Consider the following 56,893-nt stretch of genomic DNA (forward strand, 5'->3'; position numbering starts at 1 on the left):
AGCCCGAAGTGCCGATGATGGAAGCTGCGTAAAACAACACCGGCCCGGGGCCGGTGTCAGGGGAATACTTGATCTGTGCAGACCACCGTATCTCAAACTGGGCTGTCCTCGGGAAGGCATGCTTGGGAAATAACCAGCGTTTCCTTGGTATGAATGATGGCTATGCTGCAATGATCTCAATACTGAAAAAGTCAAGAAGGAGGGGGCGTGGCTTTTTTGGCAATCAAGGTTTTCAAGGTTCTGGTGTTCTTTTTTGTTTTTTTGCTGATTAGCCATTACGCTGTTTTCGATAAAGAACTATCAAGGGCATTCCGCTGCTCCTTGATTGCAGGCGCCGTTCTGCTTCTTGTCGATGTCATCGTGCCCACTTTGTTTGTCTATCTGTATCGTTCGTTCTTCGTGCTTTCTTGATCGATGGAGGCCGGACTTCAAAAGTTGTGCCGCAGCATCAGGCTCGCTTCGGTCTGGCGGAAGCCGAAGGCCCAGTCCAGGTTGCTGCGGTTGATGCTGTGGCGCAGCCGCAGCTCGGGCACCAGCCCGGCGATCTTCCAGCCGTTCGCGCCCAGGCTGGCGATGTAGATCGCCTGCCTGTCGTGCCGCCGCGCACCCAGGAAGCCGTCGAAGGCGTCGTTGCGGATCTCGCGGTAGATGCCCAGCAGGTTCACATACATGCCCGCCTCGCCGGCAAACTGGTGGTAGACGCCGGCGCGCAGCGTCCACTCCTTGCTGCTGGCCTGCGCCACCTCGTATTTCTTGCGCGTTGCGTCGATGCCGCCGTGGATCGAGGTGACGGGCGTAGGCATGTAGCTGGCGAACAGGCTGGCCTGGTACTGGTCGTAGTCGCTGGTGATCCGCTGCGCCCGGTCCTTGTGGTGGTAGCGCCGGGTGTCCAGCGAGCCGCCGATCTGCCATTGGTTGTCGAGCGCGTGGCGCCATTCCAGTTGCAGGCCGGGGGCCAGGTAGTTGGTGTAGCCGTCGCGGTAGTAGTGCTCCACGTAGGGCAGCATGCTGACGCTGGTTCGCGCATCCAGATACTGGTAGCCCAGGTACAGCAGCGCGGTGTTGCTGCTGTAGTCCTTCACGCCCATCAGGGCCTGGGGATCGTCGTGCCGGTAATGGCTGCCGTAGCTGACCGGCCGCAGCAGCAGGTTGTGGTTGGCGCTCAGATTGAAGCGGCGCTCCAGCGCCAACTCGTAGTTCAGCATGGCGGAGCCGATGGGGTCGGGCATCTTGCGTTCGAACAGGCAGATGCCCCAGAACTCGCTCAGGCAGTCGCGCGAACCGTTGGTCTGGTTGATGTTGTCGTTGTAGCCCATGCCGAAGGCCAGGTTGCCGTGCCAGCCGGCGCGCGCATCCAGTGCCGACAGGTATTGCTCGGTCAGCACGCGGCCGTAGTCCGGCAGGGTGCTGCTGCGGGCCAGCTCGAAGGTGGCACGGGCATCGGCGTCGCGGTTGTCCTCGAACTGCAGACGGGCCAGTTCCAGCTGGATGCGCGCATCGCCGGGGTTGGCGGCATGGGCGCGGCTCAGGTGTTCCAGCGCCTGGCCGTAGAGGCCGCGATGGCGTGCCAGCAGGCCGTTGGCCATGTCCACCAGTTCGGGGCGGTAGTCGCGCAGCAGGCGGTAGCGGCCGACGAACTCCACCAGCCGGTCTCATTGCCCGGTGTTCAGGGCGATGTAGATGGCGGGTTCCAGGTCCTGCAGATTGTTGCCTACCTCGTAGATCCTGCCCTCGTGCACCACGGTGCCGGGCGGAGCCACCAGCGACTCCACCGGCTGCATGCGGCGCTCGGCGGTACGGCGTGTCTGATCGAGCAGGAAGCGGGTGTCGTCATCATCGGCACGGGCCGTGGAGAAGGGCAGGCAGGCCAGCAGCAGGCAGAACGTGGCGGTACGACGCAGGGACATGGGAGTTTCTGAGAAAGGGAAGGCTTGACTAGAATGGAGGCCGGCGGACCGGCCTCCATGCTGGCTGACTAGCTAGATCGTTTCAGGGCAAGTGTTCCTAGCGCTTGCCACCGAATCTCATGATTTTCTCCATGGAAGGATGAGAAACGCTGGTTCTTGGATGAAAACCAGCAAAAAACCGATGAAGAGCGAGGGAGGGATACTCAGTAGCGCAAGGCCAGATCCAGCCGCACGGTGCGGCCTGGCCCTGGCATCGGCACCTTCGCCATGGGGTCCAGGTAATAGCGGTCGGTCAGGTTTTCTACTGACAGCCGGGCGCTGAGCTGGCGGCTGAAGTTGTATTCGGCATAGGCGTCAAGCAGCATCACCGGCCGCCAGAAGTACGTGGGCGCTGCACCGCCGAGCAGGCTGACGGGAGGGCGCGGGCCGGTTCCATCCCACGCAGGCGTGTTTCTTTCCGCGGCGGCGATCCGTTCGATCTTTTTGTTGTTGGCGCTGCTGTGGTAGCGCATGCGCATGCCCAGATCCAGCTTGTGTTCCAGCAAACGGGTGCCCAGATCCAGGTTAACCGAGTATTTGGGTTGCAGACTGAAGTAGGACATGGTGCCGATGAAGCCGCCGGGCATGCACTTGGACCAGCGGTTGTGGACCGGGTCCAGTTGCACTGCGTAGTCTGCGTCGCACATGTCCTGGCGCAGCCGCAGCGTGGCGCCTAGGCCGCCGTAGAATCGGCCGGTATCGAAGCGGCTCTGGAATTCCAGTCCGCTCATGATCTTGCGGTCGAACTGGATGGTGTTCATGTTGCTGGTGCGGTCGTAGAAGTCACTGATGGTGTTGTGGTAGTAGCTCAGCTTGACGTCGGCCACCGGCACGCTGTCGAGCAGGCCGCCCAGGTCGTAGGCCATGCCCACTTCCCATGCGTGGTTACGCTCGGGCTTGAGGGCGTAGGGAAACTCTCCTACCGAGCCCGCTCGGTTGGAGAATTCCATGATGCTGGGAAAGCGCGCCATGTTGGACAGCCGCCCGTAGACGCGGGCGCGGTCGGTCAGCAGGTAGGACGCGGCCAGTTGCGCCGACCAGGCGTGACTGCGCTGTCTTTCCGTGTGCTGCCAGGGAGCGGCCGGGCGTACGGAGGTATAACCGCCGGGACTGTCGTCAAGCTGGTACTTCGGCAGCGTGCGGCCCTGGACGTCGATGGTTTCGGCCAGATCGACCGTGCCGTTGTAATAGGGGTTCTGGTTGCGATCGGCTTTGCCGTCGTGCAATTCGATGGGTACTTGCATCTTCCAGTATTCGTGGTTGAGATCGTAGTCCCACTGGCTGTATTGATAATTATTGGCCGCCTTGTATTCCTCCCACTCCCGAAAGAGCCTGGAGCTCAGCTCCTGAGCGGCCTGGTCGCCCGGGTTATTGATAGAGTTCCATGTGGCGTCATATACCGCTTTCTGCATTGCTACCTCTTCATTGCTCCATGCCTGCCTGTATGCGACGTTTTGATGCGTATTGATCCCGTTTCTGGCCCACAAAGGATGCTGTTCGTCGCGCCGGCGGTCGGTTTCATCGTCGTGGCCCCAGAAGCTGCCGTAGCGGACTCCGGCACTGAGTTGCAGTCTGCTGCTGGCTTTCCAATCCAGGTTCATGCCGGCGCCGTATTCCTCGCGCCGGCCCGAGGCCGGCCCGAAGGCCACGTTGCTCTGGCCCATGCCCATCACGCCGTCGTTTTCCATGGCCATGCGATCCCGGTTGCGCGCGTACTGCCAGTCGGCCGCTACCGTCAGTGCCAGGCTGTTGCTAAGGCGGAAGCGGTTGCTGAGATCCAGCCCGGTGCGCACGGCGTGGGTGTCCATCCGGTTGCCGATGAAAACGTTGTACTGGCCGTCGGTATTGGGTAGTTTGTCGGGCGGATTGTCGGGGTCGAACATACCGAACATGGTCAGCAATTGGCATAATTCGTCGTTGGCGGCATTGGGGTGGTACTTGCACTGCGTCCATTGATCCCAGCCCATGTCCCGGCCGCCGACCTGATAGGTGACGTCGCCGTTCTGGTAGCGCGTGCTCTTGTTCTCAGTGCGCCACAGCGACATTTCCAGATCCAGCCAGGGGGAGTCTTCGGGCTTCATCTCGTAGCCGATCCGGTAAGTCTTCTGGTCGACGCGGCTATTGGGAAACGGGTACTGGAATTGGGTGCGAGCCAGTTGCAGGGAGGGGTCGGCTTCCACAACTGTGTTGTAGACCTCGGACGCAAAGGCGGGCATTTCGCCGAACTCGAGCCGGTTGTGGGTGTATGACAAACTGATCTTCTGGTCGTGGGGCAGATACCAGTTGTTCTTGGCCAGAATGCTTTCGGCGGCGGTGCTGGTATAGGGGACTTCGTAGCCCGGCGCGTAGATCTTGGCCATGTAGGGGTACAGGCTGCTGCCGCTTGCGCCACGGCGAACTTCCGCATCGTATCGGTCGGCGCCCTTGGTGCCGGCAAAGTAGTTGCCGCGTCGGGCGTCGCTGTAGGCCAGCATTGCGTCGAATACGTCGTGCTTGTAGGCGCCGCTGATGAACACCTTGCGGTCGTCGCCATTGAAGTGCGACACGTCGCTGCGCTTGTGCATGTTCATCTGCGGTTTCAGGAACGCGACGCCGGAACCGGCCCCCCAGGGGCTGGCGGTGAAGGCGCCGGGGATGTCGCGGTAATCCTTGCCTTCGATTGCAAACGGGTTGTAGCCGTCCTTGACCGAGTTGCTGGCGGTGCTGGCCTTGAATTCCAGGCCCCAGCTTTGCCCCGGCGCAATGATGTCGCCGGCTTCGATGGTGCGGATGTTGACCGAGCCGCCGATGCCGCTCTTGATGCCGCGCGTCATGGACGGGCCCTTTTCCACCTCGACGCTGTGGAAGAGGTTGGGATCCACGTAGTTGCGGTTGTTGACGCCGCGTAGCGCCATCCAGACGTCCAGCGATTGCTGGGTGCCGTCCACCGTGACCGGGACGCGGCCGTTGCCGGATAGGCCGCGGATGTTCGGGAACAGCGCCGAGCCGTGGCGATTGTCGGCGTTGTACACGCCGTTCATGCCGGCGAAGACATCGCCTACCGATACGCCTTGGTAACGCTCCATGTATTGACGGTCGACGTACAGGTTGGAAATGTCCTTCTCATAAACATTGTCATGGCCCACCTCGTCCTTGGTGCGCTCACCGGTAACCAGTACCCCCTTCAGCTCAGTCGCACTCGTCGACGCTCTGTCTTCGCCCGAAAGCTCGGACAGCACCGGGCGCAGCGTGTAGGTATCCGTAGCGATCTTCACCAGTTCAAGGCCGCTGCCTTGCAATGCGGCGCGCAAGGCCTGCTCCGGGGATAGTTGGCCGCGTACTGGCGCCGCCTGCCGGTTGCCCACCAGGCCGGTATCGACGGTCAGCGCGAGGCCGGCTTCGCGGCTGATGCGGTTGAGCGTGGCGGCGAGTGGCGCGGCCGGCAGGTCGTAGCCATGGCTACCGGCGGCGGACTGAGCTAGGACCGTGGCGGAACTCGCTCCGCTCAGGGTCAGCAGCAAGGCCAGGGCAAGCGGGCGCAGCGGAAAGGCGTGGACATGGGATGGGGCAGACATGCGGCAGGCTCCAGAAATGATCGGGAAAAAGCTTCTTTCCCCTGTCTGCCGAACGAATCCGGAAAAGTGATAGAGCCCGGCGAAAAAAACTTACCGGGCGGGCGCAGCCTCGATGCTCACCAGCCAGTTGCCATACCTGACGACGCGCACCGGCAGCGATGCGGCCAGGACGGCGAGCGCGCGCTCGCCGTCGTCGAGCGGCAGGGTGCCGGTTACGCGCAGGCCGGCGGCGTCCGGCGCCACCCGCAACAGTCCGGGACGATAGCGGGCCAGTTCGGCGACGACGGCGGCGAGCGGCTCGCCGTCGACCACCAGCATCCCCTCCTTCCACGCTTCGGCATCGGCCGCGGCGGGCAGTACGGTGCCGAGCGCGTCGGCCGTCAGATACAGGCGCTGGCCGGCATCGACCCGCTGTTCGGCCGCGCAGGCGGCCTCGGGCTCGGCCGGGCAGGCGGCGGCGCGGGCGAGCACGGCGGATTCGGTGACGGTGAGCACGGTGCCGTCATCGTCGCGGCGGACGATGAAACGCGTCCCCAGCGCACGCAGGCTGCCATCGGCGGTGAAGACGATGAAGGGGCGCTTTTCGGCGGGGTCTCGATGCGCGGTTTCGATGTGGACTTCGCCTGCGCGCAAGCGGAGCGCACGGGTGTCGGCGCCGAAATCGACATCCACCGCGGAACGGGCGTTCAGGACGATGACCGTGTTGTCGGGCAGCGTGACGGTCCGCCGTTCGCTGGTCCCGGTGCGATAGTCGGCAAGCAGGCCGCCGATGGGCTGATGGCGATCGACGAGCAGCGTGCCGAGACCGACGGCAAGGGCCAGCGCGAGCGTGCCGGCCGCTTCCTTCCACCCTGCCCGGCGCCTGCTGCGGACGAGGACACTACGGATCGGCGCCTGCCTGGGCAGCGCGCAGAGCTCGTCATCGAGCTGTGCCAGTTGGCGCCAGGCGCGGGCATGATCGGGATGCGCAGCCAGCCAGGCCTTGTGAGCCGCCCGGTCCGGATGCCCGGCGGCCACGCCGTCGAGCTGCAGCTGCCAGGCGATGGCGTCGTCGAGCACCCGCCGCGAGACGGGCCTGTCATCGTCGCGCCTACAGGCGTTCATTGCTTCATTCGGCCGTGCCATAGCGCAGTTCGTAGCACTGGCGGGCGACCTTCGTCAGGTATTGGCGCACGCGCGGCACCGAGACCCCGAGCCGGGCGGCGATCTCCGCATGCGTCAGGCCGTCCAGACGATTGTACAGCCATGCCGCGCGGGCCTTGGCGGACAGGCCGTCGAGCAGGCGATCCACTTCCATCAGCGCCTCGAGCACGAGCTGCCTCTGCTCCGGCGAAGGCGCCATCGCCGCCTCCTCTCCAGCCAGCGATTCGAGCCAGGCGCGTTCGAGTTCGCGGCGGCGGTAATGGTCGATGACCAGCCCATGCGCGATAGTGGTCAGGTAGGCACGCGGCTCTCGCACCCCGGAAAGCGGCTCCCGCCGGCTACCGAGGATGCGCAGGAAAGTGTCCTGCGCCAGATCGGCAGCCTGTTGCTGGCACCCCAGCTTGTGGCGCAGCCAGCCCAGCAGCCAGCGATGGTGCTCGTTGTAGAGTTCGGCGACATTGGGGGCTGCGGACACGAAACGACCCGGGAAGAAGAAAAAGCTGGCCGGCTGGGCGGCGCAAAGAAGGGAACGCTTCTCATTCTCCATTCAGCAGGTGGAAAACGTCAATGCCGGAAACGCGTGGAGCAGTCGGCTGCTCAAAAATTGTGCCGCAGCATGATGCTCGCCTCGGTCTGGCGGAAGCCGAAGGCCCAGTCCAGGTTGCTGCGGTTGATGCTGTGGCGCAGCCGCAGCTCGGGCACCAGCCCGGCGATCTTCCAGCCGTTCGCGCCCAGGCTGGCGATGTAGATCGCCTGCCTGTCGTGCCGCCGCGCGCCCAGGAAGCCGTCGAAGGCGTCGCTGCGCATCTCGCGGTAAATGCCCAGCACGTTCATGAACAGGCCCGCCTCGCCGGCAAACTGGTGGTAGATGCCGGCGCGCAGCGCCCAGTCCTTGCTGCTGGCCTGCGCCACCTCGTATTTCTTTCGTGTCAGGTCCAGCCCGCCATAGAGCGCCGTCGCCGGCTGCGGCGAAAAGCTCGCGCTCACACCCCACTGGTACTGCTTGTAGTCCGCGCCGGCCAGTTGTCCTCGCGACGTGTACTCGTAGCGCTTGGCGTCCAGGCTGGTGCCCACCTGCCATCTCGGGCTCAGCGCATGGCGCCACTCCAATTGCAGGCCGTGCGCCAGATATTCACTGTGGCGATTGCGGTAGTAGTGCTCCAGGTAAGGCGTCACGGTGATGTTGTCGCGCGCATTCAGATACTGGTAGCCCGCCTGCAGGATCGCCAGGTTGGTGCTGTAGTCCTTGATGCTGGCCGTGTCCGAAGGGTTGGTGCGCGAGTAGTAGTTGCCGTAGCTGAGCGGGCGCAGCTGCAGATTATGGTTGCCCCGCAGGTTGAAGCGGCGCTGCATGGACAGCTCGTAATTCACCATCTGAGAACCGATGGCGTCCGGCATGATCCGCTCGAAAGCGCACAGCCCCAGCACGGGGATGTAGGTTTCGCAGCTTCGGTAGCCGTTGGCCTGGTTGATGTTGTCGTTGTAGCCCCAGCCTACTGCTGCGGTGCCATGCCAGCCGGCACGGATGTCCAGCGCCTGGTGGTATTGCTGCACCATCGCCTGGGCATCGGGCGGCAGACCGGCTTCGAGCGCGCGGGCAAAACCTGTCTGTGCCCGCTTGTCCTGGCTGTCCTCGAACCACAGCCGCGCCAGTTCGAGGCGGATGCGGGCGTCGCCGGGTTCCAGCGCGCTGGCGTCCTGCATGCGGCGCACGGCGGTGGGGTAATCGCCCCGGAAGCGCGCCAGCAGGCTGTCGGCCATCGCCACCAGGGCCGGGCGGTGCCCCCGCAGCAGGCGATAGCGTGAGACGAAATCCGGCAGATGCGACCATTGCCCGGTGTTGATGGCCACGTAAATGGCCGGCTCCAGTTCCTCCAGCGTGTTGCCGACTTCGTACACCTTGCCTTCGTACAGCAGTGAGCCCGGCGGCGCGGCCAGCGCCTCCTCGGCCTGCGCCTTCTGCCCGAGCGCGCGCTGAGTCTGGTCCAGCAGAAAACGGGTGTCGTCGTCATCCGCCCAGGCGGCGGGCAGCACGAAAGCAGCCGCCAGGGCGAACCCCAGGGCCTTGAAGCGATGGAACATCGGATTTTCCCGGCGAGGATGGAAGGAATAGAATGGAGGCCGGCGAACCGGCCTCCAAAGGTGCTACCCGTGCCAAACGATGCCCGGATGAGGATTCACCCGGAATCGCCCGTCTGACGCTCTCCACTGGTGGCCGCCAGTGGAGAGTGGTCAGGCATCAAGGCGTGATGGTGCCGCTGACCTTGCTGCCGCCGAAGGCGGCGTTAGGCAGCGTGCCATTGGTATACATACCTGCCAAGGCTTCAGCGCCATTGTAGAAGCGGCCTTCAATGGTGCTGCCGTTGCTGAAGGTACCGTTGCTGTTGATGGTCGTGCCAGCGAAGCTGATGGTGTGGGTTACACCGCCCACCACTCGACTGATGCTGTTGTTGCTGGAACCTGCACCAATAGTGCCTGAACCACTTGTGTAAGAAACATCCAGTTTCCCTTTGTACAGGTTCAGATTAACCGGAAGGCCGCCTGGCAGCGTATTGCCACTGGCATCAGTGCCTGTCTGACTAATACCAATTACAGCATAAGTGGCGTTGATTGCTGTGGGCATGCTGGCGCTAGTGACCGCATTGTCACCCACATACCAGACGGTACGCTGAGCGCTGGTCATATTCAGATTGGTGCTGTCGTCGGGCGGCGTTCCCGTTGCTCTTGGGGTCCATTCGCCAAAATACACTCCTTGCCCAATCGAAAGTGGAACGACAGGGTTTGCGCCCGCGCCAACGCTGTTTTGGCCGACCTGTCCAATCACCAGGCCGCCAAATTGTGGTGCAAACGACAGGGTGGTGATCTGGCGCACGCTGTTGATGGCAAAGTTGGCGTACTGGTTGTTGGCGGTGCCATTGACCGATTCGGTGTCTTTCCATACCTGAGCGATCTTGGTCGAACCGACCAGACCCATGTCAGAAAGCGTCATGATCCCGCCATTGCCATGATTGGTAATGGCAGTGTTCGAGCCTTTAATGGGGCCCTTGGCCAGATCGATGTAGCCGAACGAGCTGTTTGCCAGTCGCAGGCCAGAATTTCCGCCGCCAAACATGAAGTGGTTCGACGAACCCGTGGCCACCAAGGTCTTGCCAGAAGTGGTGTCGGAGCTGTTGCCTTGGACATTAGGTGACGCAGCAAATGATGCACTGCTACTCACTGCGGCGATGATGGCCGAAGCCAGAACATATTTTTTCATTTCTACATCCTCATATCGAGATTGACGAAAACTGGTTTTTAAGAAAAACCAGCAAAAATCAGAAGCTGATCTTCATGCCTGCCGTTACCGTGCGTCCTGGTCCCGGTAGCAGCACCTTGGACATCGGATCCAGATAATATTCATTAGTCAGGTTGGTGATGCCCAGATTCAAGGAAACATGCTTATTCACGTTGAAGTTGGCGTAGAAATCATGCAGCAACACCGAGCGCCAGTGGAATGTATCTACTCCACCTCGGAACCACACATCTCTTGGCAGCAAATAATCCGGACCTGCTTCCGAGGCCAGGAGGCGATCCAATTGCTTGTTCTCTGCCCCGGCGTGGTAAACGCTGCGCCAGCCCAATTCAAGCCGCCCATTCAATAAGCGGGTGCCCAGCAGCAGATCGATGCTGTATTTTGGCTGCAGGCTGCTGCCGCTATAGGTTCCAGGAAAGCCCCCGGTCATGCAGTGCGGAATCCGGTTGTAGAACGGATCGAGTTCGGAGGCGTAGTCTTTGTCGCAAAGCTTCTGCTTGAGCCTGTAGGTCGCACCCAGGCTGCCAAAATAGCGTCCGCTATCGAAGCGAGACTGCAGTTCCACGCCACTGGTTTTCTTCTTGTCGTACTGAATGAGATCGTACAATCTGGCCCGCTCGATAAAATCCCTGATCTCGGTGTCATAGTAGCTCACACGCACATCCGCAAAACCCAGGCTGGGGAAGAACTGCGTCAGGTCATGGGCATAACCCACTTCCCAATTGGTGCTGCGCTCGGGTTTGCTGGCTCCTGCTGCCAAGGAGCCCTGGAGGCCGTTGCCGTCAACAATGGCGCTGCTGGTCAGTTCGTTGATATTGGGGAAACGGGTGGTTTGCGCATAACGGACGAAGGCGGTGCCAAATGGACCGACTTTGGCGGTAGCGGTAAAGACGGGGCTGAAGGCGCTGCCCGATTGTTCCTGCGGCATTTCCCAGGCCTTGCCTGAATCCAGCAGTTCATATCTCGTTCTGATCTCTCCTCCCTTGGCCCTGCTTACAGTGTTGCCTGGGTTGTATGGATCATCCACCATTTCACTGGCATCCAGTTCGCCATTGGCAAAGGGGTTCTGCGATGAATCGAACTTGCCGTCTTTGTTGGGCAGCAGCGCGGTTTTTATCCAGTAGCTACCCCAGTCGTCGGTTGCAAATTGGCTGTCTCTAGCTGGAGAGTGTATATAGCCGCCACTCACAAACAAGTTTGCAATTCCAATTTCCGCCGCCGTCTCTCCTAGGTATTCGATTTGATCGGTATTGCCAAAGGGATTTGCACGGCGCTCAGACAGAAAATTCAACAAGTTCTGGGCCGCCATTCTAAACGCAGGATTTTCTGTAGGGAATCTGCTGGTGGTATAAGGAGTTGGGCCGTCTGTTGCAAAACTCCGAAATGTCCATTCCTTGAAGTTGCTTGGGTCGTTCATGTCGGTCGCAATCGACGCTGCTGTCGCTTCCGCTCTCAGGCGGATAAGCTCGGCCTTGTCCTCAGGAGTCATCAGTTCCAAATATTGCAATTCCAGTCCGGTGGCACGTCGGGTTGCTTTATGAAACTCGGATCGCTGACGGCGCAGCTTGGCCAGGCCGGTATCCTTGCCGCTATAGCGCAGATAGCGTGTTCCAGCCGTCAGGGTCAGCCAGTCGTTTGCCTGCCAGGCCAGATTCATCATGGCCGAATATTCCTTGCGTTCGCCTGAGCGCGGGCCGAGACGGTCAGTCTGAATATTCAGCAGCGAGCCGTCGGGTGCCAGGCCGTTGGTAACGCTCTTGCTCAGTTCTACCCGATCATCCAGCTTTTCTTTCTGATAGCTGCCAGCCAGGGTGAGTTGCAGCGTGCTTGAAAGACGCATCAAGTTACTGAAGTCAAAGCCTGTGCGATCATGGCTGGTCCACTGCCGACCATTGGCGACAATGGTGCCGTCATGGTCCGGCTCCGGGTTGTACCATGGCATGCCTGGGACAAAAGGCATGCCCAGGCTTTCGTACATCTCTTTAATGAGCCTCCAGCTCTGCATGGCAGTCTGCGTCTGCTCGTCCATGTCGATGGCGTACGGGCTGGATCCTGTCTGGTAGCGGATTCCTTCTGCTTTCGTATGCCACAGGCTGGTTTCCAGATTCAGCCAGTTGGAACCTTCGGGCTTGATGTCGTAACTTAGCTTGTAGCTATCCAGTCTTAGTTTGGAATGCGGGTTCTCATAAACCACCGTTTCCTGCGACCGATCACGGTCGGGCTCACGCAGATCGATATCCTCCAGATACCCCCATGTCAGGATGGAGGAGCCTGGAGTTGTTTCACCAAAAGTGGTGTCGGTGCGCATGAACTGCAAACCGATTCTTTGTTGATCGGGCAGGTACCAGTTGTTTTTTATCAGTGTGGTGCCGGTTTCACTGGCAGTGCTGAATACTTCGCTGCCCGCCCCGTATAACTTGGCCAAGTTTGGCGTGTACACCTTGGTGCTTCGGGTATCGTATGGATCGTGGCCCAAGTATCGGTCTACATTGTTCTTGCCGGCGTAATAGTTCCCCGAAGTGCGTTCGCTGCGCGACAGCAGAATGTCCATGAAATCGTTGCGCGCAGCAATGGTGAGCATTTCAGCATGATCATCGAGGTTGAAATTTCCATTATTCTGAGTGCGTGGTTGCTTGAGATATGGGCTGACGACTACACCGTTGAGTTGTGCGCCGGATAAGTCGCGATAGTCCTGGCCATATAGGGAGGTGGCGTCATAGCGTGGGTTTTTGGTATTGCTGGAAGCCCTCAGGTTGGCTTCGATACCCCAGCTCTCACCATCGGCGATGATGTCGCTGGCTTCGATGGTGCGGATATTCACCGCTCCGCCCACACCGCTCTTGATGCCCCTGCTCAGCGACGGACCTTTTTCCACTTCGATGCTGCGAAACAGCGCCGGGTCGGCATAGCTCCGGTTGCCGACGCCGAATGCGTGCAGCCAGACGTTGGTGGATTGCTCGGTACCGTCGATGGTCAGCGGCGTGCGCCCTTCGCCGGTAATGCCGCGGATATTGGGGGTGATGGCTTGGCTGCTGCGGGTGTCCATGCTGTACACACCGTTCATGCCCTTGAATACGTCACCGGGGTTGGTGGCCTGAAAACGCTGCAATTGCTCGCGGTCCTGGTAAATGCTGGTGGTGTTTTCGTGGTAGACCTTGTCATGCCCGACCTCGTCCTTGGTCCGTTCGGCGGTGACGGTCACCGTTTCCAGATGTGCCACTGCATTTGCCGGAGGCGCTGCCCGCGACAGCGTGACGTTGGCACCGGTGCGGCGAAACTGGATGCCCGTACCTGCCAACAGGCGCTGCAGCGCCTCGTCGGGTGAAAGCGAGCCGCTGATTGCCGGTGCGTCGTAGCCCGCCACGGTTTCCTGCGAGAAGAACAGTTGCAGTCCGGCCTGCTTGCCCAGTTGCAGCAGTGCCTGCCCCAGCGGTTGGGGGGAAATGGCGATGGAGATCGGCGTCTCCTGCGCCCATGAACTCGCCGGGAGTGAGCCGGCGACGATGGCGATCGAAAACGCCAGGGGGGTCATGCACAGCCGGAAGGCGGGCGAGCAACTGCGGCGTGTGTCGGCGGGCGTTTTTTTCCTGCTCATGTTCTCGTGGTGTCGTAGATAGGAAGATGGAAAGGCCGGTCCGTGCTGCCTGTACGGGCGATATGTGCGGACTGGTGCTTGTTGAGCGGCGCTGCGAGAGAGCCGCTCTTCCTATAGACGGATGAAGAGCAGGATTTCCGGAATGAGAATGCGAACTATTTTTGTTTTTTCTTGCGGATCAAGGGCTTGCAAGGCTTGAACAGGGGCTGCCGCCCTAGCGTCAGCGCGGCAGGATGCGCATCCGGCCGTCCGCTTGCCGGTGCACGCTGACCGGGGCGAAGTCGGGCAGCATGTCGAGCATCGTTTCCGGCTTGCTGGCGCGGAAGATGCCCGAGATGCGGTGGCTGCGAAGGGCTGCATCGTCCAGGAGGACGGGCTGTGGCAGGTAGCGATTGAGTTCTTCCAGCGCCAGCGCGAGCGGGGTGTCGTCGAACACGATGTCGCCGCGCTGCCAGGCGGCGATGTTGGCGATGGCGACGGTACGGACGGCTTCCAGTGGCGCGTCGGGGTAGGCGCTCACCTTCTGGCCTGCGGTCAGATGGTGGGCCTGCCGGTTCCACCAGTGGCCGCTGGATACTTTGACCGAGCCGGATTCCACTGCGACCTGTACCGCCGAATCGGTGCGCGATACGTTGAAGCGCGTGCCGGTGACGGTGATTTCGGCGAAGCCCGCATCGATGACGAAGGGGCGCCGTGTGTCGTGCGCGACGGAGAAGAAGATTTCGCCGTGCTGGAGCTCGATGGCCCGCCTGCCTTCGTAGAAGCGTGCAACCGCAAGGGTGCCGGTGTTGGCGTGGAGGATGGAGCCGTCCGGCAGGACCAGTTGCCGCTGCTCTCCGCGCATGGTCTGCAGGCGCTGCGTATCGAGCGGTGCGTCGAACACGCCTTGCCGATACAGCACGCCCATGGCCGCCACGCTGCAACAGGCGCCCACGAGCCCGAAGGCGAAAGCGCGCCGCGATGGACGTGAAGGCTGTCGTCGTGTGGCCGGGCGTTCGTCCTGTTCCAGGATCGTGCGCACCGCCTCGGGCGACAGCAGGCGGGCCGCGTCGGAGATGCGACAGACCTTGCGGTACTGCCGGTCGTGTTCCGGGCTGGCCTGCCGCCATTGCTCGAATGCGTGAAAATCGGCATCGCTCGCCCTGCCGGAATGCAGGCGGACGTACCAGTCCGCGGCGTCATCACAGGAAGCGGAGGATTCGGGAGGCGAGTCTGAGGTCATTGCCTGCGTGGAAGGGCGGGTTGCGGTTGGGTGGAAAGATTCGGCGATGTGTGATGCGATGATGGCGCCCTTCACATCCGGTAGACGGATGACTGCAGGAAAGGTCGGAACGGGAGCATCAGGCGTAGTGTTGCAAACGGTTGCCGAGGTGGCGAACCGTCCGGGTCATGTGCTTTTCCACCATGTCGGTGGAGATGCCGAGCTTCTGCGAGATTTCGGTATGCGTGCAGCCTTCGATGCGGTGGTGGATGTAGACCTGGCGGCAGACCAGCGGCAGTTCTTCCAGTGCCGTCTGAAGGTCGGCGAGCAGCTTGCGGGCGTGCGCTTCGGCTTCGGGGCCCGGCATGTCGGATGCGGTCTGGTCGTCGAGTTCATCGAGGGGAATGCTGGGGAAGGCAGTCTGGTGGCGGTGTGCGTCGATCTTGCGGTTGCGCACGCTGCGCTTCAGATAGGCGACCGGATTGGCCACTTTGGACACACCGGCTTCGAGCATGCGCAGCGCGGCATCCTGAAGGGCATCCAGGGCGTCGTCATCGGTGTCCGGCCTGCGCCGCCAACCGCCGATGAGCTCGCAGTAATTTGCAAGCCAGCCTTTCTTGGACAGAGGGCGATGGGTCATGGCAGGCGTTTCGACTGAGCGATGCTCTAATGAAATGAGACCTATTACTATTGATGCGCGGCGCGATTCTATACTTGATGCCGATCAAACCCCAAAGAAAGTACAAAGCCGTTCCTGATCATGTGTTCAGAAACGGCTTGATTGCAGCGTCACCAGCCGCGAGCGCGGCTGGGCCCGGCCTCAGAACGGCAGTGCCAGCCCCGGCCACACGCCTTCGATGGCGCGGCGGAAGTCGGCCTGGATGCGCGCCAGCGCTTCGGCGCTGTCGGCCTCGAAGCGCAGCACGACCACCGGCGTGGTGTTGGACGGCCGCGCCAGGCCGAAGCCGTCGGCGTATTCGACGCGCACGCCGTCGAGGGTGATGACTTCCTGGGCGTCGTCGAAGCGGGCGGCTTCCTTCAGCCGCTTCACCAGCTCGAAGGGTTCGCCCTCGTTCATCTTCAGGTTCAGTTCGGGGGTGCTGATCGAGTCCGGCAGCGCCTTCAGCGCGGCGTTGGCGTCGGCGCGGGCGGACAGGATCTCGAGCAGGCGGGCGCCGGAATAGAGGCCGTCGTCGAAGCCGAACCAGCGCTCCTTGAAGAACATGTGGCCGCTCATCTCGCCGGCCAGCGGCGCGCCGGTTTCCTTGAGCTTGGCTTTCACCAGGGCGTGGCCGGTGTTCCACATCGTCGGCTTGCCGCCGCGCTCGCGGATCCAGGGGGCGAGCTTGCGGGTGCATTTGACGTCGAAGATGATCTCGCCGCCGGGCACGCGGCTCAGCACGTCCTCGGCGAACAGCATCAACTGGCGGTCGGGGTAGATGATTTCGCCGTCCTTGGTCACCACGCCGAGGCGGTCGCCGTCGCCGTCGAAGGCGAAGCCGAGTTCGGCGTCGGTGTCGCGCAGCGCGCGGATCACGTCCTGCAGGTTCTCCGGCTTGGACGGGTCGGGGTGGTGGTTGGGGAAGCTGCCGTCGACCTCGCAGAACAGTTCGACCAGCTCGCAGCCGAGGCGGCGGAACAGCGCCGGTGCGATGTTGCCGGCGACGCCGTTGCCGCAGTCGATGACGATCTTCATCGGCCGCGCCAGCTTCACGTCGCCGACGATGCGTTCGACATAGGCTTCGGTCACGTCCGCGGTGCGCAGTGCGCCGGGCGCGGCGGCGCGGACGAGGTCGTCGTCGGCGATGCGGGTGCGCAGGGCCTGGATCATGTCGCCGTACAGGGTCTGGCCGCCGAGCACCATCTTCAGGCCGTTGTAGTCGGGCGGGTTGTGGCTGCCGGTGACCGAGACGCAGGAATCGCAGCCGAGGTGGTGGGCGGCGAAGTAGGTCAGCGGCGTCGGCACGCAGCCGATGTCGATGACGTCCACGCCGGCGGCGCGGATGCCGTCGGCCAGGGCGCCGGCCAGCGCCGGGCCGGACAGGCGGCCGTCGCGGCCGACGGCGATGGCCTGCTGGCCGCGGGCGACGGCTTCGGAACCGAGCGCATGGCCGATGGCGCGTACCGCGTCCGGCGTCAGCACGGTGTCGACGATGCCGCGGATGTCATAGGCCTTGAAGATTTCGGGGGCGGGCAGGGCGTGGCGGTTCGAGGTCATGGATGAGGCTGCGTGGATTGGACGAAAGCCGGCATTGTATGCCGTGTGGGCTTGCCGGTCAGGCGGCGCCGTCGAGGCAGGATGTTTCAGGGTGCGTGCGAAATCCTCGGCGTGGCCGGAAAAGAACAGGGGGCGGATACCTGGCGGTATCGGCCCCCTCGTCGTCCTCGGCGCCGTGCGGCCGGAACCGCGCGGCGGATGGGCTCAGTGATGGCCCTTGGGATGTTCGCCGGTGAAGATGTAGTGCGCGCTACAGTAGGGGCACACGGCTTCGCCGGTCTTCAGCACGTCGAGGAAGACGCGCGGGTGGCGGGCCCACAGCGGCGCGCCCGGCGGCGGGCAATGCAGCGGCAGGTCCTTGGCGGTGATGGCGACGGCCTGGGTCTTGTCGGTGTTCTCGACCATGGATGGGTCCTCTTGCGTGGAGATCAGACGTAAGCGAGCCAGCGCTCGTATTCCGGCGCGCGGCCATTGACGATGTCGAAGAAGCGGGCCTGCAGCTTGGTCGTGACCGGGCCGCGCTTGCCTTCGCCGATGATGCGGTCGTCGAGCTCGCGGATCGGCGTGACTTCGGCCGCGGTGCCGGTGAAGAAGGCTTCGTCGGCGAGGTAGACGTCGTCGCGGGTCAGGCGCTTGGAGCTGAACTCGTAGCCGAATTCGCGCGCGACGGTGATGATCGAGTCGCGGGTGATGCCGGTCAGCGCCGAGGCGATCTCGGGTTCGTAGATCTTGCCGTCCTTGACGATGAACAGGTTCTCGCCCGCGCCTTCGGCGACGAAGCCCTGGTTGTCCAGCAGCAGCGCCTCGTCGTAGCCCATCTTGGTGACTTCGAGGTTGGCGAGAATGGAGTTGGGGTAGGTGCCGGCGAGCTTGGCGCGCGGCATCGTCGAGTTGACGTGGTGGCGGGTGTAGGACGAGGTCTTGACGCGGATGCCCTTCTCCAGGCCGTCCTCGCCGAGGTAGGCGCCCCACGGCCAGGCGGCGATGGCGACGTGCACGGTCGAGCCGCGGGTGGAGATGCCCATCTTTTCCGAGCCGTAGAAGGCCAGCGGGCGCAGGTAGCAGGATTCGAGCTTGTTGGCGCGCACGACCTCCTTCTGCGCTTCCATGAGTTCATCCTTGGAGTAGGGGATGTCCATCATGTAGATCTTGGCGGAATTGATCAGGCGCTGGGTGTGCTCGGCGAGGCGGAAGATGGCCGTGCCCTTGGCGGTGTTGTATGCGCGGACACCTTCGAAGACGGCCAGACCGTAGTGCAGGGAATGGGTCAGCACGTGCGTGGTCGCTTCGCGCCACGGAACGAGCTTGCCGTCTTGCCAGATGAAACCGTCGCGATCAGCCATGGACATGATTGGGTTCTCCACCTCAGGAAAGTTGATTCGGCAGCCCGCGTCCGGCGGGCGGAACCCGTGGATTCTAGCGCAAAGGCAGGGCCTGCGAACGCCACTTTATGCGGGTGAAAGCCTTGCGGCGGTGGGGAAAGCTGCCGGCGCGCGCTAGAATGCCGGCCTGTCGTCGAAGGAGCTGGCCTTGATCGATCGCGAGTGGAAACCCAATGTCACCGTCGCCGCCGTCATCGAGCGGGACGGCCGCTTTCTGCTGGTCGAGGAACATACGCCCGACGGACTGCGTTTCAACCAGCCCGCGGGCCATCTGGAGCGCGGCGAATCGCTGCTGGAGGCGGTGGCGCGCGAGGCGCTGGAAGAGACCGCGCACCGTTTCGTGCCCGAGTACCTGGTCGGCATCTACCAATGGACGCGGCCGCAGGGCGATGTCACCTATCTGCGCTTCGCCTACGGCGGCCGGCTGGAGGGCGAGGAGGCCGGGCGCAGCCTCGACGACGGCATCGTGCGCGCGGTGTGGATGACGATCGACGAGGTGCGCGCCACCGCCGGCCGCCATCGCAGCCCGCTGCTCCTGCAGTGCATCGAGGACTGGCTGGCGGGGCAGCGCCACCCGCTGTCCTTGCTGCGGCACTACTGATCCGGCGGAGCATGCACGGCATCTGCCTGGCGATCCTGCTGGCTGTCGCGGGCCTGGTGCAGGCCGCGACGGGCGCGCAGGCAGCGGACGCGGAAGTCGGCATCTGCTACGGCTACGGCTGTGCGCGCGAGGGTGTGGCGCGCTACGGCGCGGCCGAGCTGGCGAATCTGGCCGCGCGGCTGGACATGGCGCGGAGCGCGGCGGAGGAGCGCGCCCTGCTCGGCGAGGCGGTGGGCCGGCTGTATCGCGTGGCCGGCCGGCAGTTGCCGGTGGGCGCGGATCGCGGCGGCAATTATCTCGATGGCGGCGTCGAAGGCCGCATGGACTGCATCGATCATTCGACTTCGACGACCCGCCTGCTGAAGCTGCTGGAGTCGCGCGCTGCGCTGCGCTTTCACCGGGTGCTCGAGCCCGAGCGGCGCTCCTGGCTGATCTTCCAGCATTTCAGTGCGGTGATCGAGGAACTGACACCGGCGGAGCGCATCGAGCGGCTGCCGCCGGGTTCGGCGCTGGCGCGCTGCAACTGCACGGAAGATGGGATGATCGTCGAAGGCCCGGACGGTGCCGAAGCGCCCAGTCCGGGCGAACGTTATGCGGTCGACAGCTGGTTCGTCGACAATGGCGAGCCGGCGGTGGTGCTGCCGCTTGCCGAATGGCTCAATGGAGGTGGACCGAATGTCCAGTAAGCAGGATGGAAACGGCATGAAAGTGGTCGTCGGCATGTCCGGCGGCGTGGATTCGTCGGTGACGGCGCTGTTGCTTAAGCAGCAGGGCTACGAGGTGACCGGCCTGTTCATGAAGAACTGGGAGGACGACGACGATTCCGACTACTGTTCGACGCGGCAGGATCTCGTCGATGTGGCTTCGGTCTGCGACGTGATCGGCATCGATCTGGAAGTCGTCAACTTCAGCGCCGAATACAAGGACCGGGTGTTCGCCGACTTCCTGCGCGAATACGAGGCCGGGCGCACGCCGAATCCGGACGTGCTGTGCAACTCCGAGATCAAGTTCCGCTGCTTCCTCGACCACGCCATGCAGCTGGGCGCCGAGCGCATCGCCACCGGCCACTATGCCCAGGTGCGCGAATGGAACAACGACGGCCGCAGGGAATACCAGTTGCTGAAGGCCGAGGACGGCACCAAGGACCAGAGCTATTTCCTCTATCGCCTGAACCAGCAGCAACTGGCGAGGACCCTGTTCCCGCTCGGCACCCTGTACAAGCGCGAAGTGCGCCGCATCGCCGAGCAGGCGGGTCTGCACGTCGCCGCCAAGAAGGACTCGACCGGCATCTGCTTCATCGGCGAGCGGCCCTTCCGCGAGTTCCTGATGCGCTACCTGCCGACACAGCCGGGCGAGATCCGCTCGCTCGACGACGAGCGCGTGCTGGGCGAGCACCAGGGCCTGATGTACCACACCATCGGCCAGCGCAAGGGGCTGCACATCGGCGGCATCAAGGGCAACCAGGACGAGGCCGGCGAGCACGAGGCCTGGTACGTGGCGAAGAAGGACGTGAAGGCCAACGTGCTGTACGTGGTGCAGGGGCATGAGCACCCGGCGCTGCTGCGCGACCGCCTGGTGGCGACCGATCTCAACTGGATCGCCGGCCGCGATCCGCACACCAACTGGGTGTATACCGCCAAGCCGCGCTACCGTACGCCCGACATGCCGTGCGAGATCGACCGCATCGCCGACGGGCGCGCCGAGATCGCCTTCGCCCAGCCGCAGTGGGCGCTGACGCCGGGACAGAGCGTGGTGGTCTACGAATCCAAGGTCTGTCTCGGCGGCGGCATCATCGTCTGACGCCGGCTGCGCTCAACAGGACATCGGCCCGGCCAGCCGCGGCCGGCCCCGCTGGTGCGCCCTTGCGGCGAAGGCTTCGCAGCGTTCGATGAATTCGCGTGTGCTCTTGGGCATCGGCACGCGCGCGCGGGTGATGTAGGTGACGAGGTCGCGGCCTTGCAGCAGCAGGCCGTGTCCGTCGGTGGCCAGTTGCCGCTCGGCAGCGCTGATACCGTGCGACAGCCGTGGTGCGAAGGCGGCGAGTTCTTCGGAGGCGACGACGAAATCCGCCCACACATCGAAGATGTCCGGATCGGTGCGAAGCGTCTCGCACTTGATCTTCGCCGCTTCCGCAAAGCGGGCGATCGCGGGCTGGATGCCTTCGTACAGCGGCGTGGCCGAAAGAGTGGCCGTCATCGTCTCGGCCAGGCGATCGATGTCGCGCAGCGTTTGCGCGATCTTGATGACGCGGCTGTCGTAGAAGGCTTCGACCGGAATCGAGAAGGCGCGGAAAGGCTCGCCCCACAGTTCGTCGATGCCTTCCTCGCCGCTGCGATGCAGCACCAGCTTGCCCAGGCTCAGCGCCTCCTGCAGGCAGAAGCCGCATTCGCGCATCAGCGCGTTGTCGGTCTCGATCTCGATGCCCAACTCCTGCAGCTCGACCAGTTTGGTAAAGATGTCGGTGGCGCGGTTGAACAGCGCGCCGGCGAGCATCGCGCCCTTGACCCGCTTGCGCGCCGGGTCCTGCTCGGCTTCATAGGCCCTGCGGGCATCGTTCAGGCGCTTGCCGGGGATGTTGATGCCGTGCTCGACGTGGTTGAACAGCCTGCGCGTCAGCGCCTGGATGAGCTGCTTCTTGGCCTTCAGTGAATTGGCGGGCGGATCGTAGACCTTGATCCAGTAGCCGTCACAGAAGATGCGGCGGACACCGTCGATGAGGGCGATGGTGCCGTTTTCGGTAGGAGCGCTCATGACCAGCCCGGCCTTTTGGCTTGCGAATGGAAAAACACGGCCTGCCGGGACGGGGTGCCGTCCGGGCAGGATGCGCAGTCTTGCGCAATGTGCTGCAAAGCACAAGCCTTGCCGCCGTGCGATGTGCTCGAACAGGGCGGTGGACCGGTCCGGACAGGCGTCAGATGAGGTCGGCCGGGATGACCGCGCGCAGCACGGTCTGGGTCTCGTTTTCGCGCACGCGGTTGGTGAACCACCACAGTGCGCCTTTCTTGATCGTCCAGTCGGCTTCCTGGCCCGACAGCAGCAAGGCGGCGAGGCGGCCGAGCGCAGGCTGGTGGCCGACGACCAGGGCGGCGCCGCTGGAGTCCGGCCAGCCGGTGGCGGCGAGGATGTCGGCGACGTTGCCGTCCGGCCCGAGGCCGTTGACGATCTCGAAGTCGTCGGCAAAGGCGCTGGCGGTCTGGCGGGTGCGTACGGTCGGGCTCACCAGTACGCGCATGCGCTTGGGGTGGTTCTTTGCCAGCCATGCCGCCATGCGGCGGGCCTGCTTGTGGCCGCGCTGGGTCAGCTCTCGCGTGTGGTCGGGCGTGCCGTCGGCCGCTTCGGCGTGGCGCCAGAGCAGGAGGTCCATTTGCTTCTCCATCGGATCGGGGGCCTGCATGATGTCCTCGTTCTGTTGCAGGCCGATGACACGGTCCGGCGTCCCGGCGGCCTGGCGGCACATCGTTTCGGCGGCTTCGCGATCCGGCAGGCCGTCTGCGCCGCCTACCACGGCGTCTTGCCCCGCAGCACGGGCTCGACGGCATGCAGCACGCCGCGCCGCAAGCCGGCGTAATGCGGCGCATGCCAGCCCAGCACGAAGGCGACGGCGGCCTGCAGCGGAGCGTCGGCCGCGGCCCAGCCGAGCAGGCGCATGCGGGCGATGTCGACGTCCTGCAGGAAACCCAGTGTGCCCAGTGCTTCGACCAGGTTTGCACGGTAGCGTGCGACCGCCTTGGCGGGGAACAGGGGGGCGAAGAACTCGATCCCGTAGCGCAGTTGCTTGAGGCCGATGCGCAGCATGTGCAGCTGGGTGGGTTCGAGCGTCGATGCTGCTTCGAACTGGCGGCGTGCCCGCTTGCGCAGGCGCGCCAGGCGCAGGCGGACGAAGGTTCGCAGGTCGGCGGCGTCGACCAGGTTGTTGCCCTGCAGGCGCAGCAGTTCGGCGCTGAGTTCGAGCAGCAGGCGGCCCTGTGTGGCCATGTCGAGCGCCTGTTCCGCAGTTTGGTAGGCCGTGTCGCGGGCCTGGGCGGCGGTCTGCAGCAGGCTGGCCATCGATGCCTCGTCGGCCAGGCCTTCCGGCGTGACCGGTGCGAGCAGTTCGCCGTGGAGGACGTCGAGGTCGCGCGCATCGCCGAAGCGCCTGGCATTTTCGCGCAGGCGGGCGTTCCACTGGCCGGCGAATTCGGCCGGCAGGGCCGGAGCGAACAGCTTCAGCAGCGCGCGCAAGCGGCGCTGGGCGACACGGAGCTGGTGGATGAAGTCGGCGTGGGCGGTGTCCGCAGCGCCGGCCGCGGCGACATCCGGCAGCAGGGCCGCGGCATTGGCCTGCCATTGGCGCACGCAGCCGAAAGCCAGGCGGCGGAAGGCGTCCACCACGTTGTCGCCGGGCTGGAGGTCGGAAGCCTCGGCCCGTGCCGCGCCGAGTGGGGTGCCGAGGAACAGGCGGTAGCCGCGCTCGGCCTTGGAAACGTCGGCGGGCATCAGCGGCAGGGTCTGCGCCAGTTCGCAGGCCAGCGCGAACAGGTCGTCGGCCTGGCCGCGTTCCAGTTCTAGCTCCAGTTCGCAGATCGGCGCCTGGCGCTGGATGCCTGCGGGCGTGGTCACGAGAACTTCGCCGGTGTCGATCATCAACAGGATGCTGGTGCCTTCGCGCGGGCTCAGGCGGCGCGTCTCGCGGCGGAAGCGAGTGGTGAACACCGGCACCAGCGCGCCGGCATGGCGGTTCAGCAGTTTCGCGGCGTCCGGAGCATCGACCTGCGAGAAGTCGAAGCTGCCCGAGTAGGGCTGCTCCCATTCGGGGCGCTGCGACAGGCCGCCGCTCGACACCGCGGCGCATTTCACCGTCTGCAGCCAGTTGCGGCCCTGGCGGCGGGTACGCACGGCGACCTTGTGCGCCTTGAGCTGCAGCCGCGGGGTGTCGTAGTAGGTGTTGTCCAGGGTCACGGTGTTGCCGAGCTTCTCCGCGCCGGCGACCAGCGGATGGCGGCGCAGCGCGGCGAGGGCGCGCTTCGGCAAGGCAAGTTTCAGCTCGATTTCCTGGCTCATGGTGCTTTGTTCGGATGCAGACGTCCGGATTCTAGTCATCCGCCCGGAGGGCGTCATGCATGCTTCGATGACGTTTATGTTTCAAGTCGTTCGTCATTCACCGAAGACGTGCCGCCACAGCGTGACCACTGGCGTGCGCGCGGCCTCGGCCTCGCCGGGCGGAACGCGCGAGGGCAGTTCGTTGAGCCGCTGGCGATGCTGCAGGCGGCGCAGTTCGCGGTAGCTGTCGGCGCAGGCGGCGGCGAGTTCGGCCGGGATCAGGCCGAGCTCGCCGGCGATGCGCAGCAGCGCGATGTTGCCGAGGTTGCCGGTGAGCCGGGGGTGGGCATGGGAATGGCCCAGCACCAGGTACTGGATCAGGAATTCGACGTCGATCAGGCCGCCGCGGTCGTGCTTGAGGTCGAAGCGTTCGGGGTCCTTGCCGGCGTGGGCGTCGCGCATCTTGTGGCGCATCGCCAGCACTTCGGCGCGCAGCGTGTCGAGTTCGCGCGGCAGGCGCAGCACTTCGTCGCGGATGCGCTCGAAGGTTTCGCCGATGCGGCGGTCGCCGGCGGAGAAGCGGGCACGGGTCAGCGCCTGGTGTTCCCACACCCAGGCCGATTCGAGCTGGTACTTGCGGAAGGCTTCGAGCGACACCGCGATCATGCCGGACTCGCCGTTGGGGCGCAGGCGCAGGTCGGTTTCGAACAGCAGGCCCGCGGCGGTCCGGCTCGACAGCCAGGTGTTGGTGCGCTGGGCGAGCCGGGTGTAGACCTCGGCGGCTTCGAGCGCGTCGTCGTCGTAGAGGAAGACGATGTCGAGGTCGGAGGCGTAGCCCAGTTCCTTGCCGCCGAGCTTGCCGTAGCTGATGACGGCGAAGGCCGGCTGCTCGCGGTGGCGGATCTTGATCCGGCTCCAGCAGCGCGGCAGCGTCAGGTCGAGCATGATGTCGGCCAGTTCGGACAGGTGGTCGGCGAGCTTCTCCACCGTCAGCAGGCCGGCGATGTCCTGCGTCAGCAGGCGGAAGATCTGGGCGTGGTGCTGTTCGCGCATCACGTCCATCTGCCGCTCCATGTCGGGTTCCAGCGCTTCCAGTTCGGTATCCAGGCTGGTACGGAAGGCCTGCCAGTCCGGCGTCGCTTCCAGGCTGCGGGTGTCGAGCATTTCGTCGAGCAGGATGGGGTGGCGCGTCAGGTACTGCGCGGCCCAGCGCGACGCGCTCATCAGGTCGGCGACGCGGCGCAGTGCCTGCGGGTATTGTTGTAGCAGCGCGAGGTAGGCGCCGCGGCGGCCGATGGCTTCCATCAGGTCGAGGCAGCGGGCGAGCGTGTCGTCCGGCCCGGGGGTGGCCGCGGCCGCTTCGAGGATGCGCGGAATCAGCGCGTCGAAGCGGCTCTTGATGTTGTTCGGCAACTGGCGGTAGCGCGGGCTGGCGTGGATCGAGGCCAGGCGTTCGGCAGCTTCGCGCGGTCGGCGGTAGCCCAGCTCGCCCAGTTCCGGGACGACGCTGTCCACGTCCTCGGCGCCGGCCCAGGCGGCGTCCAGGCTGTGGTCCTCGTCGGAAGGATCGCCGAACACGCTGTCGAAATGCCGGCTGACCGCCGCGCGGTGGGCGTCGAGCGCCGTCAGCAGGGCCCCATGGTCGGCGAAGCCCATCGCCTGCGCGATCAGCGCCTGGTCGTCCTCGCTGGCGGGCAGGTCGTGGGTCTGGGCGTCGTCGAGGTATTGCAGGCGATGCTCCAGCCGGCGCAGGAAGACGTAGGCGGCCGTCAGCTCGGCCACCGCTTCGGCCGCCAGGATGCCGCGTTCGGCCAGTTGCGCCAGCACGCCCAGGGTCGGGCGGATCTGCAGCGCGGTGTCGCGGCCGCCGCGGATGAGTTGGAACACCTGGGCGATGAACTCGATCTCGCGGATGCCGCCGGGGCCGAGCTTGACGTTGTTGGCACGGTCGCGGCGGGCGACTTCGCGCCGGATCTGCGCGTGCAGCTCGCGCATGGCGTTGATGGCGCCGAAGTCGAGGTATTTGCGGAACACGAAGGGGCGGGCGATGTTGCTCAGCTCGGTCCAGCGCTCGCCCAGCATCACCCGCGCCTTGATCCAGGCGTAGCGTTCCCATTCGCGCCCCTGGGTGACGAAGTAGTTCTCCAGCATGTCGAAGCTGCAGACCAGCGGGCCCGAGTCGCCGTTGGGGCGCAGCCGCATGTCGACGCGGAACACCTGGCCGTGCTCGGTGATCTCGGCCAGCGCCTTGATCAACTGCTTGCCCAGGCGCTCGAAGAACTCGTAGTTGCTGATGACCTTGGTGCCGCCGGTGTCGCCGTCCTCGGGGTAGATGAAGATCAGGTCGATGTCCGAGGACACGTTCAGTTCGCGGCCGCCGAGCTTGCCCATGCCGATCACCAGCAGTTCCTGCTCCCAGCCGGTGGGCGACAGCGGCTGGCCGTAGCGTTCGACCAGCGCGGCGCGCAGTACGTCGTGGGCATGGCGCACGGCGACTTCGGCCAGCGCCGTCATGGTTTCGGTGACTTCGGCCAGCGGCGCGCCGCAGCACAGGTCGCGCACGATCAGGTGGCACAGCACCCAGATGCGGAGCTGGCGCAGGGTGGGGCGCAACGCGCTGTCGGGATCGCCGAAGACCGCTTCGCGGGCGGCGATGAAGGCCTCCATGCGGCGTGCGTCGATCGGGCCGCCGATGCTGGCTGCCAGCGCCTCGCCCAGCCAGGGCTGGCTGTCCAGCATGCGGCCGAGGTAGCGGGAGAAGCGGCGGGCATCGTGCACCGCCTGTGGCAGTGCCGGCAGGGCGTCGGGGGAGGCGGACATGGCGGTTCCGGTGCCTTGGTCTGATCGTTGATAGAATGTCGGCCCCGCGGCGAATGGCGCTGGCGGGCGCCGGCTGCGCGAGCATGCGTAGTGTATCCGGGCGCCGCCGTCTCCGTGCGTGCCGACGGGTGCCCGGGAGCGGGGCTGCGCGTGATCCTGCGTGCTGCGGCCGTCCGTTCTTCCCGAATTTCGGCTCGGCAAGCCGCTGCGATGCTGCATGAATCCGCTTTCCGAACCCCTTCCCGAATCGCCCGCGCCGGAGTCGCCTGCGGCGCGGCGCGCCCGGCGTTCGCGCGCGGTACTGGGCCGGATCGGCAAGGCGCTGGTATTGGGCTGGATCGTCGTCGCCAGCGCGATGCTGTTGCTGAGGCATGTGGTGCTGCCCGCGGTCGGCGAGTTCCACGACGAGATCGCCGGCATTGCCGGGCGTTCGCTCGGCCTGCCGGTGGCGATCGAGGCGATCGACGGCGACTGGGCCGGCTGGCGTCCGCGCCTGGTGTTGCAGCGTGTCACCTTGTCGGATGCCGAGGGTCGGCCGGCCCTGAATCTGCCCAGGGTGGACGCCACGCTCGCCTGGACTTCATTGCTGCGCAGACAGGCGCATTTCCACCGGCTGGAGATCACGGCGCCGGAGCTGAGGCTGCGGCGCGATGCGGATGGGCGGGTGTTCGTCGCCGGCCTGCCGGTGGCGGACGGCGATGCCGATGGCGGCGGGCTGGACTGGCTGCTGGCACAGCGCCAGATCGTGATCCACGATGCCGTGCTGCGCTGGGACGATCGCCTGCGGGCGGCGCCGGAGCTGGTGCTGGAAAACGTCGAGATCCGCCTCGACCAGCGCTTCGGCCAGCGCCGCTTCGCCCTGCGTGCCCAGCCGCCGCAGGCGCTGGCGTCGACGCTGGACGTGCGCGGCGAACTGCAGCGCCTCGATGCCGATGCGCCGCTGTCGCTGGCCTCGGCCGGGCGGCTCTACGTTTCGCTCGACCGCGCCGACCTGGGGGGCTGGCAGCCGTGGCTGGATTATCCGCTGCCGCTGCAGGGCAACGGCGGCGTGCGCGCGTGGCTGGAGTCGCGGCAGGAGGGGCGCTTCGCGCTGCCGAGCGGCCTGGGGTTCGGTCAGGCGGCCGGGCGCGGCTGGGCGGTGACGGCGGATCTGGCGCTGGACGGAGTGCGCACGCAACTCGGCAACGGCTTGCCCGAGCTGCTGCTGGAGCGCCTGGACGGGCGCCTGAGCGTCGAGCGCGTGGCCGACGAGTATCGCCTGAGCACGCAGGGCCTGGCGCTGCGTACCGCCGATGGGCCGGCGCTGCCGCCGACCGATCTCGAACTGCAGTTCAGGGGCGAGGAGTCCGGCCAACAGGGCGGGCGGCTGGCGGCCAACCGGCTCGATTTCGACACCCTGGTCCGTCTGGCTGCTTTCCTGCCGCTCGACGAGGCCGTGCGCGACCGGCTTGCCGCGCTCGCGCCGCAGGGCCGGCTGGAGGCCTTGAGCTGGCGCTGGGACGGGGCGCCGGCCGAGCCGCGGGCCTGGGCCGCGTCGGCACGCTTTGCCGGGCTGGGGCTGCTGGCGGGAGAAGGCATGCCGGGCCTCGGCGGCCTGAGCGGCATGTTCGACGGCGACGAGCAGGGCGGCCGCTACCGGCTCGACAGCCGCGACGCCCACCTCGATCTGCCGGAGGTGTTCGAGTCCGGGCGCCTGCAGTTCGATCTGCTGCGTGCCGAGGGTGGCTGGCAGCGGCGCAGCGGGCGGCTCGAGGTCACCCTCGACAGCGCCCAGTTCGACAACGCGGATGCGGCCGGCAGTGCTTCCGGCGTCTACCGGCCGCTGGCCGGCAGCGCGGGGGAGATCGACCTGCAGGCCCGGCTGACGCGCGCCGAGGGCCGTGCGGTGTGGCGCTATCTGCCGCGCGTGGTGGGGCAGGAAACGCATGACTGGGTGCGTGATGCGATCCGCCGCGCCGAGGTGCCGGAAGCCAGCTTGCGGCTGCGCGGCGCGCTCGACGATTTCCCGTTCCGCGATGGCAATGGCGAGTTTCGCGTCGCGATCCGGGTGGTCGATGGCGTGCTCGACTACGCCGAAGGCTGGCCGCCGATCGAAGGCATCTTCGGCGAAGTGCGCTTCATCGGCCCGGGAATGCGCATCGAGGCGCCGCGCGGCCGCATCTTCGGCGTGGCGCTGAGCGATGTCGTCGTCGACATGCCCGAGCTGGACACGGCGCTCTCGGATCTGATGACCATCACCGGCAAGGCCGCCGGATCGACTGCCGACTTCCTGCGTTTCGTCTCGCAGAGCCCGGTGTCGGCCCGCATCGGCGGCTTCACCGACGGCATGCGCGCCGAGGGCAGGGGGACGCTCGACCTGCGCCTGGAGATGCCGCTGGAGAACGTCGATGAGAGCAGGGTCGCCGGCGAGTACCGCTTCGGCGCCAACCGGCTGTGGCTGGTCGAAGGGCTGCCGGTGCTCGAAGGCGCGGCGGGCCGGCTGCGCTTCACCGAGGACAGCCTGTCGATGCCCGAAGGGCGGGCGCAGTTCCTCGGCGCGCCTGCCCGCATCACGGCGCGCACGCTGGACGACGGCACCGTCCGTTTCGATGCCGGCGGCGTGGCGAGCGCTGCGGCGCTGTCGGCTGCCTGGGAACTGCCCTTGCTGGCGCATCTGTCGGGCAGCACGGCGTGGAAGGCCCAGGTCGGTGTCAGCGCGGGCAGCGTGCATGTGGGCGTGGAGTCGGATCTGGCCGGACTGGCGTCGAGCCTGCCCGCGCCGCTGAACAAGAACGTGGGCGAAAGCTGGCCGCTGAACGTCCGCTTCAATGCGCCGGGCGGGGCCGCAGCCCGAAGCTTGAAGCTGGATCTGGCGGAGGAGAGCGGCATGCCGCTGCGGGCCGAGCTGCGCTGGCCGGCCGACGGCCCGATGCGCGGCGGTCTGGCGCTGAATGCCGCACCGACCGCCGCGCTGCGGCTGGCCGAGCGTGGCTTGCGGGTGGAAGGGCATTTCGATGCCCTCGATGCCGACGCCTGGCGCAGGACTTTCGACGCCGAAGCCGGCGGCGGTGATGGAACGGGGGCGCTGCCCCTGCAGGTGGCCGACCTGTCGCTGCAGATCGGCCGCCTGCAGATTTTCGGCCAGACGCTGAATGGCTTTGCCCTGCACGGCGTCAGCGATGCGGGCGGCTGGAAGGCGCGCATCGACAGCGACCGCGCCGCGGGTGAACTCGACTGGCGCGACAGTGGCGCCGGCGCCCTGCACGCACGTTTCGAACGCCTGAGCATCGGCCAGGCGCGGGACACCGAGGAAGGCGGCACGAACGAGGCAACTGCGGCGGTGGAGGACACCGAGACGCCGCCGCGCCGGCTGCCGGCGCTCGACGTGGTCGCCGAGCAGTTCGTGCTGGGCGGCAGGGAACTCGGCCGGCTCGAAGTGTCCGCGCGCAACCGCGCCGGGGCATGGCAGCTCGAGCAGTTCGGGCTTCGCAATGCGGACGGGCAGTTGAACGGCAGCGGTGAATGGCGTACCACGGGCCGGCAGTCGACCCGGCTCGATTTCGACCTGCAGGTGGAGGACATCGGCCGCTTCTCGCAGCGCCTCGGCTACGACGACGTGGTGCGGGGCGGCAAGGCCACGCTGGGCGGCCAGCTGCGCTGGCAGGGCGCGCCGACCCGCATCCACTATCCGACGCTGGCCGGCCGCATGGAGCTGGCGGCGGAAGCGGGCCAGTTCAACAAGCTCGAACCCGGTGTCGGCCGCCTGCTGGGCATCCTCAGCCTGCAGGCCTTGCCGCGCCGGATCACACTCGATTTCCGCGACGTGTTCTCGGCAGGATTCGCCTTCGATGGCATTTCCGGTAGCATCGACGTGGCCGATGGCGTGATGCGTACCGACGATCTCGAGATTCGCGGACCGGCGGCACGCGTGCGCATGCGCGGCTCGGCCGATGTCGAGGCCGAGACCCAGGACCTGCGTGTCGCGGTGCAGCCCACGCTGTCGGAGTCGGTCGCGATCGGCGCCGCCGCGGGTCTGCTGAACCCGGTGGCGGGCGTGGTGACCTATCTGGCGCAGAAGGCGCTCAGCGACCCGATCGAAAAACTCTTTGCCTATGAATATGAGATCACCGGCACCTGGGCCGACCCTGCCGTCCGGCGCCTCGGTGCTGCGCAGCCGGCGCCGGCCGAATGAGATGCCGGACGGCCGGTCCGTGATCTGCCGCGCTTTTCAGCTTTGACCCCACCCGAGATTGCCAGGCCCTGCATGAACGAACCGTCTTCTTCCGTATCCGTATCCGCTTCCGGCAGCGCGCGTGTCGCTGCCATCCAGATGGTGTCCGGTCCCGACGTGGCCGGAAACCTCGAAACCGCCGCCGGCCTGGTGGCCGAGGCCGCCGCTGCCGGCGCACGCCTGGTGGCGCTGCCTGAGTACTTCCCGCTGATCAGTGCCGACGAACAGGCCAAGGTCGGCATCCGCGAGGCCGACGGCAGCGGGCCGCTGCAGGATTTCCTTGCCGGGCTGGCGAGCCGGCACGGCGTCTGGCTGGTGGGCGGCACGGTGCCGCTGGTGGCCGAGGCCGACGACAAGGTGCGCAACAGCACGCTGGTGTATGACGATGCCGGCCGGCGCGTGGCGCGCTACGACAAGATCCACCTGTTCGGCTTCCAGCGCGGCGGCGAGCGCTACGACGAGGCGGCGACGATCGAGCCGGGCGCCACCGTGTGCAGCTTCGATTCGCCCGTCGGGCGCGTGGGGCTGTCGGTGTGCTACGACCTGCGTTTTCCCGAACTCTTCCGCGCCATGGGCGAGCTCGACCTGATCGTGCTGCCGGCCGCCTTCACCCACACCACCGGCCGGGCGCACTGGGAAGTGCTGCTGCGTGCCCGCGCGATCGAGAACCAGTGCTACGTGATGGCGCCGGCCCAGGGCGGGTGCCATCCGAGCGGACGCGTGACCTGGGGCCACAGCATGATCGTCGACCCCTGGGGCGACGTGCTCGCCTGCCGCGACGAAGGCCCGGGCGTGGTGCTGGCGGAGGTCGATGTCGGGCGCATCGCGGCCGTGCGCGAAAGCCTGCCGGCGCTGCACCACCGTTGCCTGGGCTGAATCCCCGGCCATATACATCGAACCAGAATCGGGCGCGATCGTTTGTGCGCCCGGCCGGTCCAACCCGGCAACGAATCCAAGGATCCAGCATGAGCAAGAGCCAGAACCCGCTGAAAACCGCCGACCGCTACCTGCTGTCGCCCTATGGCCTGGGCGAGGCGGAGTTGGAGAAGACCTTCCGCAAGCTGATGCGCCACGACATCGACTTCGCCGACCTGTATTTCCAGTATCAGCGCTCCGAAGCCTGGAGCCTGGAAGAAGGCATCGTCAAGTCGGGCAGCTTCGACATCGAGCAGGGCGTGGGCGTGCGTGCGATCAGCGGCGAGAAGACGGCTTTCGCCTATTCGGACGACATCTCGCTCGACGCGCTGCTGGATGCGGCCACCGCCACCCGCGCGATCGCCGCCGCCGGCGAGCGCCGCAGCGTGAACATCGTGCCGCACAAGCTCAAGACGCCGCTGTACCGCGGCGACGATCCGCTCGATTCGCTCGACGATACCGCCAAGGTCAGGCTGCTGGAGCGGCTCGAGGGCTTCGCCCGCGCCGAAGACCCGCGTGTCACCCAGGTCATGGCGCACATCGCCGGCAGTTGGGAAGTGGTGATGGTGGCGCGCAGCGACGGCCACCTGGCGGCCGACGTGCGGCCGCTGGTGCGGGTGTCGATCACCGTGATCATGGAGGAGGACGGCCGCCGCGAGCAGGGCAGCGGCGGTGGTGGCGGGCGCTACGACTATGCCTATTTCAGCGACGAGCGCCTGCACGAGTATGCGCACGCTGCGGTGCATCAGGCGCGCGTCAACCTCGGTGCCGATCCGGCGCCGGCCGGCAGCATGCCGGTGGTGCTGGGACCGGGCTGGCCCGGCATCCTGCTGCACGAGGCGATCGGCCACGGCCTGGAGGGCGACTTCAACCGCAAGGGCAGCTCGGCCTTTTCCGGCCGCATCGGCCAGCAGGTCGCGGCCAAGGGCGTCACCGTGGTCGATGACGGCACGCTGCCGGACCGCCGCGGCTCGCTGTCGATCGACGACGAAGGCAATCCGACCCGGCGCACGGTGCTGATCGAGGACGGCATCCTCACCGGCTACATGCAGGACATGATGAATGCCCGCCTGATGGGCATGGCGCCGACCGGCAACGGCCGGCGCGAATCCTTCGCCCATCTGCCGTTGCCGCGCATGACCAATACCTACATGCTGAACGGCGACAAGGACCCGGAAGAGATCATCAAGTCGGTGAAGAAGGGCTTGTATGCGGTGAACTTCGGCGGCGGCCAGGTCGACATCACCTCGGGCAAGTTCGTGTTCTCGACCGCCGAGGCCTACCTGATCGAGAACGGCAAGGTCACCCGCCCGGTCAAGGGCGCGACGCTGATCGGCAACGGCCCGGATGCGCTGACCAAGGTGAAGCTGATCGGCAACGACATGCGGCTCGACCCCGGCGTCGGCACCTGCGGCAAGGACGGCCAGAGCGTGCCGGTGGGCGTCGGCCAGCCGACGCTGCGCATCGACGGGCTGACGGTGGGCGGTACGGCCTGATTCGGATCGTCAGGCAGGGGGGCGCGGCGCTTGTCTCCGCGCCCCCGCGGCTTGCCGTTTCCCCATGCACCCGATGAGCCTGGTTCAGCTCTGGACCGGCTTGCTGATCTTGTCCTTGGTGCCGCCGGTGTCGTGCTTTTCGCCGCTGCAGTTGCTCGGCACGTCGATCTCCACGCTCGGCAGCAGGCTGGTGGCCTGGGCCGGGGTGCAGATGGCGTAGGCCAGCGCGGTGGTGGTGATGAGGGTGGCGATGGTCTGGCGCTTGATCATGGCATGCTCCTTTGGTCTGTTCAGCGTTCTGCATCCGGACTGCCGCCGCGAAACAGGTCGGGCGTCAGGCCGTGGCGCTGCAGCAGGCGGTAGAACTCGGTGCGGTTGCGTTCGGCCAGCCGTGCAGCGTCTGAAACGTTACCCGCAGTCAGTTTCAGCAGCTGTATCAGGTAGTTTCGCTCGAAGCGGCGTTTGGCTTCGGCATAACCGAGTGCTTCGATCGGCTGCACGCGCAGCGCGCGTTCGACCAGGCTGCGCGGGATCAGCGGCGTCGTCGCCAGTGCGCAGACCTGCTCGATGACGTTCTGCAACTGGCGCACGTTGCCGGGCCATCTGGCCATGGCCAGCGCTTCGAGCGCGTCGGCGGCGAAGCCGCTCAGCTCCTTGCCGTATTTCCGTGCCACCTGGCGCAGGAAATGCTCGGCCAGCAGCGGGATGTCTTCGCGGCGTTCACCGAGTGTGGGCAGTTCCAGGCTGACGACGTTGATGCGGTAGTAGAGGTCTTCGCGGAACTGGCCGGTGGCCAGCGCGGCATCGAGGTCGCGATGGGTGGCGGACAGGATGCGCAGATCGACCGGCTCGGCGCGGGTGGCGCCTACCGGGCGTACCGCGCGCTCCTGCAGCACGCGCAGCAGCTTGACCTGCAGCGACGGCGGCATGTCGCCGATCTCGTCGAGGAACAGGGTGCCGCCATGCGCGGCCTGCACCAGGCCGGTGTGGTGGCTGGTGGCGCCGGTGAAGGCGCCGCGGACGTGGCCGAACAGTTCGGATTCGAGCAGGGGTTCCGGGATCGCGCCGCAGTTGATGGCGACGAAAGGCGCGGCGGCACGCGGGCTGGCGCGGTGGATGGCGTGGGCGAGGAGCTCCTTGCCGGTGCCGCTGTCGCCGCGGATCAGCACGCTGGCGTCCGATGCGGCAACCAGCCTGGCCTCGTCCAGCAGCGCGTGCATGCGCGTGCTGTGGCTGATGATGTCGGCCCGCCAGCCGTCGTCCGCGGCCTGCCCGGCGGCAGGGGCGGGAGCGCCGAGCTGCAGGGTCTGGGCGATGCGCGTCAGCAGCGCCTGGCTGTCGAAAGGCTTGGTCAGGTAGCCGGCGACGCCGCGCGAGGTGGCTTCGACCGCATCCGGAATCGTGCCGTGGGCGGTGATCAGGATGACGGGCAGGGCCGGGTGCTGCCGGCGGATTTCATCGAACAGGGCGAGGCCGTCGCCGTCGGGCAGGCGCACGTCGCTGAGCACCAGGTCGAAGCGCTCGGTGCCGAGCCGGCTGCGCGCTTCGACGGCGGAGGCGGCGGTGACGACACCGTAGCCGCTGGCTTTCAGGCGCATCGACAGCAGCCGCAGCAGATCGGTGTCGTCGTCGACCAGCAGCACGCGCTGCGCGCCTGGCGCCTCGACGGGAGGGTGGCGCCGGCTCACTGGGAACGCGGGCGCGGCGTAGCTGGCACCGGCGGCGTCAGGCTGCGCTCGATTTCGGCCAGGGCATCGAGCTTGCGTTGCAGTGCTTCGTTGCGCTGCTCGCTGTCCTTGAGTGCTTCGGCGCTTTGTTCGAGTTGCTGGCCGAGGCGCTCGTTGAGCCCGGCGAGTCGCTGGCGCTCCTGGACCTGCTCGAGCAGTGCGCGCGCGTATGGATGCAGCGCGCGCGATTCGGCGTCTTCGGCGGCCAGCAGCCCCTGCAGCAGGCTTCGGGCGCGCGGCAGGTTGGATTGGCGCGGCCTGGCGGCGCGGATTGCCGCCTGCATGGTCTGCTCGGCGGTGGTGGCCTGCGTTTCGCCGTGATGCGAAGCGCCGCCTTCGGCCTTGTCGGGATGGGGCAGCGCTGCGCAGCTCGACAGCAGCAGTGCGCCCAGCAGCAGGAGCAGGGCGGCAGGCGAGGTGCCGGACGAAGCGGCGGGTGCGGTGGCGCGTGGCATCGGGCTCGGATGGAAGTCAGGTCGCATGGGGAAGTTCGACTCGGAAATGGGCGCCGCGTTCGACCGGAAGCGCGGAAACCTTGCCGTGATGTGCGGCAATGAATTCCCGCACGATCGCGAGGCCGAGGCCAGTGCCCTTGGACGTACGCTCGTCCGGATGGCTGCCCTGGAAGAAGGGCTCGAAGATGCGCTCGGATTCTTCCGGCCGGATGCCGGGGCCGTCGTCGATGCAGTCGATGAGCACTTTCTCGTCCTGCGCAGACAGCTCGACCCGCACCTTGCTGCCAGTCGGGCTGAAACCGACGGCGTTGGCGATCAGGTTCGACAAGGCGATGCGCAATTTGCCGGGGTCGGCGCGCACGAGCGGGGCGTCGCCGACGATGTCGATCGCCACGCCGCGCGCCTGCGCCTGCAACTGCAGCTCGCTGGCGACTTCGCGCATCATCGGCAGCAAGGCGCTCGGCTGCAGGTCGAGGCGGCGGGAGTCGAACTGGATGGCGTTGTAGTGCAGCAGTTGTTCGATGCGTTCCTGCAGGGCGCGCGTATTGTGCTCGAGGATGGCCGTGACTTCCTGCTGCTCGGGCGTGAGCCGGCCGAGTACGCCGTCCGCGAGCAGGGAGACGCCCTCGCGCAGCGAGGCGAGCGGCGTCTTGAGCTCATGGGAGACATGGCGCAGCACGCGATTCCGGTTCGCTTCCAGTTCGCTCAGGCGCACGCGCAGCCAGTCGAGCTGCTTGCCGACCCGGCGCAGATCCGCCGGGCCGTCGATGCGGATGGCCTGGTTGAGGCGATTCTCGCCGAGGTCCGAGATGCTCCGCTCGATGTGGCGCAGCGGGCGCAGCAGCCACCAGCCGGTCAGTGCGGCAAGGACGACGGACAGTGCCAGTGCGCCGAGAATCTGCCGGGTCAGCTGTTCGCGGCGCTGGTCGAGGGTGTCGAGCAACTTGCCGTTGCTATCGATGATGTGCGTGCGAACGGCCTGGGCCAGGTCGTCGTTGAGCCGAGCCAGCTCCGCGAGGGCGGTGGCTGCAGCCTGGCTGCGCAGCTCGAGGGGGATGGCGGTGGTGTCACCCGCCACCGCAGCCTCGGCTGCTGCGGCCTGTTCGCGCCATTGGGAGGCGAGTGGGGCGGCATCGGCCAACTGAGCCTCGATACGGGCCAGAGCGGCGAGGGCTTCGGCGCGAGCGCCGTTGAAGCGTTCGAGGAAGGAGATTTCCTCATGCACCAGATACTGGCGGGCGCCGCGCTCGAAATCGACGGTCCGTTCGGCGAGCTGCTGCATGTCGCTGTTGAGCTCGAGCAAGGCGGCTGCGCTGCGACGGCTGTCGCGGGCGAAGCTTTCGAGGTCGAGCCAGCCGCTGATGGCTGCGGCGCTGAGGATGGCGACGATCGACAGGAAGCTCGCGAGCAGAGTCGAACTGAATGACGGACGCAGCATTTTTCTTGGCGCTCTGCGGAAAAGTACGGACTTCATGATTCTAGCGAGCCATGAGAGCGCTGGTGCAGGCAAATCGGCCGGGTACGGCCAATTTCCGGAGCTTGTCGCTCCAGTGTGACACTAAAAAATTTTTTGATAACAGCCATTTGCGACGATTGAATTGAATCAATGTCGGGCTGAGGCGACAAGATCGGTGCCGCGATGGTGGCACGAAGACGGCATGTTGCCGTGCACCGGGTTTCAAGCGTTTGAAATTACTTGGGAAAGAAACCGGTGGCATGAGGCTTGCGAATGGGCTGGAGGTTCAGCAACCGTGTCGGACGGTTGAAGCCAGTCCAAGGAGATGCCATGTTCAACAAGCCGAATCTTTTTCCGAAGCAGACCGAATCCGTTGGCCAGCGCTCCACGCCGACGCGACCCGCAACGATGGGAAGCAGCGTTTCCCCGTCCAGCGTGGCTTCGTCTTCCGACTCGGCGCAGGAGGTGACCAAGGTGGATTCGGCGAAATCCGAGTCCGCTGCGCCCGTGGAGACTGCAACGGGCGGCAGCCGCCTGATCGTCGGCCCCGACGTCAAGCTGAAGGGCGCCGAGATCCTGGATTGCGATACCCTGGTCGTCGAGGGCCGGGTCGAGGCGACGATGGACAGCCGCGTCATCCGGATTGCCGAGAATGGTTCCTACGAAGGCACGGTCGGCATCGATGTCGCCGAGATCCACGGCCGTTTCGAAGGCGAGCTGACGGCCCGCCAGCAATTGATCATCCATGCCACCGGCCGGGTCAGCGGCAAGATTCGCTACGGCAAGATCCTGATCGAGGAAGGCGGCGAAGTGTCCGGCGATGTGCAGTCGCTCACCAGGGCGGGAGCCAAGGAAGGATTGCGCGCGGTCGAGAGCCGCGGCAACGACAGCAAGCCGATTGCGGCAGTGGCCGGTTGATGTCGCAGCGGGGGTGCGTGCCACCCCTGCGGATTCATTCACTCCGTGGGAGTGAGCGTGGTGGAGCTGGCAGCGAGCCGTTGGGCCTGCCAGCTCCATTGCTTTTCCCACGCCGTGCGCACCAGGTTCGGGTAGCCCGGCTTGCCCAGGCTGCCGTTGTAGCGGCCGAGTGCGCGGAAGAGATCGCCTTTCTCGATGTCGAGATAGTGGCGCAGGATCGTGCAGCCGTAGCGCAGGTTGGTGCGCAGGTGGAACAGGTTGTCGTCCGGCCGCTCCATGACCTTGAGCCAGAACGGCATCACCTGCATGTAGCCGCGTGCGCCGGCCGACGAGATCGCGTATTTTCGGAAGTTGCTTTCGACCTGGATCAGGGCGAGCACCAGTTGTGGGTCGAGGCCGGCACGAGTGGCTTCGTAGTGGATGCTGGTCAGCAGTTCGTTGCGGTAGTTGAGGTCCGGAATCCGCTTCTGCAGCCGGCGTGACATTTCCGCCAGCCACTGCGCGCGCTCGCCGGCGTCGGGAATCGGCAACATCGGTGCCACTGCGTCGCTGACCGCTTCGTGCAGTGCCGCGCGCACGCTGGCGGCCAGCGGTTCGTACTGTTGCGCGCCGGCCTGTACCGCATTGGCTGCCAGCGCGAACAGCAGCGCGGCGACGGTGCGGAGCAGGGCCGACGGGTGGTGCATGCTCAGGCCTTGCCGAGCAGGCTCAGGATGTGGGCTGCGATGTCGGCGGCGGCAAGCTTGCTGGCCTCGGCATCACGCCGGCCCTGGTATTCCACCAGGCCTTCCTTCAGCCCGCGGTCGCCGATGGTGACGCGGTGCGGTACGCCGATCAGCTCCCAGTCGGCGAACATCACGCCGGGGCGTTCGTCGCGGTCGTCGAGAATGACATCCACGCCCTGTGCCAGCAGGGTGTCGTAGAGCTTCTGTGCTTCGTCGCGCACGGCTTCGGACTTGCCCCAGCCGACCGGGCAGATCACGACTTCGAAAGGTGCGATCGCCAGCGGCCAGATGATGCCGCGGGCGTCGTGGTTCTGCTCGATCGCGGCACCCAGGATGCGGGTCACGCCGATGCCGTAGCAGCCCATCTCGAAATGCTTGGGTTTGCCGTCCTCGTCGAGGAAGGTGGCGTTCATCGCCTTGGAGTACTTGGTGCCCAGGTAGAAGACGTGGCCGACTTCGATGCCGCGCTGGATTGCGAGCATGCCCTTGCCGTCGGGCGAGGGGTCGCCTTCGACGACGTTGCGGATGTCGGCGACGAGGTCCGGTTCGGGCAGGTCGCGGCCCCAGTTGACACCGGTGAAGTGGTAGTCGGCGTCGTTGGCGCCGCAGATGAAGTCGGCCATGTCGGCGACCGTGCGGTCGGCGACGATCCTGACCGGCTTCTTCAGCCCGATTGGGCCGAGGTAGCCCGGCTTGCAACCGAAGTGCGCGAGGATTTCCGCCTCGGTGGCGAAGCGGAAGCCGGCCTTGAGCCCTTCCAGCTTGCCGGTCTTGACTTCGTTCAGGACGTGGTCGCCGCGTACCAGCAGCAGCCAGACGGTGACGCCGGCCGGCTCGCCCTTGTCGTCGACGTCGTCGGTGGCCAGCACCAGCGACTTGACCGTGGTGGCGAGCGGCACGCCGAGCAGTTCGGCGACGTCCTCGCAGGTGGCCTTGCCGGGGGTCGGGGTCTTCTCCAGCGCCTGCTTGGCTTCGCCGCGGCCCGGCAGCAGCGACACGGCTTCGGCCAGCTCGATGTTGGCGGCGTAGCTGGAGTCCGGGCAGTAGACGATGGCGTCTTCGCCGGTGTCGGCGATGACCTGGAATTCGTGCGAGCGGTCGCCGCCGATGGCGCCGGTGTCGGCGGCGACGGCGCGGTACTGGAGGCCGAGGCGGTCGAAGATGCGCGTGTAGGCGGCGAACATGCTGTCGTAGCTGCGGCCGGCGGCTTCTTCGCTGCGGTCGAAGGAGTAGGCGTCCTTCATCGTGAACTCACGGCCGCGCATGATGCCGAAGCGCGGCCGGCGCTCGTCGCGGAACTTGGTCTGGATCTGGTAGAAGTTGCGCGGCAGCTGGCGGTAGCTCTTCAGTTCCTGGCGGGCGATGTCGGTGACGACTTCCTCGGAGGTCGGCTGCATCGCGAAGTCGCGCTCGTGGCGGTCCTTCAGGCGCAGCAGTTCCGGGCCCATCTTGTCCCAGCGGCCTGTTTCCTGCCACAGCTCGGCGGGCTGCACCAGCGGCATGGTCAGTTCCATCGCGCCGGCGCGGTTCATTTCCTCGCGGATGATCGTCTCGACCTTGCGGATCGAGCGCAAGGCCATCGGCATGTAGCTGTAGATGCCGGCCGCGGCCTTGCGGATCATGCCGGCGCGCAGCATCAGCTTCTGGCTGACGACTTCGGCGTCGGAGGGGGCTTCCTTGAGGGTGAACAGATGGAACTGGCTGGCGCGCATGAGAGTCTTCAGTCTGGAAAGGCTTTGTCGAACGCGCGATTCTAGCGCAAGGCACCGCCTGTAAAGGCTTGTATCGGGTATGGTGGATCGATGCACGCCGATGGTGCGCTTTCAAAGCGCACCCAAGTGTGAAAAAATCGACGTCAATCAACCGAATTTGAAGGTTAGTCATGCTTGATCGTGAAGGCTTTCGCCCGAACGTCGGCATCATTCTGGTAAATGCGCGCAACGAGGTTTTCTGGGGCAAGCGCATCCGCGAACATTCCTGGCAGTTTCCGCAAGGTGGCATCAAGCACGGCGAATCGCCGGAGCAGGCGATGTACCGGGAACTGTTCGAGGAAGTCGGATTGCGTCCGGAGCACGTCAAGATCCTCGGCCGCACGCGGGGCTGGCTGCGCTATGAAGTGCCGCGGCACTGGATACGGCGCGAATGGCGCAACACCTATCGTGGACAGAAGCAGATCTGGTTTCTGTTGCGCTTGGTGGGGCGCGATTCCGATGTCTGCCTGCGTGCGAGCTCGCACCCGGAATTCGATGCCTGGCGATGGAGCAATTACTGGGTGCCGCTGGAGGCGGTGATCGAGTTCAAGCGGCAGGTGTATCAGATGGCACTCGTCGAACTGGCGCGCGTGCTGTTCCGGTCGCGCAACTTCGATCTGCCGGAAAGCTACCGCCTGCCCGAACCCGAGCGGCCGGTGCCGGTGGTCCTCGGTGCGTCGCAGCGCTGAGGCCCTGACTGAGGCTATCTCATCTCCCTGGAGGCTGCTGGGATTGAATTCACGTGTACGTAGTACCGTCGGCGCGGGGCTTGCCGCGCTGACCCTGGTTTCCGGCAGTGCCCTGGGGGGCTTGCTGTTCGACGAGGATCCCGACTGGAAGGAGGTCGAGGTGACGATGCCGCCGCCGGTGGACGATGCCCGCTTGCGGGCCTTCTTCGTCAGCAGTGCGTCGCCGAACAGCTTCTTCGTCGATGAAGGCAGCGTCAGCGTCGGCGAGGATCGCGTGGTCCGCTACACCCTGGTGGTACGCACGCCCGGCGGCGCGGAGAACATCACCTACGAAGGGTTGCGCTGCGCTACCGGCGAACGCCGGATCTACGCCAGCGGGCGCCGGAACGGCGAATGGACGCCGATGAAGAAGAGCGACTGGCAGCCGATCAGTGACAATAACTACAATCGTCCGCGGGCAGCGCTGGCGTACGAGCATTTCTGCGACGGGCCGGCCGCGCCGCGCGATCTCGAACATGCGCTGCGCCTGTTGCGCAATCCGCTGCACCGCTCCAGCACTTACGGAGTCCGATAATGATCGATACCGCCATCATCGAATTCGATAAGGCGCTGCGCACGGTCTTCGCGCCGGCGCGCAGCATTCGCGCAGTCCCGGGCGAAGGCCTGCCCGAGGCGGAGCTTGACGAGGCGGAGCGTCGCCATGCCGCGGCGCTGATGCGGATCAACCATGTGGGCGAGATCTGCGCCCAGGCGCTGTATCAGGGCCAGGCGCTGATGTCGAGGGATCCGTCGCTGCGCGATGCGCTGAGGCAGGCATCCCAGGAGGAAACCGAGCACCTCGCATGGACCGAGCGCCGCATCGCCGAGCTCGGCGGCCGCAAGAGCCTGCTCAATCCCTTGTGGTACGGCGGCGCGCTGGGCCTCGGCCTGCTGGCGGGCCGTTTCGGCGACCGCTGGAATCTGGGCTTCCTAGCCGAAACCGAACGCCAGGTCGAAAACCATCTGAAGGGACATCTCGAGACCTTGCCGGCAAACGACCAGAAATCGCGTGCGGTCGTCGAGCAGATGAAGCTCGACGAGGCCGAGCATGCCGAAATGGCGATCCGGCTGGGCGGGCATGAACTGCCCACGCCGGTGAAGGGGGCGATGAAGCTCGCCTCCAAGGTGATGACGACGCTGACCTACCGCATCTGAACCCGGGTAACCGAGCGCCAGCGGGCGGCCAGTCCACCTTGCTTCGCCGCTCGGAGTGACGGCTCTACGAAGCTCAGTCCGCCTCGACGATCTCGCACTCGTGGGTGATTTCCGCGGTCTTGCCGAGCATGATCGAAGCAGAGCAGTATTTTTCCGCGGACAGGTGGATGGCGCGTTCGACCGCTTCGCGTTTCAACTGGCGTCCGGTGATGGTGTAGATGAAGCGGATGCGGGTGAACACCTTGGGGTCGGCGTCCGCCCGCTCGGCTTCCAGGCGGACGCTGCAGCCGCGTATGTCGTGGCGGCCGCGCTTGAGGATCAGCACCACGTCGAAGGCCGTGCAGCCTCCTGCGCCGGCCAGCATCAGTTCCATCGGCCGTGGTGCGAGATTGCGGCCGCCTGCTTCCGGCGCGCCATCCATCGTGACGAGGTGGCCTGAGCCGGTTTCGGCGATGAAGCTCATGCCGTCGGACCATCTGATCGTGCATTCCATGTCTTTCTTTCCTGTTCGAGAGCTGTGAACCGCCGAGGAGGGCCGGGCGCTGTTGGCGCGGATTCTACCGGAGAGCAGGCGGGTGAAGGTTTCCAGGGCGTGCGGGTCTGTCAGCGCGGCCATCGTATGAGACAATACGGAGCCGTATTCTTGCAGTGCACAAATAAAGCTTATGAAGATGGAGCGAGCACCCCTTCATCGGAAGCCGCAGCCACCTTATGGCAGTAAAAAAACGATGAAAATCAATCAAATGGAGCTTGATAAGCCTGTCTTATCAAAAAATCAAAACATTTATAGTGCAATGCACAAAATTCCGCTTGCAGGGGCGGGGTGGAGTCTGGATAATGCACCTCAGTCGGATCGCTGACGCGGCAACAACGACGCGCCGATCCAAATGGTGTCTCCTCCACCCTCCTCCTTTGGTGTGGATTTAACGCAGTCCTCGCGGACTGCGTTTTTTTTCGCCTGCACTGCTCGAATGCTATCGGTGCTTCGTTTAGTGATTGACACGGGAGTAGTGCTCCCATTAAGCTTGCGAGCTTTCCGTTTGACGGCCTGAATGTGTCCGGCCTGACAAAAATCGAGGTTTTACATGAAGACGTTTTCTGCCAAGCCGCACGAGGTCAAGCGCGACTGGTTCGTTGTCGACGGCACGGACAAGGTGCTTGGCCGTCTTGCCGCCGAAGTCGCCCGCCGTCTGCGTGGCAAGCACAAGGCCATTTACACTCCGCACGTTGATACGGGCGACTTCATCGTCGTCGTCAACGTCGAAAAGCTGCGCGTGACCGGCAACAAGGCGCAGGACAAGAAGTACTACCGTCACTCGGGTTACCCGGGCGGTATCTACGAAACCAACTTCACCAAGCTCCAGCAGCGCTTCCCCGAGCGCGTGCTCGAGAAGGCGGTGAAGGGCATGCTGCCGAAGGGCCCGCTGGGCTACGCCATGCTGAAGAAGCTGAAGTGCTATGCGGGTCCGTCGCATCCGCACACCGCTCAGCAGCCGCAAATTCTCGAGATCTGACAGGAGCCGATAAATGGCTGTGACTTACAACTACGGAACCGGCCGCCGCAAGACCGCGGTTGCCCGTGTGTTCATCAAGCCGGGCACCGGCAACATCGTCGTCAACGGCAAGCCGGTCGACGAGTTCTTCTCGCGTGAAACCGGCCGCATGATCGTGCGCCAGCCGCTGGTCCTGACCGGCAACGAAGGCAAGTTCGACATCATGGTGAATGTCACCGGTGGTGGCGAATCCGGTCAGGCCGGTGCCGTGCGTCACGGCATCACCCGTGCGCTGGTCGACTACAACGCCGAACTGAAGGGCGAACTGCGCGTCGCCGGCTTCGTGACCCGCGATGCCCGTGAAGTCGAGCGCAAGAAGGTCGGTCTGCGCAAGGCGCGCCGTGCCAAGCAGTTCTCGAAGCGCTGATCGCTTCTGGCTGCATGCGGAAAGCCGCCCCGAGGGGCGGCTTTTTGCTTTTTTGCATTCCCCTGCCGCAGTCGAGGATATCCCGGGTGTTCGTGTGCCGGACGCGACAGTTCGGCTTCATCGCTTCTTCATTGTCCTTGGCCGCCGGGGTGAGATAATCGATGCCAGGTCCTGACTCGCAAAAAGGAATCGAGATGATCAAGGTAGGTGTTGTCGGCGGTACCGGTTACACGGGCGTGGAGTTGCTGCGCCTGCTTTCGCGTCATCCGCAGGTGGAGTTGACCGCGATCACGTCGCGCGGCGAAGCCGGCATGCCGGTCGCCGAGATGTTTCCGAGCCTGCGCCGCCGTGTCGATCTGAAGTTCGTCGCACCGCAGGATGCCGCGCTCGACAAATGCGACGCGGTGTTCTTCGCCACGCCCAACGGCATTGCGATGAAGCAGGCGGCGGAACTCGTCGCCGCCGGTGTCCGCGTGATCGACCTGGCCGCCGATTTCCGCATCCGCGACGTGGCCGAATGGCAGAAGTGGTACGGCATGGAGCATGCCGCGCCCGAACTGGTCGCCGAGGCGGTGTATGGCCTGCCCGAAGTGAACCGGGAGCAGATCCGCAAGGCGCGCGTGCTGGCGAACCCGGGCTGCTACCCGACTGCCGTCCAGCTCGGCTTCCTGCCGCTGGTCGAAGCCGGCCTGATCGATACCGATCACCTGATCGCGGATGCCAAGTCCGGCGTGTCCGGTGCGGGGCGGAAGGCGGAGGTGCATACGCTGTTACCCGAGGCTGCCGACAGCTTCAAGGCCTACGGCGTGCCGGGGCACCGCCATCTGCCGGAAATCCGCCAGGGCCTGTCGCTCGCGGCGAAGCAGGCGGTGGGCCTGACTTTCGTGCCTCACCTGACGCCGATGATCCGCGGCATCCATGCCACCTTGTATGGCAGGATCAGGCAGGGTATCGAACTGCCCGACCTGCAGGCCTTGTTCGAGCAGCGCTATGCGGGCGAGGCTTTCGTCGACGTGATGCCGGCGGGGAGCCATCCTGAGACGCGCTCGGTGCGGGCGTCGAATCTGTGCCGCATCGCGGTTCATCGTCCGCAGGGCGGCGACACCATCGTCGTGCTGTCGGTCATCGACAACCTCGTCAAGGGGGCGGCCGGTCAGGCGGTGCAGAACCTCAACATCATGTTCGGTTTCGATGAGGAAGCCGGGCTGGACATCGTCCCGGTCAGTCCTTGACGGGAACCTCGGGCACGGAACACGATCCGAACCTTTCAAGCGCAGAGCGGATGGGCCCATCATCCGCCGCATCCCCTACAGAGGAGAAACCATGAGCGCAGAAGTCGCAACCCCCGACATCCTGGTCTTCACCGACAGCGCGGCCAACAAGGTGCGCGAGCTGATCGAGGAAGAAGGCAATCCCGAGCTGAAGCTGCGCGTGTTCGTCAGCGGCGGCGGTTGCTCGGGCTTCCAGTACGGCTTCACCTTCGACGAGGAGGTGAATGAGGACGATACGACCTACGAGAAGAATGGCGTGATGCTGCTGATCGACTCGATGAGCTACCAGTACCTGGTCGGCGCCGAGATCGATTACACCGAAGGCCTCGAGGGCTCGCAGTTCGTGATTCGCAATCCGAATGCCACCAGCACGTGTGGCTGCGGTTCGTCGTTTTCGGCCTGAGCAGTCTCCGGCCGCAGGAACAAAGCGGGGGCGCCTTGGCGCCCCCGTTTCGCTTGGCTGGGGCCGGTGTCAGAACAGATAGCTGGCGTTCAGCAGCACGGTGCGCGGCGTGCCGGGCATGCTGCTGGAGCGCCAATAGTCCTTGTCGGTGAGGTTGGTGACGGCCAGCGTGATGTTCCACGGCAGGCCGCGATAGCCTATCAGCGCATCCCAGCGGGTATAGCCGGAGCGCTCATAGAGGTTGTCGATCGCGGTGTAGTAGGGGCCTTTGTAGGTCAGGCCGACTTCGCCGTACCAGCTGTCGTTGGGACTGTAGCGCAGGAAGAAGTTGCCGTTCTTGCGTGAGCGGCTGGCTTTGTACTTCCCTTCGTTGGCCGGGGTGGTGACGTCCTTGACGACCTTGGGCTCCTGGTAGCCGAGGCCGCCGCGCACGTACCAGTGCCGGCTGACACGCCCGGTGAGGCTGAACTCCACGCCTTGGGTGCGTTCCTTGCGACCGACCGCCCAGGTGTAGGGATCGTTCTCGGGGTCGGGGCGATAGCGGATGTTGAGCAGCGTGAGGTCGTACACCGCCAGTTGGCTGCTGAGCTGGCCGTCCAGCCAGTCGCTCTTGATGCCGATCTCGTATTGTTCGCTGCGCTCGGGTTCTTCGTTGAATACGGCATTCTCGTTGGTGCTGACGCCGAGGAAGCCGTTGCCGCCGTAAGGTGCGAAATTGCGGCTGTACGACGCGTACAGGCTGTGCTCATCGACGGGCTGCCAGATCAGGCCGGCACGCGGACTTGTGGTGCGGCCGTCGTACTTGCGTGAGTCGCCGGTGTTGAGATTGGTCGACTTGAACTCGTAGTCGTCCTGGCGGATGCCGAGCAGGAGCTTCCACTGCGGCGTCAAGGTGATCAGATTCTGCGCGTACAGCGCCACTGCGCTGGCCTTGTGTTCATTGTTCGTCGGTGCCGCTCCGCGTGGCGTCTTGGGCAGCGACCATACCGGGTTGAACGGGTCGATCGCGAGCGGGTAGGCGAGCGAAGGGTCGGATGTGGCTCCGGAGGTGGCCAGGCGCGGATGGCGCAGTTCGTCGGTGTATTCGACGCCGACCAGGATGTCGTGCTTGATCGGGCCGGTGTCGAACTTCCCGGTGAGATCCAGCGTGTGGGTCCTGGTTTCGTTCGAGGTGACCTGCCACGCCCGTGTGAACGTCATCTTGCCCGGATTGCTGCATGCACGGCCGTTGCTCAGCCGGCCCTCAAGATTGCAGTAGCTGCCTGCATACAGGTGGTCGAAGTCCTGGTTGGCCTTGCGCTGAGCCGCGGTCCATTTGACCGACCAGTCATCGGCGAAATCGTAGGCCAGCACCGAACGGAACATGCGCAGGCTGTCCTTCACGTAGTCGTCCGGATGGGCAAACGCCTGGCGACGGGAAAGGCCGTCGGGCAGGTTGTCGTAGGACGGTGCGCGGTCGGGGCGACGCCACACGTCATCGTGCGTGTACTGGGCCAGCCAGCTGAGCCCGTTGTGCGTGTCGACGAGGATGCTGGGCGAGTACATGATGTTGCGGCTTTCGATGCCCTTGCGAAAGCTGTCCGCCTCCTCGTGGTCGGCGGTGAGGCGCACCACCACGTTGGGATGGATGATGCGGTTGATGTCGATGGTGCCGCCGCGGTTGTCCCATGATCCGGCACGCAGATTGATGCTGCTGATGGCGTCGAAGCGTGCCTGCTTGCTGACCATGTTGACCACGCCGCCGCCGCTGCCGCGCCCGTACAGCACGGAGGCGGGGCCTTTCAGGATCTCGATGCGTTCGATGTTGGCGGTGCTGCGCCGTACCTGGCCGCTTTCGCGAATGCCGTCGCGATACATGTCGCTGCTGCTGGCATCGAAGCCGCGGATCACGATGCCTTCGCCGCGCATGTCGTAGCTGGCGTCGATGCCGGGAATGCCGTCCAGCATGACGCTGAGGTCGTTGATGCCGTAGCTCTTGTATTTGCCGACTTCGATGGTGTCGACGGTGGCGGGGATGTCGCGCAGCGGCGTCGCCGTCTTGGTCGCGGTGGAGACGGTGGCGGGGCGCACGTCGTCCGGGTCGTAGGCCTGGGCGTCGACGGTCACCGTCTTCAGGGTTGCTGCTGTCGGGGTGTTTGCAGAATCATCCTGCGCTTGCAGGGGGCCAGCACCAAATGTACCCAGGCAGGCCAGGGTCAGAAGTGCCGGGCGCGATCGGCGTGTCGGGCGCGAAGCTCGGGTTGAGGTCATTGCGGCTCTCGTTATGTGGATGACAAACAGATGCAGTCATTAACAGGAGCGCATTTTTAATGGAAGTGATGTTGATAATTATTTACTGCTGCGGTCGCAAGGAATCCGATGATCGCAGCCGTTTCGTTTGCAGCCGATTCGAATGGCGGGCAGCAGCGCTGCTGCCCGCCGTGCTTCAGTCTGCTCTGGCCAGTTCGTAGTTGAGCAGGGCGAAGCGGTTGCGCAGGTGGGCCGTGTCGCGCCGGAACGCAGCCAGTTCCTTGGGGCCCAGCGAGTCAGCCATCGGCAGTGCGACCGTCATCGGGTCCTGGGCGATGCTGTTGATGCGGACTTCGTAATGCAGGTGGGGGCCGGTCGACCAGCCGGTGGAGCCGACGTAGCCGATGATGTCACCCTGGGTGACTTCCTTGCCCTTGTGCATGCCCTTGGCAAAGCCGTGAAGGTGGGCATAGGCGGTGGAGATGCTGCCGCGATGCTTCAGGATGACGATGTTGCCGTAGCCGCGCTGCGTGGCGGCAAACTCGACGATGCCGTCCGAGGTGGCCTTGACCGGGGTGCCCGTCGGCGCGGCGAAATCGGTGCCTTTGTGGTCGCGCCAGTTGCGGTTGAGCGGGTGGATGCGGCGGCCGAAGCCCGAGCTGATGCGCGAGAACTCCAGTGGCGAGCGCAGAAAGCCTTGCTGCAGGCTGCGGCCGTCATCGGAGTAGTACTTTTCCTTGCCGCTCGGACCGCGGTACATCACCACGGCGTAGCGCTTGTCCTGGTTGATGAATTCGGCTGCCAGGATGCGGCCGGCGCGGACGGCGTTGCCGTCCTGGTAAATCATTTCATAGACGACGTTGAAGCGGTCGCCCTTGCGCAGGTCGGTATGGAAGTCGATTTCGGTGCCGAAGATATCGGCAAGCTGGGTCGCAACGTTGTCGGGTACGCCTGCGGCATCGGTTGCGCCGTACAGCGAACTGCGGATCGTGCCCGAGCGCATTTCGACGAGCGTGCTCTGCGCGGCGACTTCGGACTCGCGCAGCTGGAGCGTGCCATCGTCCTTGCGTTCGACCACCAGGCGCTGTTCGCCATTGCCGACCGGCAGGCTGAACGAAGCCAGACGGCCGTCGGCATGCACCATCGCCGTGACCGAGCGGCCGGCGCGCAACTGGCGGACGGCCTGTTTGCCCTCGTCCGAGGTGCTCAGGAAGGACAGTGCTTCGCTGTCCTCGATATTCAGGCGGTGGAACAGCGACGGCAAGGAGTCACCGGGCTGGATGCGCTCGCTGTGCACGAAAGGCAGGTCGGTTTCGGTGTCGATCGCCACGCGGGGGGCGGGCAGGGTTTCGATCACCGGGCGCACGACGATGCCGGCGGTATCGTTGCCGGGTGCGACTGCGGTTGCTGCCACGACGCCCATCATGGAGACACCCACGATGCCTGCAAGCAGCCAGGGGCGGGGACGGGTGAGGAGTTGTGCCGGCAGTTCGGCTAGAATTCTGGTCTTTCTCGCCTGCATGAGCTTACCCGGGCCAGGATCGGCAAAAAATTTCCGGAATTCTAGCAAATGTACCCTTGCATTCGGGAGAATATTTTTGGAGAAATCGAATGACTGATGTTCAGGCCGCCATGGAGCTGATCAAGCGCGGCTGCGATGCGCTGCTGATCGAAACCGAGCTTGCCGAGCGGCTCGAGAGCGGGCGTCCCCTGCGCGTCAAGGTGGGCTTCGACCCGACCGCGCCCGACCTGCATCTCGGCCACACGGTGGTGATCAACAAGATGCGCCATTTCCAGGAACTCGGACATCACGTCATGTTCCTGATCGGCGACTTCACCGGCATGATCGGCGATCCGAGTGGCAAGAACACGACGCGGCCGCCGCTGTCGCGCGAGCAGATCATGGAGAACGCCAGAACGTATGAAGAGCAGGTGTTCAAGATCCTCGATCCGGAGAAGACCGAGATCTGCTTCAACTCCAGCTGGATGGAAGGCCTCGGCACGGCCGGCATGATCCGCCTGGCGGCGCAGCAGACCGTGGCACGCATGCTGGAGCGCGACGATTTCGCCAAGCGCTACAGCAACAACCAGCCGATCGCGATCCACGAGTTCCTCTACCCGCTCTGCCAGGGCTACGACTCGGTGGCGATGCGCACCGATGTGGAACTGGGCGGAACCGACCAGCGCTTCAATCTGCTGATGGGGCGCGAGCTGCAGAAGCACTACGGCCAGCCGCCGCAGTGCGTGCTGATGATGCCGCTGCTCGAAGGCCTGGACGGCGTCAACAAGATGTCGAAGTCGCTCGGCAACTACATCGGCATTTCGGAAGCACCGAAGGATATCTTCGGCAAGACGATGTCGGTGTCCGACACCCTGATGTGGCGCTATTACGATCTGCTGTCCTTCCGTTCCACGGCCGAGATCGAAGGCCTGAAGCGCGAAGTGGAGGGCGGCCGCAACCCGCGCGATATCAAGGTGATGCTGGCGCAGGAACTGGTCACACGTTTCCATGGAACGAAGGCCGCCGAGGACGCGCTGGCCGATTTCGAGGCACGTTTCCAGCGCAACGCGATTCCGGACGACATCCCGGAGGTGACGGTGCCCGCCGGCGCCGAAGGCATCGTGCTGTTCCAGGTGCTGAAGCAGGCCGGGCTGACCGGCAGCACGTCCGAGGCGATGCGCATGATCGATCAGGGCGCGGTCCGCATCAACGGCGAGCGTGCCGAAGACAAGGGCCTGCTGCTGCGCACGGGCGAGAAAGTGGTGCTGCAGGTCGGCAAGCGCAAGTTCGCGTCGGTGGTGCTGGCTTGAACCGCAGCCTGTACCCGAGGGGCGGCGAAGCATGACGGCTGCCGATGCCGCACGCCCGATCGGCGTGTTCGATTCCGGTGTCGGCGGCCTCACCGTCGTGCGGGCGCTGATGGAGCGCCTGCCGCTGGAGAGCATCGTCTATTTCGGCGATACCGCGCGCGTGCCCTACGGCGTCAAGTCGGTGGCGACGATCGAGCAGTTCACTGCGCAGATCACCGACTACCTGTTGCGCTGCGACGTCAAGATGCTGATCATCGCCTGCAACACGATGGCGGCCGTCGCGGCCGACGTCGTCCATCGCCTGGCGCGCGACGTTCCGGTGCTCGACGTGATCGAGGCGGGCGCGCGCGCCGCGGTGTCGCCGGAGGGCGGGCAGCGCATCGGCGTGATCGGCACGCCGACCACGATCAACAGCAATGCCTACGCCCGGCGCATGCACGAACTCGATCCGTCGGTGCGGGTGTATTCCCAGGCCTGCCCGCTGTTCGTGCCGCTGGTCGAGGAAGGCTGGCTCGACCACCCGGTGACGCGCCTCACCGCGCAGGAATACCTGCGGCCGGTGCTGGCCGAGGAGGTCGACAGCCTGGTGCTGGGCTGCACCCACTATCCGCTGCTCAAACCCTTGCTGCGCGATGTCGCGGGGCCGGACGTGCGGCTGATCGATTCGGCGGTGACGACGGCGGAATTCGCCGCACGGCGCCTGCAGCAGGCGGGGCTGGCGCGCGGCGCCGGCGCTGCGGCGCGCTACCGCTTCGTCGTCAGCGACGTGCCGCTGCGCTTCCAGACGATCGGCGAGCGTTTCCTCGGCCGTTCGCTGGGGCAGGTGGAAAAAGTCGATTGGTGAGCGGCTGACGCCTGGCCTGCAGCGCGGGAGTGAGGTCGGGCCGCGTTCAGGCTGGGGCGAGCCTCAGGCGGGGCCGGTCGCAACCGGCCGCCCCGGGTCGGCACACCACTCGCTCCACGAACCGGCGTAGAGCAGCGAACCGGACAGGCCGGCCGATTCCATCGCCAGCACGTTGACGCAGGCCGTCACGCCGGAGCCGCAGTGGTGCACGACTTGTTGCGGCGGGTGGTTTCCCAGCAGCGCGCCGAATTCCTCGCGCAGTACCGATGCCTGCTTGAAGCGGCCGTCGGGCTGCAGGTTGTCGCGGAAGAAGCGGTTGATGGCGCCGGGGATGTGGCCGCCCACCGGGTCCAGCATTTCGTTCTCGCCACGGAAGCGGTCCGGGCTGCGGGCGTCGATCAGCAGCATCTGCGGCTGGCCCAGATGGCCGAGGACGAAATTCGCATCGACCCGATTCGCCCGCAGCGCCAGCGCATAGGTGGCGGGCCGGGCTTCGGGCTGGGCCGAGTCGAGCGGCAGGCCGGCGCTGCACCAGGCCTGCAGGCCGCCGTCCAGCACGGCGACGCGGTTGTGCCCGAGCCAGCGCAGCAGCCACCATAGCCGCGCGGCGAACATGCCGCAGGCGTCGTCGTAGGCGACTACCTGGGTATGGTGGCTGACGCCGCATGCTTCCAGCCGGGCGGCGAGCTTCGCCGGGTCGGGCAGGGGATGGCGGCCGTTGGCGCCCGTCCGGGGTGCCGAGAGATCGGTTTCCAGATCCAGGAAGAAGGCGCCCGGGATGTGCTGCCCGAGATAGGCGTGCAGGCCGAAATCCGTATTGCACAGATCGAAGCGGCAGTCGAACACGACCCAGTCCGGCGAATGGAGCCGTTGTGCGAGCTCGGCCGGGCCGATCAGCGTCGCATAGGATGCGTTCACTCGGCGGCCTCGGCCGTGATGTCCAGCCAGCTGCGGGCTTCGGCTTCGTCGTCGAATACCTGGACCTCGGCATCGACGAACAGCTGCGACACCCAGGCGCTCCAGGTCAGCCACTGGTCGTCGGTCAGCACGGCGATGCGGCGGAAATCATGGGCATGCTGGCGCGAGAACTTGATTTCCTCCCACGCCACGTCGAGCGTGAAGCCCGCCATTTCGCGGAGGTCGAAAAGCAGGTCGATCGGTCCGGAGAACTGGATCTTGTAATTGACCAGTTCCTCGAATTCCTTGTAGTCGGCCAGCGCGAATTCACCGAAAACAGTGATTGCGACCAGGTTGTCGCGGTGCTCGATGCTGATCATTGCGGCCTCCGTCGTCTTGGACTGGTTGCCTACTACTATAGCCTCCGCATCGATCCGGCTCAATCAGTGGCGGGCGCTTGGCCGGGCCCATCAGGCAGGGGCTGCCGGGCCGGCTGGCGGTCCGCACTTCGCGGCCGACGCCTCAGCCGTCGTTCAAGCTGCTGCGGCGCGGGCGCAGCGAGATCATGATCGCACTGGTGACGATGCAGGCGATGCCGATCCAGCTCAGCCACGGCATGATTTCGTCCCACAGCAGGGCGCCGAACAGACTGGCGAAGACGACCGTGGCGTAGCTGAGGTTGGCCGACAGCATGGTGTGGCCGTAGCTGTAGGAACGGGTCATGGCGAGCTGGGCGAGGCCGCCGAAGACGCCGATGCCGAGCAGGATGAAGAGCTCCTGCAGATCGGGCAGGTGCGGGCCGGCATACAGTGCGCCGGCAAGACCGAACAGCATCGTGACCAGCGAGAACCAGAATACCGTGCGCACTTCCGGCTCGCCGGCCTTCCCCAGTTCGCGCACGCTGATGTAGGCGATGCTGGCGATCGCGCCGGAGCCGAGGCCGACGACCGCCCCCAGCCACTGCTCGGCGGCCAGCGTCGGGCGCAGCAGCAGAACGACGCCGGCAAAGCCGACCGCCAGCGAGAGCATGCCGGTCCAGCGCAGCTTCTCGTGGAAGACCAGCGCCAGCAGCAGGGCGACGAAGATCGGCGAGGTGTAGTTGAGCGTCACCGCAGTCGCGAGCGGGAGGCTGCCGATGGCGAAGAAGTAGCAGCTCAGCGCAGTCGACCCGGACACGCTGCGCGACACGTGCATGCGCCAGTGGGGGGTGCGCAGCCGGATGCCCTTGAGCCTGGCGATCACGACCATCATCGCGACGCTGACGATGCCGCGGTAGAACACGACTTCGCCGGTCGAGAATGTGCTCGAGCCGAGCTTGACGCAGACGCCCATGCAGGCGAACAGCAGACAGGAAACGAGCATCCAGAAAGCAGGCATGAAATGTTGCAGTGCAGCGACAAAACCCGGCATTGAACCACATTGGGGCGCCGCGTGCGCGAAATCCGGATCAGGCCTGTGCGGAAATCACTGCTGCGCTGCAGTGTCGCCTGAGCGCGGCAGCAGCACTGTGGCTTCCAGTCCGCCTGCGGCCGAATTGCGCAGGTGGACTTCGCCACGCTGGCGGCGCAGCAGGTTGCGGGTGATGGCGAGGCCCAGGCCGGTGCCGCCGGTTTCCCGGTTGCGCGAGGTTTCGAGCCGGTAGAAGGGTTCGAAGACTTTTTCCAGCTGATCGTCCGGCAGGCCGGGGCCGCGGTCGCGGATGCGGATCTCGAAGGCGTCCGGCCTGGTGGCGACGGAGATGTCGACTTCGCCGCCGAACTTGACGCCATTCTCGATCAGGTTCCACAGCGCGCGCCGCATGGCCGTCGGCTGGGCTGACAGCGGTGCATCGGCGCGGCCGTCGAGCCGGACTTTCCAGCCCATGTCGGTGGCGTCGTCGCGCAGGGCTTCGAGCAGCCGGTCGAGGTCGATCGGCTGCGCAGGGGTGGCGTCGTCCAGGCTGCGGGCATAGGCGAGCCCTTCCTTGACCAGCGCCTGCATGCTGTCGAGATCGGCCTGGATGCGGCTGCGAAGTTCATCGTCGTCGACCAGTTCCGCGCGCAGCCGCAACCGCGTGATCGGCGTCTGCAGATCGTGCGAGATGGCGGCCAGGATGCGGGTGCGCTCGCTGACGTAGTCCCGGATGCGCTGCTGCATCTGGTTGAAGGCTTGGGCGGCCTGGCTGACTTCGGTCGGGCCGCGGGTGTCGAGTGGTGCACGCTCCGGATCCTCGCCGAGCGCTCGGGCGGCTTCGGTCATGCGCGACAGCGGGCGGGTCGCCAGTCGTACCGCGAACCAGGTCAGCAGGCCGACGCCGCCGACCAGCGCGGCCAGGGCGGCGATCAACTGGTCCGGCTCGGGCGGGCGGATCGGGGGAGAGGGGGGGATGCCGGGCAGGCGGACCTGCAACGGAGCGCCGTCGGCGAGATCGACTACGGCGACCACCACGGCATGCGGCATGCCGGGACGGTCCTGGGCATAGGCCGTGGTGGTCCGCTCCGGCATCGCTGCGCGTAGCGCGGTCGGCAGGGGGTGGTCGTCTGGCAGCAGCTGCAGGCGTTCGGACGGTTCGCGCAGCGCCAGCCGCAGCCGGCGGCGGCCGAGTTCGTCGATCCAGCGCGCGCGCTCGGCAGGGCCGAGGCGATCGAGCACGTCGGCCGTGGCGGCGATCTCCTGGGCCACGCTCTCGAACAGCGCGCTGCGTCCGATGCGCTCGCGTTCGCTGACGAAGAGGGTCACGCTGACCGCGATCACGACCAGGATGCCGACCAGCAGGATCAGCATCAGGCGGGCGAACAGGCTGCGGGGCCAGAGCAGTTTCATGAGGCGTCCGGAGTGACGACGCTGACCTCGGTGGCCAGCACGTAGCCTTCGTTGCGCACTGTCTTGATGATCGCCGGTTCGCGTGCGTTGTCGCCGAGGCGCTGGCGCAGGCGGCTGACCTGCAGGTCGATCGAGCGGTCGAAGACGTCCGCTTCGCGTCCCTGGGTCAGCTCCATCAACTGGTCGCGCGACAGGACTTTCTGCGGATGCGACAGGAAGATCGACAGCATGCGGTATTCCGCGCCGGACAGGGCGACGACGGTGCCGGCCGTGTCGATCAGGTGGCGGTTGACGGTGTCCAGCCGCCATTGGGCGAAGCGCAGTTCGCGCGCATTGGCCGGCGGCGCGGCGTCGAGGTTGGGCGGCAGCGCGCGCGTGCGGCGCAGCACGGCGCGGATGCGTGCGTACAGTTCGCGCGGCACGAAAGGCTTGGTCAGGTAGTCATCCGCGCCCATTTCCAGGCCGAGGATGCGGTCCATGTCGTCGCCGCGGGCGGTGAGCATCAGGATCGGGATGTTCGACGGCGGGCCGCCGGCCGCGCGCAGGTTGCGGCACAGGGTCAGGCCGTCCTCGCCCGGCATCATCACGTCGAGCACGATCAGGTCGATCCGGTGCTGCTCCAGCGCGGCCTTCATCTCGCGCCCGTCGGCTGCGGTGGTGCAGCGCAGACCCTGCTTTTCGAGGTAGTCGGCAAGCAGGTTGCGGATGTCGCGGTCGTCATCGACGATCAGGATGTGGTCTTGCTGGCTCATCGCATCGGTGCCGGTGTTTTCGATGGGGCGAATCTTAAGCCTCCGCCCACCTGCTTTTGTATCCCAGCGTATCAATCCAGGGGCGAGAGACACGAGGCTGCAAACCGGGGGGATGCGGACAAACGCGGCTTACATCGTGGTGTTGAAATGGCTCCGTCGCCCGAACGAACGGGCACGACGAACCGAACCGAAAGGAGAAGCACCATGAAGACCTGGATGAAGACCTCGATTGCCGCCGCCGTCATCGCCACCGCCGGCCTCGGCACCACGGCCGCGCTTGCCTGGGGCGGACATGGCCACGGCCCGCATGGCGGCAAGGCCGGCTGGTGGCAGATGGAGCCGGCGCAGATGAAGCAGCGCATGGCCCAGCGCGTCGAACTGCAGATGGCCCGGCTGGAGCTGGCGCTTGCCTTGAGTGCGGAGCAGAAGCCCGCTTTCGAGACCTTCAAGAACACGATGAAGGCACGTGCCGAGCGCATGGCGGAGACCATGGCCGCAGGTCGCGCGGAAGCCAGGCCGGCGACCGCGATCGAGCGCATGCAGCGCATGGAGGAAGCCGGCAAGCTGCGCCTGGCCGAGATGGCCGAGACCCGCAAGGCGGTCGAAACCTTCTATGCCACGCTCGGCAGCGCGCAGAAGACGGTGTTCGATGCCGAG

50 protein-coding genes (1 of these 50 cut by a window edge) are annotated in these 56,893 nt (G+C 65.5%); 19 read left to right on the forward strand and 31 right to left on the reverse strand.

The features are described 5' to 3' along the window. Nucleotides 1-207 precede the first annotated feature (207 nt). A complete protein-coding gene (locus NX068_RS13880; RefSeq protein WP_263461858.1) occupies nt 208-411 on the forward strand; it encodes a hypothetical protein in 204 nt (67 codons plus the stop codon). 17 nt (nt 412-428) lie between these two features. Here NX068_RS13880 and NX068_RS13885 read toward each other — a convergent pair whose 3' ends face one another. From NX068_RS13885 to NX068_RS13945, 13 genes are all read right to left on the reverse strand, one after another. Next, complete coding sequence (locus NX068_RS13885) at nt 429-1,643, reverse strand: surface lipoprotein assembly modifier (protein WP_263461859.1); 1,215 nt, start codon at nt 1,641-1,643, stop codon at nt 429-431. Nucleotides 1,644-1,652: 9 nt separating this feature from the next. Continuing rightward, nucleotides 1,653-1,907 carry a hypothetical protein gene (locus tag NX068_RS13890; protein WP_263461860.1) on the reverse strand — a complete coding sequence of 85 codons (255 nt, stop codon included), beginning with the start codon at nt 1,905-1,907 and terminating at the stop codon, nt 1,653-1,655. Nucleotides 1,908-2,110: 203 nt separating this feature from the next. Next, complete coding sequence (locus NX068_RS13895; protein WP_263461861.1) at nt 2,111-5,446, reverse strand: TonB-dependent receptor; 3,336 nt, start codon at nt 5,444-5,446, stop codon at nt 2,111-2,113. Between the two features lie 144 nt (nt 5,447-5,590). After that, a complete protein-coding gene (locus NX068_RS13900; protein WP_263461862.1) occupies nt 5,591-6,604 on the reverse strand; it encodes a FecR domain-containing protein in 1,014 nt (337 codons plus the stop codon). Nucleotides 6,605-6,608: 4 nt separating this feature from the next. Continuing rightward, complete coding sequence (locus tag NX068_RS13905) at nt 6,609-7,118, reverse strand: sigma-70 family RNA polymerase sigma factor (protein ID WP_263461863.1); 510 nt, start codon at nt 7,116-7,118, stop codon at nt 6,609-6,611. Between the two features lie 122 nt (nt 7,119-7,240). Continuing rightward, entirely contained in the window at nt 7,241-8,725 is a 1,485-nt protein-coding gene (locus NX068_RS13910) for a porin family protein (RefSeq protein ID WP_263461864.1), read from the reverse strand. A 157-nt stretch (nt 8,726-8,882) separates the two neighbouring features. Further along, entirely contained in the window at nt 8,883-9,899 is a 1,017-nt protein-coding gene (locus NX068_RS13915) for a HupA family protein (RefSeq protein ID WP_263461865.1), read from the reverse strand. Nucleotides 9,900-9,957: 58 nt separating this feature from the next. Then, the gene (locus NX068_RS13920; RefSeq protein ID WP_263461866.1) at nt 9,958-13,530 is read right to left on the reverse strand and encodes a TonB-dependent receptor; all 3,573 of its coding nucleotides are present in this window, start codon (nt 13,528-13,530) and stop codon (nt 9,958-9,960) included. A 220-nt stretch (nt 13,531-13,750) separates the two neighbouring features. Then, nucleotides 13,751-14,752: a FecR family protein gene (locus NX068_RS13925; protein ID WP_263461867.1), complete on the reverse strand. Its 1,002-nt coding sequence runs from the start codon at nt 14,750-14,752 to the stop codon at nt 13,751-13,753. A gap of 118 nt (nt 14,753-14,870) precedes the next feature. Then, entirely contained in the window at nt 14,871-15,371 is a 501-nt protein-coding gene (locus NX068_RS13930; protein ID WP_263461868.1) for an RNA polymerase sigma factor, read from the reverse strand. A gap of 180 nt (nt 15,372-15,551) precedes the next feature. Further along, entirely contained in the window at nt 15,552-16,949 is a 1,398-nt protein-coding gene (locus NX068_RS13935) for a phosphomannomutase/phosphoglucomutase (protein WP_263461869.1), read from the reverse strand. 204 nt (nt 16,950-17,153) lie between these two features. Beyond that, the gene (locus NX068_RS13940; protein ID WP_263461870.1) at nt 17,154-17,354 is read right to left on the reverse strand and encodes a zinc-finger domain-containing protein; all 201 of its coding nucleotides are present in this window, start codon (nt 17,352-17,354) and stop codon (nt 17,154-17,156) included. 23 nt (nt 17,355-17,377) lie between these two features. After that, nucleotides 17,378-18,298, reverse strand: a complete 921-nt coding sequence (locus NX068_RS13945) for a branched-chain amino acid transaminase (RefSeq protein WP_263461871.1) — start codon at nt 18,296-18,298, stop codon at nt 17,378-17,380. A 181-nt stretch (nt 18,299-18,479) separates the two neighbouring features. Here NX068_RS13945 and NX068_RS13950 point away from each other — a divergent pair, with 181 nt between their 5' ends. The 3 genes from NX068_RS13950 to mnmA are packed head-to-tail and all read left to right on the forward strand — an operon-like array spanning nt 18,480 to nt 20,732. Next, nucleotides 18,480-18,932: an NUDIX hydrolase gene (locus NX068_RS13950; RefSeq protein ID WP_263461872.1), complete on the forward strand. Its 453-nt coding sequence runs from the start codon at nt 18,480-18,482 to the stop codon at nt 18,930-18,932. Nucleotides 18,933-18,943: 11 nt separating this feature from the next. Continuing rightward, entirely contained in the window at nt 18,944-19,618 is a 675-nt protein-coding gene (locus tag NX068_RS13955; RefSeq protein WP_263461873.1) for a hypothetical protein, read from the forward strand. A gap of 16 nt (nt 19,619-19,634) precedes the next feature. Next, nucleotides 19,635-20,732: a tRNA 2-thiouridine(34) synthase MnmA gene (mnmA, locus tag NX068_RS13960; protein ID WP_263461963.1), complete on the forward strand. Its 1,098-nt coding sequence runs from the start codon at nt 19,635-19,637 to the stop codon at nt 20,730-20,732. Between the two features lie 12 nt (nt 20,733-20,744). Here mnmA and NX068_RS13965 read toward each other — a convergent pair whose 3' ends face one another. The 4 genes from NX068_RS13965 to glnE form a co-directional block, all read right to left on the reverse strand. Next, entirely contained in the window at nt 20,745-21,683 is a 939-nt protein-coding gene (locus tag NX068_RS13965; protein ID WP_263461874.1) for a hypothetical protein, read from the reverse strand. Nucleotides 21,684-21,843: 160 nt separating this feature from the next. After that, on the reverse strand, nt 21,844-22,296 hold the full coding sequence (gene sixA / locus NX068_RS13970; protein ID WP_068636209.1) for a phosphohistidine phosphatase SixA: 453 nt from the start codon (nt 22,294-22,296) through the stop codon (nt 21,844-21,846). A gap of 134 nt (nt 22,297-22,430) precedes the next feature. Beyond that, on the reverse strand, nt 22,431-23,972 hold the full coding sequence (locus NX068_RS13975; RefSeq protein WP_263461875.1) for a CYTH and CHAD domain-containing protein: 1,542 nt from the start codon (nt 23,970-23,972) through the stop codon (nt 22,431-22,433). A 93-nt stretch (nt 23,973-24,065) separates the two neighbouring features. Further along, nucleotides 24,066-26,771 carry a bifunctional [glutamate--ammonia ligase]-adenylyl-L-tyrosine phosphorylase/[glutamate--ammonia-ligase] adenylyltransferase gene (gene glnE / locus NX068_RS13980; RefSeq protein WP_263461876.1) on the reverse strand — a complete coding sequence of 902 codons (2,706 nt, stop codon included), beginning with the start codon at nt 26,769-26,771 and terminating at the stop codon, nt 24,066-24,068. A gap of 217 nt (nt 26,772-26,988) precedes the next feature. Here glnE and NX068_RS13985 point away from each other — a divergent pair, with 217 nt between their 5' ends. From NX068_RS13985 to tldD, 3 genes are all read left to right on the forward strand, one after another. Beyond that, nucleotides 26,989-30,942: a YhdP family protein gene (locus NX068_RS13985; protein ID WP_263461877.1), complete on the forward strand. Its 3,954-nt coding sequence runs from the start codon at nt 26,989-26,991 to the stop codon at nt 30,940-30,942. Nucleotides 30,943-31,014: 72 nt separating this feature from the next. After that, the gene (locus NX068_RS13990; protein WP_263461878.1) at nt 31,015-31,857 is read left to right on the forward strand and encodes a carbon-nitrogen hydrolase family protein; all 843 of its coding nucleotides are present in this window, start codon (nt 31,015-31,017) and stop codon (nt 31,855-31,857) included. 89 nt (nt 31,858-31,946) lie between these two features. Continuing rightward, nucleotides 31,947-33,392, forward strand: a complete 1,446-nt coding sequence (gene tldD, locus NX068_RS13995) for a metalloprotease TldD (protein ID WP_263461879.1) — start codon at nt 31,947-31,949, stop codon at nt 33,390-33,392. An 84-nt stretch (nt 33,393-33,476) separates the two neighbouring features. Here tldD and NX068_RS14000 read toward each other — a convergent pair whose 3' ends face one another. The 4 genes from NX068_RS14000 to NX068_RS14015 are packed head-to-tail and all read right to left on the reverse strand — an operon-like array spanning nt 33,477 to nt 37,012. Then, the gene (locus NX068_RS14000) at nt 33,477-33,662 is read right to left on the reverse strand and encodes a hypothetical protein (protein WP_263461880.1); all 186 of its coding nucleotides are present in this window, start codon (nt 33,660-33,662) and stop codon (nt 33,477-33,479) included. Nucleotides 33,663-33,682: 20 nt separating this feature from the next. Further along, nucleotides 33,683-35,080, reverse strand: a complete 1,398-nt coding sequence (locus NX068_RS14005; RefSeq protein ID WP_263461881.1) for a sigma 54-interacting transcriptional regulator — start codon at nt 35,078-35,080, stop codon at nt 33,683-33,685. Then, nucleotides 35,077-35,601: a hypothetical protein gene (locus NX068_RS14010; protein ID WP_263461882.1), complete on the reverse strand. Its 525-nt coding sequence runs from the start codon at nt 35,599-35,601 to the stop codon at nt 35,077-35,079. Before NX068_RS14010 ends, NX068_RS14005 begins: the two co-directional genes overlap by 4 nt. Further along, entirely contained in the window at nt 35,591-37,012 is a 1,422-nt protein-coding gene (locus NX068_RS14015) for a sensor histidine kinase (protein ID WP_263461883.1), read from the reverse strand. The genes NX068_RS14010 and NX068_RS14015 overlap by 11 nt, the downstream gene beginning before the upstream one ends. A gap of 348 nt (nt 37,013-37,360) precedes the next feature. Here NX068_RS14015 and NX068_RS14020 point away from each other — a divergent pair, with 348 nt between their 5' ends. Beyond that, the gene (locus NX068_RS14020) at nt 37,361-37,948 is read left to right on the forward strand and encodes a bactofilin family protein (protein ID WP_263461884.1); all 588 of its coding nucleotides are present in this window, start codon (nt 37,361-37,363) and stop codon (nt 37,946-37,948) included. 38 nt (nt 37,949-37,986) lie between these two features. Here the strand turns inward: NX068_RS14020 and NX068_RS14025 are convergent, their stop codons facing one another. Then, entirely contained in the window at nt 37,987-38,634 is a 648-nt protein-coding gene (locus NX068_RS14025; RefSeq protein ID WP_263461885.1) for a lytic transglycosylase domain-containing protein, read from the reverse strand. 2 nt (nt 38,635-38,636) lie between these two features. Beyond that, complete coding sequence (locus tag NX068_RS14030; RefSeq protein ID WP_263461886.1) at nt 38,637-40,385, reverse strand: proline--tRNA ligase; 1,749 nt, start codon at nt 40,383-40,385, stop codon at nt 38,637-38,639. Between the two features lie 170 nt (nt 40,386-40,555). On the opposite strand from NX068_RS14030, the gene NX068_RS14035 reads away from it, so the two are divergent. The 3 genes from NX068_RS14035 to coq7 are packed head-to-tail and all read left to right on the forward strand — an operon-like array spanning nt 40,556 to nt 42,307. Then, nucleotides 40,556-41,113 (forward strand): RNA pyrophosphohydrolase, encoded by a 558-nt coding sequence (locus NX068_RS14035; protein WP_263461887.1) that lies wholly within the window; start codon nt 40,556-40,558, stop codon nt 41,111-41,113. 43 nt (nt 41,114-41,156) lie between these two features. Further along, nucleotides 41,157-41,687: a CNP1-like family protein gene (locus tag NX068_RS14040; protein WP_263461888.1), complete on the forward strand. Its 531-nt coding sequence runs from the start codon at nt 41,157-41,159 to the stop codon at nt 41,685-41,687. Continuing rightward, nucleotides 41,687-42,307, forward strand: coding sequence for a 2-polyprenyl-3-methyl-6-methoxy-1,4-benzoquinone monooxygenase (gene coq7 / locus NX068_RS14045; RefSeq protein WP_263461889.1), 621 nt, complete (start codon nt 41,687-41,689; stop codon nt 42,305-42,307). Before NX068_RS14040 ends, coq7 begins: the two co-directional genes overlap by 1 nt. 73 nt (nt 42,308-42,380) lie before the next feature. Here coq7 and NX068_RS14050 read toward each other — a convergent pair whose 3' ends face one another. After that, complete coding sequence (locus tag NX068_RS14050; RefSeq protein ID WP_263461890.1) at nt 42,381-42,800, reverse strand: OsmC family protein; 420 nt, start codon at nt 42,798-42,800, stop codon at nt 42,381-42,383. Nucleotides 42,801-43,035: 235 nt separating this feature from the next. Here NX068_RS14050 and NX068_RS14055 point away from each other — a divergent pair, with 235 nt between their 5' ends. The 5 genes from NX068_RS14055 (at nt 43,036) to erpA (ending at nt 45,901) form a co-directional block, all read left to right on the forward strand. Further along, nucleotides 43,036-43,167: a hypothetical protein gene (locus NX068_RS14055; RefSeq protein WP_263461891.1), complete on the forward strand. Its 132-nt coding sequence runs from the start codon at nt 43,036-43,038 to the stop codon at nt 43,165-43,167. Between the two features lie 225 nt (nt 43,168-43,392). Continuing rightward, a complete protein-coding gene (gene rplM / locus NX068_RS14060; RefSeq protein WP_068636128.1) occupies nt 43,393-43,821 on the forward strand; it encodes a 50S ribosomal protein L13 in 429 nt (142 codons plus the stop codon). A 13-nt stretch (nt 43,822-43,834) separates the two neighbouring features. Then, entirely contained in the window at nt 43,835-44,227 is a 393-nt protein-coding gene (rpsI, locus tag NX068_RS14065; RefSeq protein WP_263461892.1) for a 30S ribosomal protein S9, read from the forward strand. A 194-nt stretch (nt 44,228-44,421) separates the two neighbouring features. After that, entirely contained in the window at nt 44,422-45,459 is a 1,038-nt protein-coding gene (gene argC, locus NX068_RS14070) for an N-acetyl-gamma-glutamyl-phosphate reductase (protein WP_263461893.1), read from the forward strand. 91 nt (nt 45,460-45,550) lie between these two features. Further along, nucleotides 45,551-45,901 (forward strand): iron-sulfur cluster insertion protein ErpA, encoded by a 351-nt coding sequence (gene erpA / locus NX068_RS14075; RefSeq protein WP_263461894.1) that lies wholly within the window; start codon nt 45,551-45,553, stop codon nt 45,899-45,901. A 69-nt stretch (nt 45,902-45,970) separates the two neighbouring features. Here erpA and NX068_RS14080 read toward each other — a convergent pair whose 3' ends face one another. Together NX068_RS14080 and NX068_RS14085 are read right to left on the reverse strand one after the other, a co-directional pair. Continuing rightward, nucleotides 45,971-48,007, reverse strand: coding sequence for a TonB-dependent receptor (locus NX068_RS14080; protein WP_263461895.1), 2,037 nt, complete (start codon nt 48,005-48,007; stop codon nt 45,971-45,973). Nucleotides 48,008-48,326: 319 nt separating this feature from the next. Further along, the gene (locus NX068_RS14085; protein ID WP_442806747.1) at nt 48,327-49,553 is read right to left on the reverse strand and encodes a M23 family metallopeptidase; all 1,227 of its coding nucleotides are present in this window, start codon (nt 49,551-49,553) and stop codon (nt 48,327-48,329) included. A gap of 188 nt (nt 49,554-49,741) precedes the next feature. On the opposite strand from NX068_RS14085, the gene tyrS reads away from it, so the two are divergent. Both tyrS and murI read left to right on the forward strand, forming a co-directional pair. Next, the gene (gene tyrS, locus NX068_RS14090; protein WP_263461897.1) at nt 49,742-50,941 is read left to right on the forward strand and encodes a tyrosine--tRNA ligase; all 1,200 of its coding nucleotides are present in this window, start codon (nt 49,742-49,744) and stop codon (nt 50,939-50,941) included. Between the two features lie 31 nt (nt 50,942-50,972). Continuing rightward, nucleotides 50,973-51,785 (forward strand): glutamate racemase, encoded by an 813-nt coding sequence (gene murI, locus NX068_RS14095; protein WP_263461898.1) that lies wholly within the window; start codon nt 50,973-50,975, stop codon nt 51,783-51,785. Between the two features lie 63 nt (nt 51,786-51,848). Here the strand turns inward: murI and NX068_RS14100 are convergent, their stop codons facing one another. The 5 genes from NX068_RS14100 to NX068_RS14120 all read right to left on the reverse strand — a co-directional run bounded on the left by NX068_RS14100 (nt 51,849) and on the right by NX068_RS14120 (nt 56,236). Next, entirely contained in the window at nt 51,849-52,703 is an 855-nt protein-coding gene (locus NX068_RS14100) for a sulfurtransferase (RefSeq protein ID WP_263461899.1), read from the reverse strand. Further along, on the reverse strand, nt 52,700-53,062 hold the full coding sequence (locus NX068_RS14105; protein ID WP_263461900.1) for a SpoIIAA family protein: 363 nt from the start codon (nt 53,060-53,062) through the stop codon (nt 52,700-52,702). The genes NX068_RS14100 and NX068_RS14105 overlap by 4 nt, the downstream gene beginning before the upstream one ends. A 142-nt stretch (nt 53,063-53,204) precedes the next feature. Further along, the gene (locus NX068_RS14110) at nt 53,205-54,059 is read right to left on the reverse strand and encodes a DMT family transporter (protein WP_263461901.1); all 855 of its coding nucleotides are present in this window, start codon (nt 54,057-54,059) and stop codon (nt 53,205-53,207) included. 87 nt (nt 54,060-54,146) lie between these two features. Further along, nucleotides 54,147-55,484, reverse strand: coding sequence for an ATP-binding protein (locus NX068_RS14115; RefSeq protein WP_263461902.1), 1,338 nt, complete (start codon nt 55,482-55,484; stop codon nt 54,147-54,149). Beyond that, nucleotides 55,481-56,236 (reverse strand): response regulator, encoded by a 756-nt coding sequence (locus NX068_RS14120; RefSeq protein WP_263461903.1) that lies wholly within the window; start codon nt 56,234-56,236, stop codon nt 55,481-55,483. The genes NX068_RS14115 and NX068_RS14120 overlap by 4 nt, the downstream gene beginning before the upstream one ends. Before the next feature lie 204 nt (nt 56,237-56,440). On the opposite strand from NX068_RS14120, the gene NX068_RS14125 reads away from it, so the two are divergent. Continuing rightward, nucleotides 56,441-56,893: the 5' portion of a Spy/CpxP family protein refolding chaperone gene (locus tag NX068_RS14125; RefSeq protein ID WP_263461904.1), read on the forward strand. The gene runs 90 nt beyond the window's last position; only the first 453 of its 543 coding nucleotides appear in the window; it begins with the start codon at nt 56,441-56,443; the stop codon falls past the right edge of the window.

This window comes from Thauera carbonicopians (assembly GCF_025699485.1).
In the GTDB taxonomy this organism is placed as follows: Bacteria; Pseudomonadota; Gammaproteobacteria; order Burkholderiales; family Rhodocyclaceae; genus Thauera.

Coding starts and splice junctions, on each gene's coding strand:
- NX068_RS13935 (WP_263461869.1), bottom strand. CDS start 16,949: ATGACCTCGAACCGCCACGCCCTGCCCGCCCCCGAAATCTTCAAGGCC.
- NX068_RS14035 (WP_263461887.1), top strand. CDS start 40,556: ATGCTTGATCGTGAAGGCTTTCGCCCGAACGTCGGCATCATTCTGGTA.
- glnE (WP_263461876.1), bottom strand. CDS start 26,771: ATGTCCGCCTCCCCCGACGCCCTGCCGGCACTGCCACAGGCGGTGCAC.
- NX068_RS13890 (WP_263461860.1), bottom strand. CDS start 1,907: ATGTCCCTGCGTCGTACCGCCACGTTCTGCCTGCTGCTGGCCTGCCTG.
- argC (WP_263461893.1), top strand. CDS start 44,422: ATGATCAAGGTAGGTGTTGTCGGCGGTACCGGTTACACGGGCGTGGAG.
- NX068_RS13930 (WP_263461868.1), bottom strand. CDS start 15,371: ATGACCCATCGCCCTCTGTCCAAGAAAGGCTGGCTTGCAAATTACTGC.
- sixA (WP_068636209.1), bottom strand. CDS start 22,296: ATGGACCTCCTGCTCTGGCGCCACGCCGAAGCGGCCGACGGCACGCCC.
- NX068_RS13920 (WP_263461866.1), bottom strand. CDS start 13,530: ATGAGCAGGAAAAAAACGCCCGCCGACACACGCCGCAGTTGCTCGCCC.
- NX068_RS13955 (WP_263461873.1), top strand. CDS start 18,944: ATGCACGGCATCTGCCTGGCGATCCTGCTGGCTGTCGCGGGCCTGGTG.
- NX068_RS13990 (WP_263461878.1), top strand. CDS start 31,015: ATGAACGAACCGTCTTCTTCCGTATCCGTATCCGCTTCCGGCAGCGCG.
- NX068_RS13945 (WP_263461871.1), bottom strand. CDS start 18,298: ATGTCCATGGCTGATCGCGACGGTTTCATCTGGCAAGACGGCAAGCTC.
- NX068_RS13985 (WP_263461877.1), top strand. CDS start 26,989: ATGAATCCGCTTTCCGAACCCCTTCCCGAATCGCCCGCGCCGGAGTCG.
- NX068_RS13965 (WP_263461874.1), bottom strand. CDS start 21,683: ATGAGCGCTCCTACCGAAAACGGCACCATCGCCCTCATCGACGGTGTC.
- NX068_RS14120 (WP_263461903.1), bottom strand. CDS start 56,236: ATGAGCCAGCAAGACCACATCCTGATCGTCGATGACGACCGCGACATC.
- NX068_RS14110 (WP_263461901.1), bottom strand. CDS start 54,059: ATGCCTGCTTTCTGGATGCTCGTTTCCTGTCTGCTGTTCGCCTGCATG.
- NX068_RS14115 (WP_263461902.1), bottom strand. CDS start 55,484: ATGAAACTGCTCTGGCCCCGCAGCCTGTTCGCCCGCCTGATGCTGATC.
- NX068_RS14030 (WP_263461886.1), bottom strand. CDS start 40,385: ATGCGCGCCAGCCAGTTCCATCTGTTCACCCTCAAGGAAGCCCCCTCC.
- NX068_RS13940 (WP_263461870.1), bottom strand. CDS start 17,354: ATGGTCGAGAACACCGACAAGACCCAGGCCGTCGCCATCACCGCCAAG.
- NX068_RS14085 (WP_442806747.1), bottom strand. CDS start 49,553: ATGGGCGTCGTGGCAGCAACCGCAGTCGCACCCGGCAACGATACCGCC.
- NX068_RS14050 (WP_263461890.1), bottom strand. CDS start 42,800: ATGGAATGCACGATCAGATGGTCCGACGGCATGAGCTTCATCGCCGAA.
- erpA (WP_263461894.1), top strand. CDS start 45,551: ATGAGCGCAGAAGTCGCAACCCCCGACATCCTGGTCTTCACCGACAGC.
- tldD (WP_263461879.1), top strand. CDS start 31,947: ATGAGCAAGAGCCAGAACCCGCTGAAAACCGCCGACCGCTACCTGCTG.
- mnmA (WP_263461963.1), top strand. CDS start 19,635: ATGAAAGTGGTCGTCGGCATGTCCGGCGGCGTGGATTCGTCGGTGACG.
- NX068_RS14015 (WP_263461883.1), bottom strand. CDS start 37,012: ATGCTGCGTCCGTCATTCAGTTCGACTCTGCTCGCGAGCTTCCTGTCG.
- NX068_RS13925 (WP_263461867.1), bottom strand. CDS start 14,752: ATGACCTCAGACTCGCCTCCCGAATCCTCCGCTTCCTGTGATGACGCC.
- NX068_RS13900 (WP_263461862.1), bottom strand. CDS start 6,604: ATGAACGCCTGTAGGCGCGACGATGACAGGCCCGTCTCGCGGCGGGTG.
- NX068_RS14025 (WP_263461885.1), bottom strand. CDS start 38,634: ATGCACCACCCGTCGGCCCTGCTCCGCACCGTCGCCGCGCTGCTGTTC.
- NX068_RS14010 (WP_263461882.1), bottom strand. CDS start 35,601: ATGCGACCTGACTTCCATCCGAGCCCGATGCCACGCGCCACCGCACCC.
- NX068_RS14105 (WP_263461900.1), bottom strand. CDS start 53,062: ATGATCAGCATCGAGCACCGCGACAACCTGGTCGCAATCACTGTTTTC.
- tyrS (WP_263461897.1), top strand. CDS start 49,742: ATGACTGATGTTCAGGCCGCCATGGAGCTGATCAAGCGCGGCTGCGAT.
- coq7 (WP_263461889.1), top strand. CDS start 41,687: ATGATCGATACCGCCATCATCGAATTCGATAAGGCGCTGCGCACGGTC.
- NX068_RS13915 (WP_263461865.1), bottom strand. CDS start 9,899: ATGAAAAAATATGTTCTGGCTTCGGCCATCATCGCCGCAGTGAGTAGC.
- NX068_RS13975 (WP_263461875.1), bottom strand. CDS start 23,972: ATGAGCCAGGAAATCGAGCTGAAACTTGCCTTGCCGAAGCGCGCCCTC.
- NX068_RS14000 (WP_263461880.1), bottom strand. CDS start 33,662: ATGATCAAGCGCCAGACCATCGCCACCCTCATCACCACCACCGCGCTG.
- NX068_RS14055 (WP_263461891.1), top strand. CDS start 43,036: ATGAAAATCAATCAAATGGAGCTTGATAAGCCTGTCTTATCAAAAAAT.
- murI (WP_263461898.1), top strand. CDS start 50,973: ATGACGGCTGCCGATGCCGCACGCCCGATCGGCGTGTTCGATTCCGGT.
- rplM (WP_068636128.1), top strand. CDS start 43,393: ATGAAGACGTTTTCTGCCAAGCCGCACGAGGTCAAGCGCGACTGGTTC.
- NX068_RS14020 (WP_263461884.1), top strand. CDS start 37,361: ATGTTCAACAAGCCGAATCTTTTTCCGAAGCAGACCGAATCCGTTGGC.
- rpsI (WP_263461892.1), top strand. CDS start 43,835: ATGGCTGTGACTTACAACTACGGAACCGGCCGCCGCAAGACCGCGGTT.
- NX068_RS13910 (WP_263461864.1), bottom strand. CDS start 8,725: ATGTTCCATCGCTTCAAGGCCCTGGGGTTCGCCCTGGCGGCTGCTTTC.